The organism is Myroides sp. C15-4, from assembly GCF_050522745.1.
Lineage (GTDB): Bacteria > Bacteroidota > Bacteroidia > Flavobacteriales > Flavobacteriaceae > Flavobacterium.
Map to the genome: position 1 here is coordinate 1 of NZ_JBMVQX010000015.1, position 57,671 is coordinate 57,671.

Consider the following 57,671-nt stretch of genomic DNA (forward strand, 5'->3'; position numbering starts at 1 on the left):
TTTTTTTTAATTTGTTGAACGTTGACTTTCATAGGAAAATTGAATTTTTATGGTCAACCTATGTCAGGGACGTACAGTATACAAAGGCGTAATTCCCGTTTACCTTGCCAGTGATGCTTTAGGCGGTGCAATTAACTTAGTTTCGAATGTCAACCAATCCAATGCATTGCGCGCTTCTGTTGAATATGGTTCTTTTAATACCGTTCGCACTGCTTTACGCGGACATTACAACCTCAATGATCACGTGTTTATTGGGGGAGAGTTTTTCTCTAACTACGCAGACAATGACTATAAAATCCGTACGCCAGATCCCGAGTTAGCGACTACTACGGCCAAAGTGCGTCTCTTTCACAACCGATACCGACACTATTATACCACTATGTATGTGGGGCTAACGAATGTAAAAGCAGCAGATTTACTTCAGTTTGATTTGAGTTATTACGCTTTAGACAAACAAGTGCAACACAGTCCAACAACCATGCTAACACCGTATGGAGGAATAGAGGATAGACAGCACAGCTTGATTCCTACCTTGCGCTATAAAAAGAAATGGATTAACGATCGACTCACTGTGGATCAGTTTTTTGCGTACAATGTAGTTAAAAATCGCGTGATTGATACTTTACAAGGACGATACAATTGGTTAGGCGAATTTACGCCAAGAGGGTATAGAGGTGAGGGAGACCATCCCAGCTATGCCGCTATTGATATGACGTTTTTTACAAGTCGAACACTCTTAGGATGGCAGTGGAATAAATCCCATCAACTGTGGCTCAACAACAGCTATAATTACACCAAGCGTATTGGAACGGATGTCTATGGGAAACAGATTGAAACGACGCAACAACCCATGATTGAGCTTCCTGCCTATTACAAAAAAAACACCCTAGCCATGGGGATCACGAGTCAGTGGTTTCAAAACCGTTTTGAAACCAATTTCTTGGTAAAAAATTACAACTATTCGAGTGAGGGTTTGAATACCGCCTATCAAGTAGATTTGAGAACTGCTGATTTACATCGTACTTCAAATAACGCTTGGGGATGGGCGATTGCAACAAAATACCAATGGAAAGAAACGACGAGTTTGCGCTTTTCTGTTGAAGATGCTCGTCGCTTACCAGGGTATAGTGAACTCTTCGGTGACAATTTCTTTATTGCGTCGAATTTTGACCTGAAGCCCGAACAAAGTTTAAATTTTAATTTGGGTATTGATCAGCACATGGGGCGATTTGAATACAGCCTACATGCGTTTTATCGTCAAACGAAAGATATTATTGTCCTCGCTGCTGGAAATCCTCCCTTATCGCTATTTGTCAATAAGGAACGAGCCAAAGGCTATGGATTTGAAGGGGATTTTACATTCAAGCTAACCAATCAAACAAAGTTTTACAGCAATTTTACTTGGCAGAGCATCCGCTATGGTCGTTTTGATCAATTGGCCGATCAATGGCTAAAGGGAAATCGCGTGCCTAATATTCCGTATTTCTTTGCCAATGTAGGGGCTGAGAGTAAATACAAAGCCATTTTCACACCACAGGATGGGATGACTTTCTATGCAAACCTCAATTTTGTACGAGAATTTTACATCCAACCCATCGATAAATCTATGGAACCCGGTGGTTTCTTAGGTCTATTTGGCAGTAGCAAAGGCGAGGTGAAAAACATCGTGCCTGATCAAACCTCCCTAACCCTAGGTATGGTTTATGAGTGGCCCGTACAGGGATGGTCCATGGGAATCGAAGTGCGAAATCTACTGAATCAAGATTTATACGACTATTATAAAATCCAAAAAGCAGGTCGAAGCTGCTATCTCAAGTTCAACTATAAACTTAATTAATCTATGAAAATAATGAAACGAATACTATCCTTGGCTTTTATTTTGCCTTTTATCTTTACAGGATGTTCTTCCGATGATAGTACAACACCCATTGATCCAGAAGGACCAGAGGAAACATCGGCTATGTATTTTGTGATGACCTTATCGGAGGGAAAAGGACCAATTAAAAATGGATTCTTAAAAGGATATCCGACGTTGCCATCTGGTACCATTGACAATGCGACGGGAAATACAACCGCATCTGGTGGAATGGGCGGATACCGTCAGTATGGTGATCGTGTGTACCGCATGTTTGACGATAATAACGGACGTAGTTTAGGGCAATTTGTCTTTGATGATAAAGGGTTTTATACCACGAAATCTATTGCAGTAGAACCGAAAATTGCAGGTTCAGGTAATTTTGTGCTTTCCAATGATCATCTGACAGGATACTATTTTGAAGGAGCAAACCCGACTGAAATTCAGCTTTTTGACCCGATATCTATGGTGAAAAAAGGAAAATTAGGTGATTATGCCACACAAATCCACCAGCTCGAAAATGAGTACCAATTGACTGGTGTAAACTTTAGAGCGATTGGACAGCATTTACTCGCCGTAAATGGAGATAAATTATATGCGGATGTGACCTTTGGAAAAAATCAAGAGGCACAAGGAGGGATGTTTGATGGGGTATCCAAAGACGTTCACCTCGCGGTTATCGATTTGAAATCCGGTCAGTGGTTGGCGCATACTACGGTAAAAAATACAGGTAATATTGCTTTTGTAGATGAAAATCCGCTGTATTATTTCGATGAGAATAAAGATTTGTACTTTATCACACAAGGAGTCAAAACTGGTGGGTTAGGGGATCAATCTAAAATTGCGCGTATTAAAAATGGCTCTAATGAAGTAGATGCTTCGTGGGAATTGGATTTTAACACCCTATTTAACCAAGTAGCTTCAGGTAAATTCTCGACGATTTTTGTGGAGAAAGGCAAGATTATCACCTTAGTAAATGAGATTGCTTTGACGGATCCACAAACCATTAATCTAACGCCGATTTGGAAATATGTAAGCATTGATATCAAAACCAAAAGTGTAACACCAATCCAAATTGAAGGGGTAACCTTGGTTGAAACACCAGCTGCTGCTTTGGGGGTTTCCAAAATAGACAATAAGCGCTTTATCCGTGTGGTAAGCGAGGCTCAGCTTGGATTCTATGAATTGTCTAGCGATTTTTCAACCGCCAAACCAGCGATTGCGATCGGAAAAGGAGGCAAACCTCAAGGATTATTTAAAGTGAATAGAAAGTAAAAAGATGAAGATAAAAGTATTAGGAATAATACTAATAGGATTGATAACCATGAAAGTACAAGCTCAAAGGGGCTATTCAGTGCAAATCAACCTCACCGTTGAAGCTGCAGCCCACACAAGCGAAGCGATTTATATTACGGGTAACTTCAATGGGTGGAACCCAAAAGATCAAGCGTATACCCTGCAACCCAACCCCGGAAGTCATGGAGCTTACAGTATTGTTCTCCATGATATTCCAGCAGGAATATTAGAGTATAAAGTGACTAGAGGATCCTGGCAAACACTGGAATGTTCCACTACAGGGCGATTACTAAATCTACACGATCACCTAGTCGATCGCGATTTGATCCTCAATACCACCATTAAAGCTTGGCGAGATCAATATCCAGCTTCTACAGCTCCTGATGATTTAGTTGTACTGGAAAACTTTATCATGCCCGAACTCCAACGAACGCGAACGATACGCATTTATCTGCCTAAAGCCTATGCAAGTTCCAAACAGCAATACCCTGTTTGGTATATGCACGATGGACAAGATCTCTTTGATGAAGCTATTTCGGAAGGGCGATTGGGACCTGTTGAATGGGGAATCGACGAAACAATAGAACGCTTAGGTGATCATTATATCGTGGTGGGAATCGATCACGAATATGAAAAGAATAGAAGAGAAAAAGAATATGCTTTTTTTCCAACTAGTCAAACGCCCCAAGCAGAAGGCCAAGCGTATTTGTCCTTTCTGGTTCATACGCTAAAGCCTTATGTTGATGCGAATTACCGCACCTTGAAACAAAAAGAGCACACGGGAATCGCAGGAGGGTCGCTGGGTGGGTTAATCTCGTTATATGGCGGACTAACCTATCCCGAAGTTTTTGGGAAAGTTGGCGTTTTCTCACCTTCGCTATGGCAGGACAACCAGCAGCTGCAAGCGTATATGGCGGATTTTACTCCCCAACAGCAGCAACAGATTCAAGAACAAATGTATTTCTTCTATGCAGGCGGAAGGGAAAACCGTAAAATAGGAGCCAATCAAGTCGTGCATATGGATGAAGATGTGCAAGCTTTTGTTCAATACGCACAAGGGCAAGTATCCTTGCCTTACCAATTAAAAATAGATCCCATGGGCAAACACGGGGCCTGGTATTGGCAACAAGCCTTTGCCTGGATGATCGAATTAGATAGGAATCAATTTAATACCAAATAATTATGAAATACACAAAACAAATTACCTTAGCAGGTGCTTGCTTACTAGCACTTTCTACTACAGCAGTTGCACAAACGATTGACAAAAGTACAAAAGTTGGAAAAGGACTGTATGAATTAGCTTATAATAGTGTCGACAATGGAGTATATGTTGCCTCTGTGGTTGATTTTAAAAACAAAGAAGGGATCATCTATAAATTAAATGGAACGACACTAGCGGTAGAAAAAGAATTCAACGTACAGGGAAATCCTGTGTTTGGCATTGCTGTCAATGAGAAAACCCAAAAATTGTACGGAACCAATACGATTACCAATGCAATTACGGTGGTAGACCTGAAATCGGGTGCAGTAAAAGTGATCGCAGGAACAAATGAGAGTGGCCACAATAGAGAAATCGCCATTGACGAAAAGACCAATACGATTTACGCTTCTGATACACAAGAAGAGGGGAAAGTTTGGGTTATTAATGGAGCCAAAGATGAGTTAGAAGGGTATATCGAAAATACAGGGATTTACACAGCAGGACTTGCTTTTGATACGAAAACAAACAAGCTTTACGCAACCAATATGGGAACCAATGAAGTGATTATCATTGACCCTAAAAGTAAAAAAGTAGTGAAAAAGTTTGCTTCAGGAGGTGAAAGCCCAATTAACGTGGCAATTGATGAGGCTGGAAGACGATTATTCGTAACCAATTCATCAACGGGATTAACGGTACTTGATGCAGATTCTGGTGAGCTTTTACAAGTGGTAAAATTTAAAGGCGGATCGTTAGGGGTGAAGTATGCACCAACGGCAAATAAAATTGTATTAGCCAACAGAGAAAGCGGAAAAACGGCTATTGTAGATGGGAAAACCTATGCTGTAGTAGCGGAATTAGAAACGGGATCACACCCGAATACCGTGGCAGTACATCCAAAAACAGGAATAGCCTATGTAACGAATAAAACCAAACGTATGCCGAAAGAAGAGGGGAAAGAACCTCAAGTAGATACCAATGGAGATATTGTAAGTAAAATCCAATTGTAAGTTGATACGTAAGATTTTAAATTGGAAGAAGGAGGTTGTGCAAACAACCTCTTTTTTTATGTATCTATTGAAGAGAAAGACAAAAAAATGAGTCCAGATAAAGGGGAATAACGATCAAGAGATGATATTTTTGGTGGAGAAAGTTGAGGTTAAATTTTCACGTCCAACAGAAGATTCTTACCTTAGTATAGCCTATTTTTATTGCGTCAATCATGAAACCCATCTACTACAAGATTCTCTTTTTCAATTTTTTAATTGCTGCATTGTTTGGGGTTTTATTGCGTAGCACTTTTGTTTTTCCCCTTGAGGGGTTAACTTTTTTATACGTTTTACACGCCCATTCTCATATTGCTTTATTGGGTTGGTTGTACCTGTTGGTATATGTGTTGTTCGTTGCGCATTTTGCACCAAATACCCCCACAGAAACTCGTTTTTACCAGCGGTTGTTTTGGTTGACACAGGTTGCGGTTGTCGGTATGGCCCTGACGTTTCCCTTTCAAGGGTATGCGGCGCCTTCGATATTCTTTTCCACCCTACATATTTTGTGTTCCTATGCCTTTGTTTATCGCCTTTGGAAGTTTAATACCATGGCTAATAAACAGCTGGCTCTTTTGGTGAAAACAGCCCTGTTTTTTATGTTCTTTTCTACCTTAGGGGTCTGGTTCTTAGGTCCAGCCATTGGAATGATGGGCAAAGCAGCTATCTTTTTTCAACTGTGTATTCAATTCTTTCTGCACTTTCAATTTGATGGCTGGTTTTTTACTGCTTTTCTCGCACTTTTGTTTGCGAAAGTATTTCCACAAGCCATGGATCAGCAGCTGTTTTATCGCTTTTATGGGTTGTGGATTACGTCGGTCGTATTGACCTATGCTTTAGCAGTAAGCTGGTATATTGAAGCGCCTATGTTCTACTATATCAATGGAGTAGGAGTACTGCTACAAACGGGAGCTATGGGATATTTTATGTGGCCTTTATACCGTAAACGCAGGGAAAAACAAATAGTAACGATCCCCTTAGTTAGAGGACTCTTACTTTTTGTTGGCGTTTGTTTAGTTATGCGAATGGGAATTCAGATCCTAACGCTAATCGAAAGTGTCGCAACCTCCTTGCTTGGATTGAGAAGCTGGATCGTCGGCTTCATCCACTTGAATATGTTGGGTATTTTCACCGCTTTAGGAATTGCACTCTTACTACAAGAGGGAAAATTAGCCTTGAATTTTTGGACCAAAGCAGGCTGTATCAGTTTGTTGATTGGCTTTATTTCTACAGAAGCTTTATTGGGACTCCAAGGAATCCAACAGTTTTTTAGCACTTTAATCCTCGATAGTGGGGCTAATGCAATCCTGCTGTTTTGGTTTTCTCTGTTTTTGCCCTTGGGATTGATCGGGGTTTGGAAAGGAGTGCATGGTAAGTGGTAAGTGGTGAATGGAGAGTGGAGATGGGAAAATGGAAAATGGAGAAGGGAAATGGGAGTAGTTCATACACCCATTTCCCATTTCCACTCTCCCATAACCATAAAAAAAAGCTGGTTGAAAACCAGCTTTTTTTTGTTATGCATCAAGATTTCTAATCTGTTGTAGTTTGTCTCCCCAAATTTTCAATTCATCTCTGTATTTATCAATGTTTTTGTACACTTCTTTTACAAGAGGATTGTCTTTGGTGGCATTAGACACATAGGCTAGGTTATTTTCTAGCTGTAAGATATTACTGTGAAGCTCTTCAATTTTGCGTTGAATAAAGATAGCTTCTTGTTGTAATTTTCGTTTGTCATTGGATTCTAGTAAATCATCCAAGCGATTTGAAAATTTCATTGATTCGGCTTCTCTTTTACTCAAGCTTAGTTTATCAAATAAAATATCCAGTACTTTGTTGAATTTACCTTCAATGAAACGCTTGTTATGCGGAACATTTCCAATGTTTTTCCATGTATTTATTTTTTCTTTGATGGCCTCTAAATCTGTTTTGTGGTCGCCCACTAATTCAAAAGTTTTAAGCTCTTCTAAGAAATCTTTCTTCTTGTTGTAGTTTTCGTTTCCTTCCTGATTTTCGTTGTTGCGAACTGTATGTAAGCGGTCGAAATAGAAGTTACACGCATCTTTAAAATCCTTCCACAATTGATCAGAATACTTTCTTGGTACATGTCCAATTTTCTTCCAATCCTCTTGAATTTGCTTCATGATTGGCGTCACCTTATCGTAGTCCTCACTGTCTTTATACTTTAAGGCTTTCTCGATTAAGGCTAGCTTTTCGCTATAGTTCTTTTGTTGAACTTTTTTGAGGTCTTTGTAGAATTTATTCTTACTCGTATTGAAGTTTCTCGTTGCTAGTTTGAACAAGTTCCAGACTTCTTCATTATTTTCTTGAGGGACTTTACCAATAGAGAAGAAGTGATTGCGCAATTCTTCTACTTTTTTAATTTCTTTTTGCCATTGGGTATGAGAGGTAATATCCTGTCTGGATAAGATATCGATTTGACTGATCACTTGAACTTTTAGTCCGAGGTTTTCTTTTTCTCCTTCTCTTAAATTTTCAAATAATAATTCGCGTTTATCGTGTAATTGCTTGGTTAGGTCGCTAAATTTTTCCCAGATTTCCTCTCTGATTTCGCGATCTACGGGGCCAATTTCTTCTCTCCAAATACGGTGTAAGGTTTGAAGCTCTCTAAAGGCTTTGATTACATCATCTTCTTGAAGTAATTCTTCGGCTCTTACAATTATTTTTTGCTTTTGATCCAGATTGTATTTGAAATCTAAATCTCGAGACTCTCGATCTAAATGCAATTGATCGTAAAAACGCTCGATATGGAAGTGATAGTTATTCCAAACGTGATTGTATTTATCTTTGGGAATAGGCCCTGCATTTTTCCATTCATCGCGAAGATCACCTAATAGTTTTAGGGCATCTGTTTTGTTTTCACTGGTGTCAACAAGGTCTTTAATGCGATCAATAATCGCAATGCGCTTGTTTAAGTTTACCGTTAAATTATTTTGCAATTCTTTGTAATACGCATTTTTCTTCGACTTGAAGTCTTGGTATAAGGCGTCAAAAGTTGCTTTTAATGGAAAGTTATAGTCAAAATCACTGGCTGTTGCATCGGGATTTTCTTCTAAGAAAGCCTCTTTTTTCTCGTCTATAAAATCAGTAAACTGTCGATAGAATTCTTTTTTAATATCTTCGACAATATCTTTGATATTCGTGATTTTATACGCGTGAATAAGCTTCTCCAACTCTGTAGTGAGTTGTTCCATATCCAGCTTTTCATAATCTAGGATTGTGATGTCATTTTTCTCATGTACATCGTTGTCTTCGCCTTCCTCAGCATTTGATGCAGTGATGGAATCTAGAGCTTTCTCTCGTTCAGCAAGGTGTGCAGAATTAGGGGTAGTTGATTCCGGATTTTGTCCATCTGCTAGCTCGTGCAGGTTTTCATTCTTGTGTTCTAACATAGGTATAAAAATCTTATAATTAACAACAATAATCCTCGATTAGGATATTTCTTATATTCTCAAATTTAGTAAAAAATATCTAAAGTAAAAGGAAATAATGGGATTAATACGTAATAAATAAACTTGATTTTAAAGAATTAATCTTGTTGAAACCGCTTAGACCATATTTTATACGCTTTTTCTGCTTGTAAGATCAACATGTCATGTCCGTTTTTTATTGTGGCCTGACGTTCTTCCGCTAAACGCAAGAAAGTGGTTTTCTCCGGGTTGTAGATCAAATCATAGACTAAGTGTTGCTCCGTCAGGTATTCGTAAGGAATAGCAGGCTTATCATCTACTTGAGGAAAAGTCCCCAAAGGAGTTGTATTAATGATTAACGGATAACGCGTGATGATCTCTTGGTTGAGGTCTTCATACGTAAATTCATTGTCTTGCTTGGTGCGACTAACGAATTTATAGGCAATGCCCAATTTGAGCAAGGCAAATTCAACCGCCTTACTCGAACCCCCCGTACCTAAAATCAACGCTTGTGTGTGCTGCTTTCTCAGCAAGGGCTTGAGTGAATGATAAAACCCATACCAATCCGTATTATAGCCTTTTAGTTTGTTTTTCTTCGTAATGCGGATGGTGTTTACCGCCCCAATTTGTCTTGCCTTTTTGGAAAGACTGTCCAAATAGGGGATAATAGCCTGTTTATACGGAATGGTTACGTTTAACCCTCTAAGGTTGTCTTGTCGTTCTAAAAGATCGCCAAACTCGCTAATTTTAGCCATATCGAAGTTGACATAGGCGCTGTCGGTAAGCCCTAATTGTTTGAACTTCTCCGTAAAATAATTTTGCGAGAAAGAATAAGTGATGTCTTTACCAATTAATCCATATTGTTTCTTAATCATAACACAAAGTATTAAAATGAAACAGCTATTCAGGCACGTGAATAGCTATTCTTTTATTTGGTGAAATTTTTTATGGCTTGCTGTAGGATCGGATTTTCCCATTGGGTGTGAAATAAGTTTGCTATAATTGAAACCTTTTCTGCATCCGTAGTCCATCCTTTCTCTAACCACAGGAGTGCTTCTTCGCTCTTGTTATTTGCGAGGTGAAAAACAGCTAATCGATAGTATATTTCTGCTGCATGTGGATGAGTACGCTCAATTTGAGTCAATTTATCAATGGCGCTATCGTATTCTTCTAAGAGGTATAAAATATCCGCCCAATCGATCCAATAATCCAAAATGTATTCGCCTAGCTCCGTTGCTTTTCTATAGCCTAATTCCGCTTCTTTGAATTGAAGTAAATTGCGGTTGAGCACGGCATAGCGCACCCAATAACGCTCGTTTAATTCATCGATTTGAATGGCCTTCTGCAAGGTTACAAGTGCTTTGTCAAATTGATTTTCTTTGATGTAGATATCCGTTAAGGCAATCCAACCCTTGTCGAGCATCGGATCTTCGTGTACGGTTTTCTTGTAATACTGAATGGCCAAAGGAAAATTGTTCAAGGCTTCATAGCAAATTCCAATGCGCAGTAAAACATAGGAAGACGGAGCGTCTAACTCTAACGTAATCATATAGTTGTCGATAGCCTCTTGGTATTGCTGTAACTTCTCTAGTGATTTTCCCTTTTCTAAATACGCACCCAAAAAATGCTCGTCAATTAGGGTCGCATAGTTGAAGGCCCAGACTGCTTTTTCGTAATTTTTTAAGGCATAGTATTGTCTACCGAGCTGATGCCAAGCAATTTCGCTATAGGGATTCTTATTGATGAAGGAATCCAAATAACTAATCGCTTCTTCTATTTCATTTAAAAAATCAAAGCAATAAATGATGTTGTATAAGGTCGATTGATCTTCGTCATCGTTGTCCAAACACAGAATAAAGCTTTGTTTTGCTTTTTCGACTTCATCAATAAAGAGATACTCCATGCCCAGTAGGGAATAGATATCAGCTAAATCTTCGGTAATGGTTAAGGCTTTTTCTAAAGCTTTAATGGCTTCTAGATGGTTTCCTTTTTTGGAGTAGATACTCGCTCTGTGTATGTAGATTTCGTCATTGTGAGGTTCTACATTTTCTATTTCATCGAGCAGGCGATCTGCCGCTTCTAGTTTATTTTGAAAAATTAATATCTCCACTTCAACCAATTTTAATCCAATTGAAGTAGGGTGTTGGTCCAACGCTAATTTTAGTGCTTTTTTGGCCAAGTTTATTTTACCTGAATCCAGGTAATGCAGGATGATATTTTCAAACTCTTCCGAATCGAAAAACAAAATCTTATTCGTCTTGAGCATTGACTCAAAACGAGCAAGGGATAAATTGTTTTCTTCTTCTTCGTTTTTATTGAAATCCATTGTTTTCTTTTAGTGCGTTAATTAAAAAAAGTTATAAACCTAACTCTTTTTGAACTTCATCTAAAGCTTCTAGTAGGATGGCACATCCTTCTTTTATTTCCGTTTCGCTAATGGTTAACGGAGGAGTGATGCGTATTGCTTTTCCTTCAAATAGAAGCCAGAACAAAATTAGTCCTTTTTCTTGACATTTTACGATAGCGCGATTGGTAATATCACTGCTAGGTGTCATAGGAGCGATCATCAGTCCACGTCCTCTAATTTCAGTAATCAAAGGATGAACGAGTAACTGTCTGAATAGTTGCTCTTTCTCCAAGGTTTGTGCCATAATATCCGTCTCTACGAGCTCTTTTAGGGTTGCTAAACTCGCTGCTGCAATGACTGGGTGACCACCGAAAGTGGTGATATGGCCAAATTTCGGATTGTCATACAAGAGATTCATGTGTTCATCACTTGCAGTAAAAGCACCTACAGGCATTCCACCGCCCATTCCTTTACCCATTACAATCACATCAGGTACAACGTCGTAGTTTTGGAAACCAAATAGTTTTCCTGTACGGCCAAATCCAGGTTGAATCTCATCGACAATCATCAAAGCACCAACTTCATCACAGCGCTTTCTCACTTTGGTTAAGAAACCGTCAAAGGGCTCAACAAATCCCGCTCCTCCTTGAATCGTTTCCAAGATGATTCCCGCTGTACGTGTTGTGATTTTTTCTAAATCCTCCACACTGTTGAAGTGAATGAAATCCACATCAGGTAACAAAGGACGGAAGGCGCGCTTGCGATCTTCAAAGCCCATGACACTCATGGATCCCATCGTATTGCCGTGATAGGCGTTGAAACAAGAGATTAATTGGCTTCTTCCCGTTACGCGTTTCGCTAGTTTTAGCGCTCCTTCTGTTGCTTCAGTTCCCGAATTCACCAGGTAGGTTTTATTGAGGGGCGCCGGAATATTTTCCGCCAATAGGCGACAGAATTCTACAGCAGGATCCTGAATGTATTCCCCATAGACCATCACGTGTGAGTATTTGTCTAGCTGTGCTTTAATCGCATCGTTAACCTTTTGGTTTTGATGCCCTAAGGTACAAGCAGAAACACCTGCTACAAAGTCTAAGTAAGCTTTTCCGTTTTTGTCGTATATATAAGATCCTTTCGCATGGGAAATTTCCATAGCCAACGGATGAGGTGAAGTCTGTGCTTGGTATTTTAAAAAATCTTCTTTCATTTCTATTTAGCGTCTTTTTTCTCTAGTTTGTTTTTGGGTTCTGTTGGAGGCGCTAATGTTTCTTTTTGAATCTCTATCGGCTCATTGGCCTCCTGTTGTTTTTGTAATCGCTCTTCTTTTTTATCTTCTTCGTCTTGGATTTCTTCCTCACTGAAAATATCGGCTAACGAATTTATCTTTTCATCCCCGCGCCAAATGAAATCCTTGAGGAATCGCGCATTTTCGGGTAGCATATGATCGGGATACAGCTGACTTTCTGGCGAGACAAATAGCGTCACACTGCTAATTTCATTCTCGCTAAAGCCCACGTTAATATGGCTGCAAATTCCCTTGTCAATGCCAATAAATTCATTCTTCTCATTGTAGGCGTAGTAAATCATCTCCGCATTTTTAACGAGGTCTAATTCGCTGAGCTTATTCGCTACAAACTTGCCGTAGAGGTTAACTCCCTTGACCTGATTGTAGCCTGCACCTAAGGTGTCTTTTTCAATGATAAAGGCATTGTTTAAGACCTTGATCGAATCCATTTGTTTGGTCTCAAGGTTGCTCAATAAATGCATGACTTCTCCCGTTACTTGGCTATCGCCATTCCAAAGCACAGGACGTCGAATCAGCTGAGTTAACCCCAGTTTCTCACTCCAATGGATAGAATCGGCTTTACCACTCATGCTATCGCGAAAAATACGCGCATCGTGATAACCACGGATAATCCGATCTTTTTCAGGTCCCGTCAAAACGATGCGCTTGGCACTAAACCAAACCGAATCGCCTTCTTCAGTCAGCATACTGACCAACGCTTTTTGGGTAACAAACATGGAGTCCTGTAATTTATAGAGCTCAGCATAATGGCCAGTAATCTTCGATTTGTTGATGGTATCCGTAATGCGGACGTGATTGGTAGCCGAAGCAAACTCATTGAGCTTATTGTAATAGATAGAATCACCTTCTATTTTCCGCTGATCATACCAGATATACGAGTTCTTGACCATCTTGCCCAAGTCGTGCTTGACGTCGTAATAACCGTTCTCCGTATAGATGTAATCCTCTTCATTCGTAATTGTTGAAGGACCAAATACATAAGCATGCTCCGGAACTTCATAAAAGTCCAAGTGATTGGATTTTACAATTGTACCTTGCGTTGTGGTGATGGTAACTGCCGTGAAAAATTGAAATTTTTTCTCCGATAAAAAGTATTTTCCCGATTGACTTTTTAGGGTATTTCCTTTGTTGACAATTGTTCCAGGCGTATTGTAGTAGATTAAATTTTCGTTGCGATTGAAACGAAGCGTATCCGTTTCTAAAGTAGAATCCGGAGAACGTACAACAACATCTCCTTCTGCATAAGCAAATCCATTGATGGCATTGTATTCGGCATATTTACTGTCTAAAAACAAGGTGTCGCCTTGATTCATGCGCACATCACCCAACAGTTTGATGTAGTTCTCTTTCTCAAAGTAATAGGCCGTATTACAATTCAATATAATGCCATTGTGTTCTGCCGTAATATTTCCCCTTAACAATGTCGCATCTGGCAACTCTGCTTGGTTTCGATCCGACAAATCTGCATGATGAATGATAATCTTGTTTTTATCTTGACTATAGCTAGAAAAGCTCAGTAGCGTAAATAGGATAAAGAAATAGAATGTTCTCAAGTCTATATTTTTTTTCAAATTTACACAAAATATACGAAGTTATATTTGCCTTTAGAATAAATTATGGAAAGAGTAAACCGAAAGGTCGTGGAGGTTGATCGAACTACTTTTCTTTGGGTTTTCTTCGGTAAAACAAGGGGGTTATAAGAGTTCAAGTCTGTTTTACCGAACGAAACTAATAGCAAACGCATAGCAAACCAACAGCTAATCCTTAAAAAATCTATAGTAACCCCTTCAAATACAAGGGAAATAAAGGGAACAGGGCGCGGAGGACCTGGCGGTCAACCTGGCATGCTTTCGATTTTTACCAGCTGAAGCCAAAAATGTGGTATGAAATTTGTAACTACCTTCTGTAACAAAGAGTTAGGAGTGAAACTTAATTCGCTAAATTCGAAAGAAGACTGTCCTTTTTCACGTGAGAGATCCATTTACTTTTTTTGAACTTAGTAAAGACTGAATGCAAAAATGCATATTGAGGCTTACCCTCAAAGAGCCTAAGGGGTCTATCTTACTCCCTTAGGAAAGACTAAATCATTTATTTTTTTAACGAAAGAAATCCACTTGCTACGGAGTTAGTTGAGTCAGGAAATCAGAAAGGTGCAAGTGATCCTCTTAGACTGCAGCTAGTGTTGTTCGCGTACCTTCATACTTTTGGTTTACTGGTTAGCTAGCGCAGTGGTGGAATTCAAATGCAGTACTTGTACAGCACTGGGTCTACTGTTTTTGAACACAGGAAGTCTTGATTTTTCTGCGCTTTGGGAGCGAGGGAGAGGGACGTTGTTCGAATTGGTGTGGACCATGGTGTAGTAAGAGTAACCTAAATTTTACTTATTATGAAAAACGAACAAACAAAAGTGACGCGAATGCTTGCTGTGTTTTTTGATGGAACAGGAAATAATCAAATCAATTCGCTTACAAATCCGACTAAGTTTGGCAATGTAACCAATATTAGCAAATTACTAGACGCCTGTGTTATACCAGACCGAATTTACATCGAAGGAATAGGAACACAAAATAATAAGGATGATTCGGATTGGGCAAAAGCTACGGGAGAAAATCCCTTTAGTGCTACAGGGTATTCGTATCAGAACAAATTAACAAAAGCGACGAGTTTTCTTGATGCGTATCGCGCAAAATATCCTGATGACGATGTGGAGTTGGTCATTTACGGATTTAGTAGAGGAGCAACCTTAGCGCGTGACTTTGCCAAAAAAGCGCTCGTTTTTTCAAATGTTCGTGTCAAATTCCTCGGTATTTACGACACTGTAGTGTCCTTGTTTTTTCAAAAACCAAACATTCATTTTACAAGTGAAGAAATGAGCAAAGTAGATCAAATTCTTCATTTGACTGCCATCCATGAAGCGAGATATTATTTTCCTTTGACTAGTATTTTTGTCGAGAATAAGACGAGTGAATTGGTAACGATCCAAAACAGAAGAGAAGGATTTAAAATAAAAGAAATTTTCGTTCCTGGTGCTCATGCAGATGTTGGTGGTGGGTATACGATTAGTCCTGAAAACCTCTATTTAAATGCCTCTACAGCAAGTAACGAGTCCCTCTTGGCTGATTGGCAGACCATACAAACAAATGTGAAAGACCACTTCGAAAACAATGTTCAAGCGGCAATTTGGAAGGAATTGCTGGGGAGTAATGTTGCTATAGAAGGCGTTAATTCGAAAGCGAAGCTGCTGACTAGACGCGCTAATGTAAGCATTGATATGACGGCTGTGTATTTTGAAGTCATGGCTTCGTATTCTAATACGTCTGCAAATTTTACAATTTTTGACTTTACACCGAAGGCGTTTACTGCGGATTTAGCGAAATTAAAAAGTGATTTACTGCACTATATTCAGCTGGGTTCTCCAGATAAAGGACCTAATTATGACTATGCAAAGCTCGCCTATACGACGCATATTTCATCGAATTACGGTAAAATTGATAATGCGCAAAGTGTCAATGAGAGATTAAATACCTTTGATGTAGAAGGCTTAAAAGAGGAAATTGAACGAATAAAAGCGCAGCATCCCACTGAAAATTTTGAATCCTTCAATTTGGATGTGCTGGGGTATGGGGGAGAAATGGCTTTAGTTGAAGTGAATAAACCCAATACTAAGGAATGGCATCGTCAGATTATTTATGGGTAAATAGCGCAATAAAAGAAGCGTAAACCTCAAGTTTTATTTTGTTCATTAGGTAGCAAGCTAAACAAAAAAGAAAACCACTTCGATAAGAAGTGGTTTTCGCTCTATTTATTTTACAATTGTCTGTGTTCGGTCTGGACCTACAGAAACAACTTTTACCGGAACTTCAAGGTAGTTTTCAATGAATTGAATATAGTCTTTCAGTTCAATAGGTAGTTGATCATAGGCAGTCATCCCTGTTAAGTCTGCTTTCCAACCTTTGATTTCTTCGTAGATTGGTTCCACATTTTCAGGTTCGATATTATATGGTAGGTAATTGATTGTTTCTCCTTTGTAGCTGTATTTTGTACACACTTTTAAGGTGTCAAAACCAGATAATACGTCTGCTTTCATCATGTAAAGCTCTGTTACACCATTTACTTCAACAGCGTATTTTAAGGCAACTAAATCCAACCATCCACATCGTCTAGCACGTCCTGTAACTGATCCGAATTCTCTACCTACACTTGCCATAGTTGCACCAATTTCATCGTGTAATTCTGTAGGGAAAGGTCCGCTACCAACACGTGTAGTGTAGGCTTTGAAAATACCAAACACCTCTTTTACACGGTTAGGTGCAATACCTAAACCTGTACAAGCACCCGCTGCTGTAGTATTGGATGAAGTTACAAAAGGATACGTTCCAAAGTCAATATCTAACAAAGAACCTTGTGCTCCTTCTGCTAGAATTGTTTTACCGTCTTTTAGAGCACGGTTTAAGTATGCTTCACTATCAATGAATTTTAATTGCTTTAATTCTTTTACTGCTTGGAAGAATTCTTCTTCCATTTCAGCTAAGTTATATTGCATGTCCACATCGTGGAATTGAATCATGGATTCATGTTTGTCTGCTAATGCGCGATATCTTTGTTCAAAATCTTCTAATTCAATATCCCCAACACGAAGTCCGTTTCTACCTGTTTTGTCCATATACGTTGGACCAATTCCCTTTAGTGTAGAACCGATTTTTGCTTTTCCTTTTGCAGCCTCAGAAGCAGCGTCAAGTAGGCGGTGAGTAGGTAGGATTAAATGTGCTTTTCTAGAAATCAATAAGCGGTTTACAAAATCAATTTTGAATTGTGCTAAACCTTCGATTTCTTTCATGAAAACAACAGGGTCAATTACAACGCCGTTTCCGATAATGTTGATTGCGTCTTTATGGAAAATACCAGAAGGGATTGTACGTAAAACGTGTTTAATTCCATCAAATTCTAAGGTATGTCCCGCATTTGGGCCTCCTTGAAAGCGTGCAATAATATCGTATTTTGAAGTAAGGACATCTACGATTTTTCCTTTACCTTCATCACCCCATTGCAAACCAAGTAGTAAATCTACTGCCATTCTTTTTGTGTTGTTAAAGTTTTAAATTAGTTGTATTAGGATTCAGATTCTTCCTCATTCGCTTTTCTATTTCCATAGAAATACAACGAGTGATTGTGAATCTCAATGTTAAAAATATCTTCTATTGTTTTTTTAATGGTTTGAATACGAGGATCACAGAACTCAATCACTTCTCCTGTATCAGTCAAAATAATATGGTCATGTTGCTTGTCAAAGTACGACTTCTCGTAATGTGCCTGATTTTGTCCAAATTGATGTCTTCGAACTAAACCACACTCTAATAAAATTTCAATAGTATTGTACAGCGTTGCTCTACTAACGCGATAGTTTTTGTTTTTCATTTTGATATACAATGACTCGATATCGAAATGCTCTTCACTATCGTAAATTTCTTGTAAAATAGCGTATCGTTCAGGGGTTTTTCTATGACCTCTTTCTTCTAAAAATTTAGTGAATACGTTTTTTACTATTTCTTGATTATTTTCGCTTCCCATAACTAAATACTAAAATGCAAATATAGTTGTATTTTCTCTAGTGAGAAAATTAATTAATTGATTATGTTTTATAAATTAAAGGTACAACAATTCATCGAGTTTAATTGGTATTCACTCGAGTCACTTTATCGACACCTTCAATCTTCTTAATATTGGCAATCATTTTTTTCAAAATATCATTGTTTGGTACAATAACTGTGATAGATCCTTTGAATAAACCTGCGTTTTCACTCAAGGCAATACTTCGGATATTCACGGCTTTACTTTCCATAATAATTTTGGTAATTTCTGTGGTTAAACCAGCCGAGTCTAATCCCGTAATATTGATCGTTGCTTCAAAATTAAATGAAGTAGAAGAGGCTATCCAATGCGCTTGCATGATGCGATACGCATAGTTGGAACGCATACTGATGGCATTAGGACAATCTGTTTTGTGTACTTTTATTCCTTCATTGATGGTGACAAAACCAAAAACATCATCTCCTGGAATCGGATTACAACAAGTGGCCAGTTTGTAATCGAGCTTTTCTTTGTCTTTGCCAAAAACCAATAAGTCCAAGGCGCTCTTGTCTTGAGTTTCCTGATGTACAGGCGTAGAAGGGGCGCGTTTGATGCTCTTTTTGAAAAAATTGAACAGCGTATTATTGCGTTTGGCAGCGTATTCTTTTAGCTGACTGTTGTCAATTAAACCAGCCCCTACACGGTAAAATAAATCTTGACTCGTCTTGAGCTTGAAGTGGCTGACCATTTCGTTAACGGTGTTTTCGTCTAGATTAATTTTTAAATGCTTGAGTTTGCGCTGTAGTTGTTCTTTTCCTTCATCCGCAATTTTCTTGGTGTTTTCATTTAATGAACTCTTGATTTTATTGCGTGCTCTACTTGTTGTTACATAGTCCAGCCAGTTAACATTGGGTTTTTTGTTTTCTGAAGTGATAATTTCCACCTGATCACCACTGGATAAAATGTGATTTAAAGGCACAAGACGACCGTTCACACGAGTTCCCCTTGTTTTTAACCCGATCTCGGAGTGGATGGAAAAGGCAAAGTCTAAGGCAGTTGCACCTTTGGGAAGGGATTTTATCTCCCCTTTTGGTGTAAAGACATAGATTTCTTTGGCGTATAAACTCAGCTTGAAGTCTTCAACAAAATCTACCGCATTGGTTTCTGCGTTTTCTAAGGCTTCTTTTAGCTGGTTTAACCAAAGGTCTAGGCTGTTTTCTTCTGTAACACCTTGTTTGTATTTGTAATGAGCTGCATAGCCTTGTTCTGCTATTTCATCCATGCGTTCACTGCGGATTTGGATCTCTACCCAACGCCCTTTAGGCCCCATTACCGTGATGTGAAGAGCTTCATATCCCGTCGATTTAGGTGATGAGATCCAGTCGCGCAAGCGACTGGGGCTTGGACGAAAGTGATCCGTTACAATGGAGTAAATCTTCCACGCAACAAATTTCTCCTCGTGTGGCGTGGATTTGTAAATGATGCGCAGGGCAAATTTGTCGTATACTTCGTCAAAAGTTACGTTCTGAGCCTTCATTTTACGGCGGATGGAATAGATAGACTTCGGACGGCCTTTCATCGAGTATTCGATGTGTTCTTCATCCAGGGACTCCCGTAAAATGTCAGAAACCGATTTGATATAAGCTTCTTGCTCTTCTTTGGTTTCTTTCATCTTGTTTACGATGTCTTTATACACCTCTGGTTCCGTGTATTTAAGCCCCAAGTCTTCCAATTTGGTCTTGATGTTGAACAAGCCTAAACGATGGGCGAGGGGAGCATAGATATACAAGGTTTCTGAGGCAATTTTTGCCTGCTTGTAATCGACCATACTCTCCATGGTTTGCATGTTGTGTAAGCGGTCCGCAATCTTAATGAGGATTACGCGAACATCGTCGTTTAAGGTCAACAACATCTTGCGGTAATTCTCCGCTTGCATCGAAATATGAGAATCAGGTTCAAGCATTCCCATCTTGGTCAATCCCTCAACAATTTTAGCTATTTTGGGGTTAAACCACTCCTCAATTTGCTCTACCGTGATTGCCGTGTCTTCCACAACATCGTGCATCAAAGCAGCCGCAATGGAAGTAGCACCCAACCCAATTTCAGAAGCGACAATCTTCGCTACGGCAATCGGGTGAAAGATGTAAGCCTCTCCTGATTTTCTGCGTTGATCTTTATGTGCTTCAACAGCAACGTCAAACGCTTTTCTAATTAATTTTTTATCTGCATCGGATAAAGTTTGATAACTGATCTTCAGTAACTCTTTATATTCTTTTGCTATTGCTTTATTTTCTAATTCAATTTCAGCTTCTGTCATACTACTATTAATCAATAACGTTAGATTAAAGTTAAGAAAAAAAGCCTTTATATGCAAGCCTTTCGAGCCCGTGTACAAAGGAAAAAAAAAGGTTTTTTTTGGACGTAAAAAGGGGAGTGTAAAAGATAAAAGGCGAATAGTTATTGAACTATTCGCCTTTGTATGATTGGTTTATTTTATTTTAGAATACAAAGAATACCCCTCCATTGATTTGAAGGTTACTTCCTGGTCCACCACTTAAATTCTTTTTACCTAGTACTTCTAAATTCAGACCAAAGCGATTGATTAATAAATCGCGGTTGTATTGCCCTGTTTTAAAAAGCTTAGTATCCGATAACCAAATGTTTAGTCCACCTCCTAAATTAAACATCGCTTTGTCGTCTTTGTTGAAGTGCGTATAACCTAATCCTGTTTGTACGTAAGGATCTACGATTGGAATATTGAATAATCCTCCTAAACTGTATACCATGGTTGCATCTACGGCAAGTACACTAAATTTATCTTGGGCTACCTTTCCGTTTACTAGATCATCGGCTTTTACTTCGCTAGACAAAAGACCAAGTTTAAAGCTAATATTACTTCCAGCATAGTACTCCACTGAGAACTTAGGTAAAGAAGCGGCTTTCAACTCATCAAAATTAGTTGCATCATCCCAATCGAAATTGTTGTTTAGCATACTCATTTGTACGTTTACTTTCCACGGGTAGTTGTAGTGAAGGCGTTCGTGGTAGTTGTACTGTGCAAAAGCGGTGTTTGTAAAAGAAAGGAGTATAGTAAGGATGAATAATTTGAATAATGCGTTGCTTCTTTTCATATCACTTCTTAGTTAAGTTTTAAATGTTAAGGAAAATTTAATAAAAATCAAATATAAATAAAAAATGCATTCCACAAAGCGAGATTAACATTTTAATTCTTTCTACTAAAACGATAGTCTGGGTATATTATTGCTAGGATGCGTGATAATTTGTCCCGTGAATAGTTGTTTTTTTGAACAAAAGGTCTTTTTTGGAGTTCAATTGGTGCATCTTTTGGTTTTACTCAAAGTTGCGTTGTCTTTTTGCTTCAAAGAGCAAAATGGATGCTGCTACGGATACATTCATCGAATCAATGGTTCCACTCATGGGAATAATGATGTTTTGCGTACTACTTTCGCGCCAAGGTGCTGTTAATCCCGTCGATTCTGTTCCGACGATAAAAGCAGTTGGCGTGGTGTAATCTTGGGTGTGATAGCTACATGAATTCTGTAAGGTAGCGGCATAGGTGTGAACGCCTTGCGCTTTTAGAAAAGCAATTACTTCTTCGGTAGTACCAACGGCAATTTGATTGGTAAACAAGCAGCCCACGCTAGATCGTATAATATTGGGGTTGTATAAATCCGTTTTGGGATTGGCAATAATAACCGCATCAATATGTGCGGCATCAGCTGTACGCAACATGGCGCCAATATTTCCTGGCTTTTCGGTTGCTTCGGCTACTAAAATTAGCGGATTAGGAGGTAATTTGAGCTCGCTTAATGCATGTGTCTTTACTTTCGCAAGGGCAAGTATACCTTCGGTGGAATCGCGATACGCTAATTTTTGATAGATGTCTTTGCTGATCTCAATACAGGTGGTCGTTGGCGTTACAAAAGGCGCTACCTGATCAAAACCAAGGATGTCTGAACAAAACAAAATCGTTTCCAATTGGTATTTTCCAGCCTGTGCTAGTTCGATTTCACGCACGCCTTCAATGATGAAGAGCCCCTCTTTCTTGCGATTTCTCGATTTTTCTTGTAGTTGAAGAATGGATTTTATCAGTGGATTTTGTGCGCTTTCTATTTTCTTTATACTCATAGTTTAGAACCCTTTTGCTTTGATTTTTAGATACATATTAATCGTTTCAATCGATAAATTTTGAGGCGTAGTCAGGATACTCTGTATGCCGTATTTTGTCAATTCGCTGGCGATTAATCGCTTTTCAAAGTTAAATTTTTCCGCAATAATTTTGTCTATAATATCATCGGTATTTTTTACTTGCTTTTGGGTGAGTGCTTTAAGCTCGGTATTTTCAAAAAAGATCACTACTAAAACGTGATTTTTGGCCAATGCACGCAAATAGGGCAGCTGGCGATGTAAGCTCGAAAGGGATTCAAAATTGGTGTACAACAGCAGTAAACTTCGGTGCGTAATGGTTTGTTTGACCGTACTGTAGAGGGAGCCAAAATCACTTTCGCTAAAGTTGGTTTGTAGGTTGTATAATTTGGTGATGATCTGCTGTAAATGCGTTTTTTTGTTGGATGCGGCAACGGTGTTTTCTACTTTTTTTGAAAAGCTCAACAGGCCAACGCGATCGTTCTTTTTTAAAACAACATTGGAAATAGCTAAGGAGGAGTTAATCGCGTAATCAAGAAGCGTCATGCCATCAAAAGGCATTTGCATCAAGCGTCCTTTATCGAGAATGGTATAAACCGTTTCTGTGTTTTCATCGAGAAATTGATTGACCATGAGTGCGTTTTTCTTGGCTGTTGCTTTCCAGTTGATGGTGCGTATATCATCGCCAGATACGTATTCTTTGATCTGTTCAAACTCGGTTGTGTTGCCTATTTTTCTCAGCTTTTTTAATCCAAAGGCATATTTATTTTTGGCAAAGGCGATCAAATCGTACTTGCGCATCTGAATAAAGGAAGGATAACAGGCAAGGGCTTGTCCTTCTGAGAAAATATAGCGTTTGGCGATGAGTTTCAAGGGTGAACTCACATAGATATTTAGGTGCCCAAAGTGATATTCCCCTCGTTTTTTAGGCGTTAGGTTATAGTGTATTTTTTTCTCCTGATGGACCGCGAGTTGTTGTTGGATAGCAAAATCGCGTAGTTGAAATTGAACCGGTATCTCATCAATAATCTCACAACTTACGCTAAAGGGATAGCTGTTTTTGAGCTGAATTACAATGTTGTTTTCATCTCCATTAGACAATTTTTCGGGCAAATAACGCTGGGCGGTGAACTTGTCTTTACCCCAAAATACCGCAGCTATATCAGCAAAGAACAGGGTGAATCCCACACCAACAACCCCCCATGTTATTGCATATAACACAGGAAATACAAAGGAGAGGATAAACAGTACAATGACGATACCGAATCCATAATATACGCGTTGGAGTAAAAAAAGGTGCTTCATCATAATCCTCTTTTTATCTCGGAATATCGATTGTTTCTACAATTTGTTGGATAATGTCATGAGCTGTTACGCCTTCCATTTCGCGTTCTGGTGATACAATAACGCGATGAGTCAATACAGGATAAGCTGCTTCTTTGATATCTTCAGGGGTTACAAAATCACGGGCATTGATCGCAGCATATCCTTTGGCTGCATTGAGTATAGCAATAGATGCACGAGGTGAAGCACCGAGGTATAGCATCGGATTTGTACGCGTGTTGTGCACAATCTTGGCGATATACTCCATTACTTTTTCTTCTACGACAATTTGTTTGACCAATTTTTGAAAAGTGACAATTTCACTTGGCGTAATCACCTTTTCAATTTGTGCGGTTTTCGCTTGGTCTACCAAGGCGTGTTCTTTGACTAAAATGTCAATTTCTTCTTCCAAACTAGGATATTCTACTTCAATTTTGAAAAGGAAACGGTCTAATTGCGCCTCTGGTAGGCGATAGGTTCCTTCTTGTTCAATGGGGTTTTGCGTAGCAATAACTAAAAAAGGTTGGTCCATCGTGAACTGTAAGTTGTCAATGGTAATTTGTCGTTCCTCCATTACTTCAAATAAGGCCGCTTGTGTCTTCGCAGGGGCACGATTAATCTCGTCAATCAGTACTAAGTTTGCAAAAATAGGTCCCTTTTTAAAGTCAAAATTAGAAGTTTGCATATTAAAAACAGAAGTTCCTAAAATATCAGAAGGCATTAAATCAGGGGTAAACTGAATGCGGCTGTATGTGGTATCAATGGTTTGTGAAAGCACTTTAGCTGTAAGCGTTTTGGCTACACCGGGTACACCTTCTAGCAAGATATGACCATTGGACAATAGGGCAACCAATAAGCGATCAATGGTTTTGTGTTGCCCAACAATAACCTTGCTGATCTCATGGCGAATGGCGTTTACTTTGGCTGTTAAGGGGGCTAAATCTAAACGTGATTCGAAAGCGATATTCTCACTGTCTAGTTGGGGAATAGGAGGAGCGGTATCTGCAGTAGTCGCTTGTGTTGAAGCTTCTGTTAGGGGTTCGCTTTTTTGAGACGGAGTAGTGTCGGGTGTATGTTCTGGTGTATGTTCGGCTGTGTTTTCCATAGTATTTTTAGTCTAATATTTTTTCAGTTAATCGGTTTAATTCAACAAGATCTGCTTGAATAGCTTCGTGTTTTTGCCTTCTAAAAGTAGTGACAAATTGCACAAAGGCGAGTATGTCTTGCTTGTCCTTGTTGCTTTTTAAGTGAAAGTGTTCCACAAAGGTTTCATCTAATACAGCTGTATCCAAATAGTAGATACGTCGGATTTTTTCCAAGGTATAAATAATACTCTTTTCAATCAAATCGTTGTAATCTTCGGACTGTATGTATAAGTTCGATACGGTTTGGGTAAACTGTATGGTTGTATTTTTGACTGGTTTTAGGATCGGAATGATGCGTTGTTTTCGCTTGGCAGTAAAGCAAGCAAATACAAGTAGACCAAATAAAAAGAAATACCATGCCCATTTTAGCTCTCGATTGGCAAAGATAAAACGCAAAATGGAACGGCTTTCTGTTGCTTGATCCGCAGCGCGACCATATACATAGGTTTTTTGCACTGGCAAATAGGAGAATAGGCCTTCTGCATAGAGGTGGTTGTTGCTTTTTAACAGGTAGTAATTCGTCAAGATAATAGGATCAAATCCGATGATTAGCTGCCCTTCTCCCTGTCGAAAACGCACCAAGTTTACTTGCTTGATGGTGTCTTGAATGGTTTTGTATCCCAAGATATCCAGCTGGTTTTTTAGGCTATCTGCCAGTTCAAATCCATTGGAATAGTTTACATTGCGAATGGTGAATTTCTGCTTGGTTAACTGGCTATTGACCAGTTCTATTACCGTATTGGGCTCATCTTCGTTTGGAATCGTCGTATACACTTGGGTGCGCTCTAAGCCGAAGGGCTCCAAAAAAGCATTGTTGAAATCAGCTTGTATAATCAACGCTGTGTTACCTGCTTCGATATAATCCTTGAGGTAATCTGCTGTATATTGATCTAAATCAAAATTTTTATCCTCAAGCACAATGAGGTTATTTGATTGAAGTGTATCATAGCGTTGCAAAGAGAGAAAGTCATAAACCGCATCGGTGAAGTACCCAATGGAATCTTGTGCCAATAATGTGGCTAATTCTTGATCTAGTATATATAATCCATAGGGATTCTTATCGCGATTATCATAGGTTTCATACCAGTGAATCGGTTTCTTCTTTCCACTTTCATAAATGAAAACACAGGTAACTAAAACCAATAAGGCAATACCAAACTTTTTTAAGGAGCTGTTCATCGTTTCGTTGGATTTAGTTTTGCATCAAATGATTTTTTCGCCTTGCCGAATTCTTCTTCCGTAATTTCGTAGGCTCCATACCAAATATTGTTGTAGAGATAGGAGAGGTAGGTGAATTGTTCTCTTTCTTGGGAGTCTTTCAGCTCATACGAATAGTCTGCATTGGTTTTTTCAGGTGCCCAGGTGATTTTTTCTTGCGCTTGTAAGCGTTGTAATAACCACAGATAGTACAGTCGAATAGCTAAACGATAGTGTTTCTTTTCTATGGCTTCTGTCAGGAGGTATTCAAAATCAGTAGACTTAAAGTCTTCAGAAGTTAAATCCTCAAAAGCGTTCATTTTCTTGCCATTCTTTTTGAATAACCAGTACATGTCCTTTTGAATAAAGGCTCGTACTAAGTAAAAGAGAATCAGTCCAATTAGAACAAACCCTAGGATGCGCAAGAAGACAAGGTAGTAATTCTGGTCTAGTTCTTTTGTAACTTTAGATGAAAAATTACGTCTGAACCAATCCCCAATGGCTTGTTTAATTTGTTGAAAAAGGCCAACTTCTTTTTCTATTTCTTCATAGGTAAAGGCCTCTTTTCCTTTGTAGTTCTGTTTAAACTTTTCCCTAAACTTTTTGGCATAGACGGCTCCTTCCGTATCGTTTAATAGATAGCGGGTATTGGCTGCTACTTTGGTTGTATCTACTTCGGCTTCTTTTACATTTTCAGTGACTTGAACAGGACAATCGTCGCAATCGTCCGCTTGCTCTTGTGCCTGAAGGACAGGGATAGACAAGAAATAGAAGAAAAGGCAGAGAAAGGAAAAAGAAAAGCGTTTATTCATTATGCGAACCAATACTGTCAATTTTGCGTTTAGTAAAGAAATTTTCCTCTTTTTCTCTTTCGCTATAAAAGATAATTCCTTGGTTGATAAACATGATGTTTTGCGCTAAGGTTCCCAAGAGGATGTAGACAAAATACAGCAGTACAATTCCCCAAGTGATGGCGGAAGTCAGCAACTGACTTTCTGAAACTTGTGGGTCAAAAAACATGCCTCCACCTAAGATAAGCAGCTGAATGATAAACGAGGGAATAAAGGTAATCAGCGAAGTGATAATATAGAAAATAAAGGTATTTCCAATGATGGACCAATAATTATAGCGCACGTATTTAATCGCATTTCCATAAGCCGTAAAAAAGCCGACATTTCTCGTGAGGTATTCATAGAAAGCAAGGGTTAAAACGGCATAAGCAGTCGGTATCATTAAGATTAAGATTGGAATACCAACGATCAAAAAGACTAAGAGTACAGAGATGTAGAATAAGATCGTCAGTAAGGGAATAACGAGAAAAGTCGTCCCCAAGAAAAACACGATGATCAGACCTAATTTATCTTTGATTTGTTTCCCAATAACGTTTTGGTTTACGGGTTCATCAGTAGCAGCGGCCAAGTTTTTCATGTATAGCACTGGGTAGGAGTAACAGATGATTCCCATAACAAGTGCGACAAGGACTAGACCACCGATGGCTAATAGTCCCAAGGCGAGGTGTTCTTCAAACAGTTGAGATATAATGCGCTCTGGATTATATCCTCCATATGCATTGGCCGATACAGCCGAAGATACGCCCAGATCAGCTAAGAGATAAATAAAAATCAGGATGAGGAATAGGGGAATACCACACAGTTTTAAAAAGTGTTTGAAATAGTTTTTTCCCTCTAGTTTTAAAAAGGTAAATGTGTCGCTTACAAGCGCACTAAAATCGCGTTTTTGAAATAATAGAAACATAGCAATTGTTTTTATAATAGGTTTAGTTTTTTAGCTAGGCGTTTGGGATATAGAAAGAAATAAAAAAAGATAAGACTGAAAGTTCCCAAGATAATGGCGTAATTCAGTATATCGGGCATGGCTTTGGCATGTCGCGTAATAAAACCTTCAATAAATCCAGCTAGGATAGTAAAGGGTACGGTAGCTATGAAGATAGCTAAGGCATCTTTAAACCCTGTTTTGAGTGAATTTAAGCGCGAAAGTGTTTTGGGAAATAACATACTAGCGCCTAAGACGATTCCAGCAAATGCTTCGACCACCATCGCTGTGATCTCAAGGGCTCCGTGTAACCAAATTCCCCTTACACTGTCCATAAAGGCGTGTTCATTGACGAAAAAATACTGAAAGGTTCCCAACATAACACTGTTGTACAAAAGAAAGAGGAGCGTTCCTAAGCCTGCGGTTAAGCCAAATAAAAAGAAGCGCAACCCCACGTATAAATTATTGGCTGTGATTCCAATAAAACTACCCCAGGTACTTCCCGATTGGTAGATCGCCATAGCGTCCTCATTTTTAATGTTGTCTAGCGTTTGGTTTACATAGGAATCGCCCAATACATTACGCGCAAATTCAGGATCATAATGGGTTGATATAACTCCGATTGCAACGAATAGTACAAAAACCAAAAGGGTGAAGTTTAGCTTGCGCTTATGTCGATAAACGGTTAGGGGAACATCCAAAAGAAAAAAGCGTTTCACTCGACTTTCTTCAATTCGTTTTGTTTTATATATTTTTTGGTAGGTTTGTATGGCCAAACTGTTTAAATATTGTGTAATTTTGCTCTTTGGGTAAAAAGTCTTGGCATATGCTAAATCGTTCATGATTTGCATGTATAATTCAGCAAGATAGTCTGGTTTTTGCGTTTGCGAAGAATAAAGGGCCTTTTCATATGAAAGCCAGAGCTCTTTGTTTTTTTTAATAAACGCAACTTCTCTCATGAGGTGATTAGTTAAAAATATAATTATGGCTAAATTAACAATAAATACAACACAAAACATAGAAATAGATTTTAAAGCTGCCGCTATAGGGGAGCGTATCTTGGCTTTTATGTTGGATATGATCTTTAAAGTTTTGTATATGATTGTGTTCTATTATGTTGATCACCTGTTTCAGTGGTCTGATTATTTTAACAGTGATTCTTGGTCTTATAATGCCTATTGGGTGGTTGTTGCACTGCCTATTATTTTCTATAGCGTTTTTTTTGAAGTAGCCATGCAAGGAGAAACGCCTGGGAAAAAAATTATGGGCATCAAGGTCATTAAAATCGACGGATATCAAGCGACAATCGTCGACTACTTTGTTCGATGGATCCTGCGCGTATTAGATATTTTAGCCTCCAATGGTATTGTCGCTATTTTCAGCATTATTTTTACGCAAAATAGCCAACGTTTGGGGGATGTTTTTGCTGGTACAACGGTTATTAGTACAAAGAATAGAATTAATATAGGCACTACGATTTTCCGTGAAGTAGAGCAGGAGTATATCCCTGTGCTTCCACAAGTTATTCGCCTCTCGGATGCGGATATTGGTGTAGTCCAAGAGATTTACCTCCGTTATAAAGGAAGTCAAGATTTTTCATTAATTAAAGCTTTAGCCCGTAAATTGGAATCAGAATTGGGGATTGACAAAGGCAAGTTGGAATTGAGCAATCAAGCGTTTGTTGAATTAGTCCTCAAGGACTACAGCCATTATACGGGTAAAGAATAATAAATTTTCATGTTGAGTTTTTTTGAGATTTTAGATTTGCTCGGAACAATGGCGTTCGCTATTTCCGGAGCATTAGCAGGGCGCGAACGCAAGTTAGATTTATTCGGAATGATTATTTTGGCATTTGCAACTGCCGTTGGAGGAGGAACCATACGCGATATGATGATCGGTATTACACCTGTGTTCTGGTTAACGGATCTGAATTATTTTTACGCGACCTTCTTCGGGGTGTTTCTCGCTTTAGTGTTTTATAAGCGCTTTACTATTTTGCGCTACTCCCTGTTTTTATTTGATACAATCGGAATTGCCGTTTTTACCTTAATCGGTATTGCTAAGGGAATGTCTGTAGGGTTACATCCTGTTTTTTGTATTGCTTTAGGAACTATAACCGCTTGTTTTGGTGGAGTAATCCGCGATATTTTAGCGAACCAAATTCCCATTATCTTTAAAAAAGAGATTTATGCCACCGCTTGTATTTTCGGCGGTTGTGTTTATTATCTATTGGATCACTATCAGGTGAATAAGGAAATAATCTATATCACCACAGCTGGAAGTATTATTGCGTTGCGCTTGTTTGCCGTGCGCTATAAATGGAGCTTGCCTTTTGCCCACGAACAGGAGGAATAGTTTACGGGTTACGGTTGATAGTAATCGGTTGACACAATTCACAATTTACAATTTACAATTTACAGTTTACGGTGATGAGCCGATGAGTCCTTCAAACCGCAAAGTGCAAAGTGCAAAGAACAAAGAGCAAAGAACAAAGTGCAAAGAGCAAAGTGCAAATAACAAAAAAGCTTGAGACTATCTCAAGCTTTTTTGTTTATTGTATGTTTTTTCTCGTATTGAAAAATCTACCCTTTACGCGTCACTTATCACCCATCACTTCTATTACTCCTGTAGCGTACTACTTGTATGAGTTTCAAAGTGATCGGGACTCAAGATAACGATTCCTTTTTGTAAGAGTAAGTTATTGGGGTAGGAGATTTGCTCCCCATCTTTGGTGACCAATAGAATGTAAAAGGCTTTGATGTCGACAATTCTCGCCTCCGTTGGGAAATCTTTATCCTGAATTCGAATAATATCTCCAATGCGAAAGGGAAAGGAAAAGAAAAGCAAAATACCAGCAGTGATATTGCTCAACAACGACCACTGGGCAAACATGGCTACACCGATAACGGTAAAAACAGAAGTGAGTGTCAGCCAAATATTGTCTTTTTCAACCCCCCATATGGTGAAGATAATAACGACGAGCAACACGATAAGTAGGAGGTTAAACAAGCGGATGACCACCGCTTCACGTCCTTCTTTTATGTCGGATTTTTTTGAAAAAGAATGGATAATACTGTTGATTATCTTTCGAGATATCAAGTAAATAAGAAACGCGATTGCCGTAATTATGGCTTTCAATAAATATCCTTCAGGCATTTTTTTATCTATTTTATAAACAGTAGTAATTCTTTCATTAATTCCGTTGTTGGTAAACCAACAATATTGGTATACGAACCATTGATGCGTTCAATTCCCACAAGGCCAATCCACTCTTGAATTCCGTATGCTCCTGCTTTGTCATAAGGTTTGTACTGATCGACGTAATAGTCGATTTGCGCTGCTGTCAGTTTCGAAAAGTGAACTTCTGTTACCGCGTGAAAAGTATGTTCTTTTTGCGTGGTTTTAAGGCAAATGGACGTAATTACTTCATGCATTTTGCCAGATAAGCTTTGAAGCATAGCGACAGCTTCTTCCCGATCTTGGGGCTTACCTAGTGACTTTCCTTCATTCCAAACCGTTGTATCGCTAGTGATTAGTATTTCTTTATCATGCTCAAGCGCAATAGAAGAAGCTTTTAATCGCGCAATAAAATCGGTGATTTGTTCTCGTTGGAGTTCGGGTGGATAAATTTCGTCTATATCCGAAGCGCGCACAACAAAGGTCAAGCCTAAATCGGTGAGAAATTGCTTGCGTCTGGGCGAATTTGATCCTAATACAATCGCATAGTTATGGAGTATTTGATAGGGCATATACAGAGGGGTTAATCGTATTTAGCATCAAAGTGTTGAAACCATTTTTGTTGGGTTTTCATCACTTGTTCAATTACTTCTCTTACAGCTCCTTCACCGCCATTTTTGTGTGAAATATAGCGGGAGATACGCTTAATTTCTGGTGAGGCATCCTGTGGTGCTGTAGGTAGTGCTACATGTTGCATCACGTGATAATCGGGAATATCATCCCCCATATACAAGATCTCTGCTGCTTTCAGGTTGTGTTCTGTACAGTATTTTTTAAAGATTTCTACTTTATTCGAAACGCCTAAGTAAATGTCTTTCACCCCTAGGTTGTGCAATCTTGTTTTTACTCCTTCATTGCTTCCTCCTGAAATGATACATACGCGATAGCCGTTTTCTAAGGCGGCTTTGATAGCATATCCATCTTTTATATGCATTATTCTCAATAAATCTCCAGTATTGGTAACGTGAACTTTACCGTCTGTTAAAACGCCATCTACATCAAATATGAAGGTAGTGATGTCGTTCATGATCTCTTTAAAGTGTTTAGACATTATCTATTTTGTATTGATTTTGTGATAAGTTGATAAATTTCTTTTTTCGTGCTATCCGTTAGTAGCGTTAAGTGCTGATTGATCGTGTTTTGATCGCCTCTTGATGCTGGTCCTGTTTGCGCTTCTACAGGAGATAATTCCATGATTTTATTTGCCGTTTCTGCAATCAATGGTTTTAGAATTTCAAAGGGTACCTGATGTTCTTTACATACCTCTTCGCCTAGGGTAAACATATGATTGGTAAAGTTGTTGACAAAAACCGCTGCTAAATGGATGGCTTTGCGCTGTTCTGAGGAGATTTTATACACGCGTTCAGAAAAGCTAACGGCTATGCGCTCTAACAGCTGAAAGTCCTCCTTGTGGTTGGCTTCAATACAAAAGGGAATGGAAGTAAAGTCAACCTCTTTTTCTTTGGTAAACGATTGCAACATATACAGCACACCTCTGCGCTCCAATTTGAGAGCCGACATGGGAATCGTACCCGAAGTATGTACGACAAATTGATTCGCAAGGGGAATAGAGGCAGATACTTCTTCTATGGCACTGTCGCTTACTGCAATGATGAAAATATCAGCAGGTTGCAATTGAGCCATATCATGTACAACGATACTTTCAGGAACCAAATCGGTAACCGAATTCGTATTTCTTGCGTATATTTGTTGTAAGTGTAACTGGTCACTATCTAATATGTTTGCAATTAGATGGTGTGCAACTTTTCCAGATCCTAAAATTGTTATTGTAACCATAAGGTAAAGATAAAGATTTAATAGGAATGCCTGGAGAATTTAAAAGAATTTATTGGTATGAATAAAGATATAGAACACCTAGAAGATATTCAACTGTTGGTCAATACGTTTTACGGTAGAGTACAGCAAGATGACCTGATTGGCCCCATATTTAATGAACGATTGGAGGGAAAATGGCCCTATCATTTAGAGAAGATGTACGCCTTTTGGCAGACAGTATTACTAGAAGAGCATACCTATAACGGACGACCTTTTCCACCCCATGCAAAACTGCCCGTACAGACGGAACACTTTGAGCGCTGGAAGCAAATTTTTAATACAACAGTAGATGAATTGTTTGAAGGGAAAATTGCCGAAGAAGCGAAATGGCGCGCTGAGCGCATGGCTACCATGTTTTTAAGTAAAATTGAGTATTTTAGGAATGGATGATGGGAAATGGGAGATGGGAGATGGGAAATGGGAGATGGGAAATGGGAGATGGGAAATGGGAGATGGGAAATGGGAGATGGGAAATGGGAGATGGGAGATGGGAGATGGGAAATGGGTGATGGTGCAAAGAACAAATCGCAGAGAACAAAAAAGGAATGAGTGTATCAAACTCATTCCTTTTTTTGTCGTGTATTGTGAGCCGGTTCGACACTCATCTCCCTTTTCTCATCTCCCTTCTCCTTACTTATTTCTTCTTACCGTTATTGAACTTAATATTACCTAGCGGATTTTTTGGCTTATCTGATTTAGCAAAGGGTTTTTTACCTCCCGTTGTACTGCTTTTGGGTTTGCTACTCGTTGGTCTTGCTGGTGCAGGACGATCAGTTTTTACCTTTTTAACAATATTCTCTTTGTTTTGTTGTAACACATCCATTGGATTTTTAGGATCTTCTTTTGTTCCTCTGAGGTAAATTACCAATCCATTCAAAAAGTTTCTTAGAATCTGATCCCCACATTCCATGTATTTTGGGTGATCTTCATTTCTAAAGAAGTTTCCTAATTCTCCTTTAGAAACTCTAAAATCAACCAATTCTAGAATTTCAACTATTTGCTCATCTCTAAGTTGTAGGGCAACTCTAAGCTTCTTTAAAATATCGTTATTTGTCATTTGTAGGTACTTATATTTTATCTTTTAATACTTTTATTTCATCGCGTAATTGAGCAGCTAACATAAAGTTTAAATCCATTGCTGCTTTTTCCATTTCTTTTCGCTTGGTGTTGATTAGCTTTTGAATTTCTTCTTTCGAATGGTATTTGATCTGTTCTTCTGCTACTTTTTTCACCTGTTCACCCAGCAATTCATCATAGGACGGCTTGACTAATTCACTGCTAATTTTTTTATTGAGCCCTTTTGGCGTAATGTTGTGTTGGGTGTTGTACAGCATTTGTTTGCTGCGTCTGTATTCAGTCTCGTCTATGGTTTTTTGCATGCTGGCTGTAATTTTATCGCCATACATAATAGCCTTTCCATTGACGTTCCTAGCCGCTCTACCTACGGTTTGGGTTAGCGATCGATGGCTGCGTAAGAAACCTTCTTTATCTGCATCTAAAATAGCTACTAGTGATACTTCTGGTAAGTCTAATCCTTCTCGAAGTAGGTTGACCCCAATAAGTACATCAAACAACCCTTTTCTTAGGTCTTGCATAATTTCCACGCGTTCAATAGTGTCGATGTCCGAGTGAATATAACGACAGCGAATGCCCATTTTGGCAAAGTACTTCGCGAGTTCCTCGGCCATGCGTTTGGTTAGCGTGGTAACTAAAATACGTTCATCAACGTCCACGCGTTGCTGAATTTCTTCAATTAAATCGTCAATTTGATTTTCTGTTGGACGCACTTCGATGATGGGGTCTAATAATCCCGTTGGACGTATTAGCTGTTCAACGATAATCCCTTCACTTTTTTGCAACTCATAGTCTGCAGGTGTAGCAGATACATAAATGACCTGATTTTGCATACTTTCAAACTCTTCAAATTTTAAGGGTCTGTTGTCTAGTGCAGCGGGTAATCGAAAGCCGTATTCTACGAGATTTTCTTTTCTTGAGCGGTCACCGCCATACATAGCGTGTACTTGAGAAATAGTCACGTGACTTTCATCAACCACCATCAAGTAATCATCGGGAAAGTAATCCAATAAACAGAAAGGACGTGTGCCGGGAGCTCTGCCATCTAAATAGCGGGAGTAATTTTCAATTCCCGAACAATAGCCTAATTCCTTCATCATTTCTAAGTCGAAGTTCGTTCGTTCCTCTAAGCGCTTTGCTTCTAGGTGTTTGCCTATTTCTTTGAAGTAGGTGACTTGTTTCTCCAAATCCTGTTGTATTTCCCAAATAGCATTGTTTAATACGTCAGGTGAAGTAACGAACATATTGGCGGGGTAAATATTTAATCGGGTAAATTTTTCAATGACTTGTGCGGTTGTCACATCAAAGACTTCTATGGCTTCAATTTCATCGCCAAAGAAGTGAATGCGATACGGGTGATCGGCATAGCTGGGAAATACTTCTATGGTATCACCTTTAATTCTAAAATAACCAGGTAAAAAATCGGCTTCTGTTCGCGCATATAAACTTTGAACAAGGCGATGCAATAGCTGTGTTCGACTAATTTCTTGGTCTAGTTCGATTGAAATCACGTTCTTTTGAAATTCAACTGGATTTCCAATACCGTATAGACAAGAAACGGAAGCTACAACTAAGACATCTCGACGCCCAGAGAGTAGGGTAGACGTAGTGCTTAAACGCAGCTTTTCTAGTTCGTCATTAATTGATAAGTCTTTTTCGATGTATTGTCCCGTAACGGGAATAAAAGCTTCGGGTTGGTAGTAGTCGTAATAAGAGACAAAATACTCAACGGCATTGTCGGGGAAAAAGCTTTTAAATTCAGAGTACAATTGAGCAGCCAAAGTTTTGTTATGAGCCAAAACGAGGGTAGGTCTTTGTACTTCTTTGATGACATTGGCAACACTAAATGTTTTACCAGATCCTGTTACACCAACGAGCGTTTGATATTGCTGATCGTCTAGAATTCCGCGGGTCAATTGGGCGATTGCCTCGGGTTGATCACCGGTGGGACTATAATCAGATTGTAAATCAAATTTCATAACTACGTATTTAACTGCAAAGGTACACATTTAAACAAAAAAAAGCACAAGCTTTAGGCTTGTGCTTTTTACTATTAATTAAGTACTAATTAGTTTACTTTGAAGATTACTCTTCTAGCAACGTTTTTAGCTTGAGTACCATCGATACCGTTTCCTTTAGCTGTAACTTTTCCAGCAGGAACTCCAGCTTTAACCAATAGATCTTTTACAGCGTTTGCACGTCTTGTAGATAATTTTTGGTTATAGTCTTTGTTTCCAGTTGAATCAGCATATCCGCTAACTTCTAAAGAAGCTGAAGGATTGTTTTTCATGTAAGAAATGATGAAGTTAATACCTTCTAAAGTAGTAGGTTGAACTTTATCAAAATCAAAATTAACAGCTACGTAACCTTTGTTGATTAATTCTTTAACCATTGCAGCGTCGTCAGCAGTCATGTTCGTAGTATTTCCGTATTTTTCTTGGAAATAAGCTTCGATATTGTCAGCGATACCGTTGTTGTTTTTGTCGATATTTCTACCTCTTGAATCAACTAAAGCACCAGCTGGCGTATTTGGTTCTAAATCTAAGTAATCTGCTACACCATCGTTATCAGAGTCAACTAACATTGCTTCGATATTATCGATTCTGTTAGCCAAAGCGTTGATTTCGTAGTTCGATTGAGATTCTTGAGAATACCAGTCTGCGTGTTGTCCGTTTTTACCTAAATAGATCGATACACCTACTGTAGCATTGAACATCGTTCCTTGGAATACAGAGCGGTTTGTTGCAGTAACACCATCCCAGTTTCTATCTTGTTGTGTATTTTGAATTACTGTAAAGTCAGCGTTTAAAGCTACTCTAGAGTGTAGTCTAACTTGACCTGTTAAACCAGCCATTAAATGACCCATTTTGTCATTGCTAGAGAATTGATTCCCGTTTAACCAAGAATACCCTCCACCCGCGTGAGCTTGTAATCCAAAAGTTTTAGTCCAGTTTTCGAAGTTTAGGATTCTTCCTAAGTTAACTACTCCTTCTAAACTTACTCTGTAGTAATCAGCTTTAGCATTTAAATTACTGTTTGTCCAGTTATCTAATTGATCAAAACCGAATGAAGCTTTAACACCAAATTTATTGTTGATGCTATATCTAACACCTCCGTCTAAATGTAAGTTTTTGAAAGTCTCAGCAGCGTACCCTGGACTTAATGTTCTCGCTGGTTTTGCAAAACCTGCGTTCAAATCAACTGACCACTTATTATATGGCTTGTCTTGAGCATTAGCACAAAGACCTACTGTAAGTGCTAATAAAGATAATGTGATTTTTTTCATAATTTAATTTTTACTTTCACTTGTCAGCTATCGTAATAGCTATTATTGTTTCGTTTACGAGGCAAATATACTATAAAGTTTTTAAATATACATTTTTTATAAAAAAAATACAATTTTTTCAAATCGCGTCAGATTATGTAAAATCAATTTTAAGCTGATTTTTATTGTGTAAATGCTGTTTTTTATCGCTTGAATTGAAGATAATTTATATTTTCGATAGTATATTAGCTAATTTCTCTTTTTAATTTTTTCTCCATGACGAAGGTTCCAAATGGGATTATTGAGGCAATACACACAAAAAATAAGGTTTTGTTAGACCATTTTAACTCATTTTTGATTAAAAAAGCGAAAACAATATAGGCAATGAATAAAATGCCGTGTGCCATACCAACTTTTTGCACCATATAAGGGCTGTCCCAGATGTATTTTAATGGCATTGCAATGAACAATAGTAGCAGAAGAGAAACCCCTTCTAAGAAGGCTGTAATCCTAAATAGATTAACCATAATATAGCGTCTTAAAATTATAGGGGCTAAAATAGGGTTAATGCCGATTAATTCAAATATTTAGCTGGAGATTAATGCTAAATATTTCATAAAAAAAAAGGCCTAGTAAAACTAGACCTTTTCGGTTATGCTAAAAGTTTAGCATTATATTCTTTCAAATCAGCTAGATTGTGCTTATTCGTTGGATCTTTAAAAAGCGACAATAAGTATTGTAAGCTTTCAATATCATTTTGAGCGACAACCGCATCGTTTTCAACAACGTCTTCTTCGTCTATCGGCTCATCATTAGGAATAGCAATGAAAAAACCAGTATTATTTTCAATGTGCTCATACGTTAGTCTAATTGCTTTTACTAAGGTAGGTACCTCTTCTAGTAAAGCGTATTCTCTTAATTTCTTAAGGTTTGGAACGATTTGATCCACGACAAGACCATTTGTAACTAAATCAGATTGTATTAACTTAATTAGTTTAATTGCATTTGCGTTTTCCACAGTATTAAATTTTGGGTATTATTAATTGTAGGACAAAAATAAGCTTTTTAATAGTTTAGCAAATAAAAAAGTTAAATTAATTTTATTCACGCCCTGTTTTTTTGCGTATTCCGCTATTGTTTAGGGACTTTGTAATTAAAATTCTCTCCCTTTCTACTCCTTATTTTACTGTGTTTTGGTTCATCGGCTAAAAATTGTGGCTCGTGTTGCTTCTTCCTCCTTGGCTGTTTGTTGGCTGTTTGATCTACTTCGGCTGTGCAAGGAGGTTTACATCAAGGTGAGCAGTACCTCATCTTGTGGAGAAAGTCCTTGACAATTGGGGGTACCTAGTACCTATTTAGGTCAACCTATAGTGAAACTTGAGGCTGTATTTTCACTTCCCATGCAATTTTAGGCCACTGTTTTTTTCTGGATCACCTAGTAAGGGAGCTAATTATTGGAAAAAAGCTAGGGCTATAGCACTGATTTATGCCTATAAGAGTCCGCTGTTTATTTTGTTATTTTATTGAAAAAAATGGAATTGCCTTAAGAAATTGAGTTTTGCAGCTGAAATTTTATAATTGAAAGCTATCGTGGTGTTTTTTACTCCTATGCTTCGTTCTATATAGGGGTAAGGTAAGTTGCCTAATCTAAGGATGGGCTGTTTCTGTTGTGTATGTTTTGTTTTATTCTGTATTATTTGGTATTTTTTGCTGTTGTTTTGTAATTTTGTTACATATAATTTAAAATAGTAAAATAAATGTTAAAGGGTGTTTCAAATACTTACTTTGATCATGTTGGAGGTCTTTTGATACAGGTGTTAACATCTCAAAAGTTAAATTTGTTTAGATGAAAAATAGAAATAATGTGAAAAATTATGTAAAGTGAAAGAGAATTATGTAAAAATTATTAGATCCGAAAAATTATAAAATACACGTTTTTAGGTGGTGTGATTAAGTTTATTTACTAATACAGGATGAAAGACGATGCTAAGGTTCGTCTGAGCAATAATGTAGTAATCAATTCGTTAAGTTTAACTGTTGTGATGCTCAAAGCAAAGTCCTATTGATTAACAAAAAAGTATATGATAAAGTTGTCCGATTGGAATGCTAACGTACAGGTTGATAAGTTCTATTATTTATTGTTTGTTCTTTTTATTTTTTTATTAACCGCTAATTATTACAATGCTTTAATAGAACACAAAACGGTTTATATTATTAATTTCTTTGCTCTTGTGTTTAGTTTGAAATTATCTCGGGTTGTCAATGATTCGCCAGATGTTGTCCTGAAAACCCAAATTACACAGATGATGAGTCTGTCTATCCTTCTGCTTGTTCTTAGCTTTCTTCCCATTCCGTTTTGGATACTCGTTACCTTGAATAATTTTTTTGGCATCGTGTATTTTGGTTTCTTTTATTTTCATCAGGTTCGCTATAAAGATGCTTTTAAAGTTGTTGAATCCTATATCAGTATATCGCATACCTTTTTTGTAATCTATCTGTTGTTACTCAATCTTCAAGGTTATTTTTTCAACAACAACACCAATGATTTGGTTATTATGCTTGGCTATGTACAGGTAGGACTTCAATATGTATTGTTAGTGCTATCAATATTCACCTATTTTTTTTATAATAAGCAGCTAAAAGACAGGGAATCGGAGACTTTTTTTCTTGCTAAAGATTGGAATGTAGAAGGACCAAAAGAATTGCTCCTAGAGGAGAAGAAAGAAGTAGAAACCGAGGTTTATCGATTAAAGTATCAAAATAAAGAGTTAGCAGGACAAATTCTCGATTTTTTTGATCAGGAAAAGGTTTTTCTACAGTGTGATTTTAGTTTGGAAACCTTGTGTCAATACATACCTAGAAGTAGTGTACAACAGGCAAGCTATGTGATAAACAATCACCTCAATACTAGTTTTTATAAATTGGTTGCTTTTCATCGGATCATTGAATCTTTGCAATTATTGAAGAATAGGCCCGATTGGACGCTGTTAGCTGTTGCTGAAGAATGTGGTTTTAAATCCGTTAACACCTTTAATAAATACTTTAAAGATTTAACCGGATTTAGCCCTACTGAATACCGTGTAATTATTGAAAAAAGTAAAAGGAAATTATGATTGGGATGTTGGTTTGTTTTGTTGTGTATGCGCTCTTCTATTGGCTAAATGGAAGGAGAAATAAAGAAAGATTGAACGTGTTTTTGTTGAGCTGTACGATTTTAGGTTTGAATGCAGTACTTGATTTGATAGATTCTTATGCCCATTTGCCTTCGAGTTTTAGTTTAGGCACTGTTTTTTTCTTGTTACATGGAGCAGGGTTAATCTATGTATTGAAAGTAAGGCATCCCTTTCTGTTTGTACATTATATGCCTGTTGTGATTTTAACGTTGTATTATTTGTATAAGCTAGTGGTGGATGGTACAGGATTTGACGTGCAGCCATTGCATGATATTTTGCTATTGCTTATTAGTGTAATGGCCTTACTTTATGGTTGCTATGGTTATTGGTGTTTGATTGACAAGGTTTTATTTCCAGCATTGAAGCAATACTTTGCTTTTTATATTGTCACCCTCTTTTGTATTTCAATTTCATTTTTAATGGCTTATTACTATCGGGCTCCTCTTTTCTCTTACGTTGATTTTGTTTTTTATTTGACTAGTTTTTGTTTGTTAAGTGCCGCATTACTACATGAAGTAAAAGCATTTATTAACTCGAAATTAAGTCACTACAATTCGGTAGTAACAGGGCAATTGGAACGAGAAACAACTCGAATATTCGGAGAGGTGGCTTTGGATGTGTCCCTACCCGAAAATGAGAAATTGTCTTTGTGGTCTTCTCAACAATCCAGAAGATCAAATTTATTTCAGCTGACGAAAGGGGCTGTTTTTGAAAAGGAACCGATTGAATGTAGAGTGGATGAAATTCGTCAGGTTATTACGGTGAAGTTAATTGAAACACGCTTGTTTTTAAATCCAGTTTTAAATTTAGAAGAATTGGCTCGTGTTTTGCAATTTCCAAAAGCAGAACTTACGGAGTACTTTAAAGTATCTTCTGCTGCTACTTTTAAGCAGTATATCAATCGGTTACGAGTGGAGTATGCTGTACTTATGATTAGGGAAAATGAAGAAAATTATACCGTTGAGGAATTGAGCTTACTTTGTGGGTTTAATACGCGTTTATCTTTTTATAGAGCATTTGTAGAAGTATTTGGTTTTGCCCCTTCAGCGATTATGAGTTAGTTGTTCCTGAAAAATTAGGGCTTACCATAAGAACGAAAAAAAGTGGCAAGTAGCACTGCACTTTTTTCATGATCCGGCTGTGGGATTTAAAACAAGCAGCGTTATACCTAAAACAGGAGGGACGGTCTAAGCGTAGACCGTCCCTCTATTTTTATTCCTTTTTGTTACGAGTTCCAGCTTAGTGGTCTACGTGTACAAAATTTCCTTCTTGGTCAAAAAGAAGCTCTATTTCTTGTCTTCCTTTTTGTATTTCTACTTCGTACCCCTGGCTTTTTTTCTCGACGCCCACCAATTTAAAATCGCTGTAGTTGAGTTGAATATAGGTCGTTAAAGCAACAGGCATTAGATCAGATGGGATTTCTTTGTTTTGTTTGGTTTCCATTTCAATCCAATCGCCTTGTTGATTAAATTCAATTTTAATCCCATTAGTGAGGTAGACTTTGTACGTTACTGCCTTGTCTACTTCTTTTTTAACTAAAACAATCCCAGCATCAGAAAAATGTGTGGTCAAGAAGTTTTTCACCGCGGTAGGTAATTGATCTGCCTGAATCACTTGTTCATCCTCCTCTGCATCTAAATCAAGCCCTACAAATTCTTGTTGAGCCGTAAAGATTAATTCCAATCCACTATTTAGTTTAACTTCGTACCCCTTTGCGTCTTTGTCTATTTCAATACTAAAGCTCTCCTTATCATATTCTTCTATATAGGCTTGGATTAATGGAACTTCTTGCTGGAGAAATGCCGCTGGAATTGCACTGTGATCCTTTGTCTCTATTTCAGTCCAATGACCAGATTGATCAAAGTCGATTTCGATGTTGTTATCTAAGATCAGCTCGTAAAATGACCCGTAATAATTCGGGGTATTTACTTTAGTTGCCTTTACAACTGTAGCCTGGGGAAAAGTCGTTTCAATAAACTTTTTCGCGTTCATAGGTACTTGATCCAGTGTGACTTGTTCAACTTGAGCGGAATGATTGTCATCGCTACTACAAGCAGTAAAACCTAGGGTAAGTGCTCCAAATAGAGCCAAAGCAATTATTTTCTTTTTCATGACGTGTTTTTAATTAGTGATCAATTCGCTTGAATTCTCCTGATTTTGAGAATTCGAGTTCAAGTCCATTGTTGAGTTCTACTTCGTATCGTCTTCGCTCATTGCTGACTTTTATTACATGAGCTCCTGGGTAATTGGCTGTAATATAGTCTACAATTGGCTTTAGGAGGAATGTAGTAGGCAACTGATTCTTATTGCCATCTACTTCTTCCCATGCTCCCGATTGATCAAATTCTATTTCGATCTGATCCGTGAAGGTTACTTTATACGAGACAGATAGTAAATCGACATCTTTTTCTACTAATTGAATGGTTTTTGCATTAAAATGGGTATCCATAAATGCAAGTGCTTTTTTCGGTAATTCACTTTTTGTAATGACAATGTCTTTGGCTAGTGTTGATTGACTCGTTAACATGACAATCGCACTAAAGATTCCGAATAGTACTGTTTTAAAATTTTTCATGGCTATTTATTTTTCTATTTGTACTACAAATCTACAGCTAGAATCTGGAAAGAATTGGGAATTTGGCTAAAAAAAAGAAATAGCAGCGTTTTTATAAAAAACAACTTTTTTTTGTGTATCTTATTGAAAAACAGGGTTTTTTGTATTAAATTTGTGCCAATGTTGATCCTGAGATGGCACCTATATGCATAAAAATTCGTATATTGTATGCTAATGAAAAAGGAGAGGGATCACTTACCTCAGTACAGGAGTGAGAAGTCCTGTTTTCAAAAAAAGAATTAAAAAGGAAAAGAAATGAAAAAAGGAGGGGTACTAATCTTGGGTATTTTTACTTTTATAAGCTGTACTACAACCACAAAAAAAGCAGAAGCCAAGAGTGGCGAAGAACAGCAAGTGAAAACCCAAGCGGAAACGCCAAAGATTGGAGGAGAAAAAGACGATCACGGTTGTCTGACTGCTGCAGGTGAAACGTGGAGCGAGTTGAATCAGACCTGCTTGCGTTTGTTTGATCAAGGGCTGCGTTTAAATCCAGTACAAGTGGAGGGAAGTGCCGTTATCAGTGCATTTGTTGTATTTAATGCAGATCAATCCAAGTTACAGCTGTTCCTTCCTACGGAAGCTCAACAGCTACTTATTTTAGATAAAAAAGAAGGTAATGTTTACCAAGACGCTACTTATACGTTTGATGGAACAGAGGGAGTTCTATACATCAACGGCGAGAAAAAGTATGCAAAGTAAACAAGATTTATTTTTCACGTTGTCATCAACTTTATGTAATGTTATGTTAGACACACCTCAGCAAAGGCCTACTTTATGAGGTGTGTTTATTTTTTATACCACTAGTCTTTATTTCTCTTTATCCCGTTGGATTGGTAAACGGTAAAACGATGCAATTGATCAAATTCGTATCGAATATGAAGTGATTCCGTGACTTTGATAATGGTTTGTACCAAAGACAAACCTAGGCCAGTGGATTCATCATTGGTTGTACTTCTAAAAAAGCGATTGTAGATGACGGATTCGTCTAATGCAGTATAGTGTGCACTAGTATTGGCTATTGTAAAGGCATTGTGTTGGAGTTCAATGACAATACTTCCTTGAGGAATATTGTGAATTAATGCATTTTTGAGCAGGTTTTGCACCAAGGTAATAGCAAGTCCTTTATCCATCAGCATAGTAAAAGCCTCACCCGTGTCCTGTAGGGTAACGCTTATATTCTTATAGGAGAATAAGTCCTCAAAGTCTTCGATGATTGCCTTGACGATTTGATTGAGGTTTACTTCTTGATACTGTTGAAATTGTTTGTTTTCAATTTTAGCCAACATGAGAAGTGATTTATTGAGTTTAATCAATCGGGATAAGCTTTGATGAATCGATCCAATTTGATTGATTTGTTCCTCGTTTAATCCTTCAGTTTCTGCGAGCAATTCGAGCTTATTGCTGATAATAGCCAAGGGCGTTTGTGATTCGTGCGCTGCATTGGATACAAAGGTTTTTTGTTGCTCAACCATTTCCTCAATGCGCGTGATCATTTTATTGATTTCTCGCTGTAAGTCTGTAAATTCTTTAATGGGGGTTTGAGTTTCAGCTGTACTGATTTTTTCGCCTAAGGTATAGGTCCTCAGATTATGTAGTAGGCGATAAAAGGGATTCCATACCGCCCGACGTAAAATAAAGTGATTAATGAGGTAAATGCTAAGTAGTAAAGCAAAATACAAGGCCAATACCGCTACGCCAAAATCGCGCAGTAAATCATCAGCTTCGATGGTTGACGTGCGTATTTCAAGTAGATAATGATCTCCTTTTTGGTCGACAAAGGTGGTCGTCAACATGCGTACGGGCTCTTCGTTATCATCTACATCCATGTAGATCATTTCTGTTGTAAATACATTTTTTTTGGTGTATTTCCCTGGTGCTAAGGGGGTGATTCTAAATCCACTAGTGCCAAAGGGAAGGAAGCTTTCGACCTGTGGATTGGTATAGGCTTTCTTGATGATTTCAGTCTTGCTATTTTTTAATCCGTCATCAATATTGTCATACACTTCTTCCGTCATAAAAGCATAAAAAATCAATACCCAAGCAGTTAGAACAAGGATGATTCCAACCGATAGATACCCCAACATATAATTGTGTAGCTTCATTTTACTCCTGTACTAGTTTATACCCCATGCCATATACGGATTGAATATTGGCGTCTGCTTGGTGGGTCTTCAGTTTTTTGCGTAGATTTTTTACTTGTGAATACACAAAGTCATAGCTGTCTGCTTCATCCATATTGTCGCCCCAAATATGTTCTGCTAAGGATGATTTAGTGACTAAGCGATTGGCATTGACCACGAAGTAATAAAGCAACTCGAATTCTTTGTTGTTTAATACCATGGGCGTTTCGTTTACCTTCACGGTTCGCTCATCCATAAAGATTTCGATATTGTTCCACTTCACGCTTTGAAATCCTTGCTGATGCTTACGGCGAAGCACCGATTTTATTCTGGCCAGTAGTTCCGATAGGTGAAAAGGTTTGGTTAAGTAATCATCTGCGCCGAGTTCCAATCCCATTACCTTGTCATCAATGGAGTCTTTGGCAGAAATAATAATGACAGAATCCTCTTTACCCATGCGTTTGATCTCGCGCAATACATCTATACCATTACCGTCTGGAAGCATAATATCGAGCAAGATACAATCGTAGTCATAGCCTATTAATTTTTCAATTGCTCGTTTAAAACTTTCAGCTACTTCAACCACATAACGTTCTTTTTCTAGCGATTCTTTCATAATCGCACGTAGTTCTTTTTCGTCTTCAATTACTAAAATTTTCATAGGTGTAGGATAAGGGGTTAGACGGCTACGGTTGTTTTTTTGTATTCAACACGACAAACGAAGATACAACAAAACAAGGTTACCGTCTTGTTTTTACATGAATGTAGACGAAAAAGAAGGGGGTAGTTTCTTGCAGTAAAGCGGAAATGGCTTGGGGTTTGTTCGGGTTTTGTTTGGGTTTTGTTCGGTAAATGGGGGGTAATCCCTCGTAAATACACAGGTTTACCGAAGAAGACCCAAACAAAACAAAAACCAAACAAAATAAACGGCTGAATAACAGTTGTTTGTGTTTTTTATAAGGAGACAAATAAAGCCATTTGAGCTTTCTTTTTCCCTATAGGGAAAGAGGGTATTGCAGGTTAATTTCGACTGATGTAGGTTTGTAGCGTATTCATGTAGCTGGTGAATAGCAAAGAACGATTGTAAAAAATAGTAAACAGTAAACAAAATAAAGCCATCGGATCAAATCGCATTTTGCGTAAACAGGGATTTAGGTATATACAAACCTTTGATTGGGAGGGTGAGCCCCATTTTTGGTATCGATTAGACAAAGTGACCTTTGATGCGAAGAAAACGCAGTAAAGAATCGGCTTAGCGCACAGGAGTAGAACGCGTACTACGGCTAAGATTATCGCTCTTTGCTATTTTATCCTCAAAATAAGTCGTAAATTTAAGATCGCATATATCGAAGATATCTTACTATGATTGATCCTGCTATTTTACTGCGCTATCGCGGTTTTATTAAAGAATTTGACAAGAATGAGACGGTGTTTACACAAGGAGATGAGCCGCGCTACTACTTCCAAATTGTCGAAGGACGAGTAAAAATGAATAATTACAACGAAGATGGCAAGGAGTTTATTCAAGGCTTGTTTACCGATGGGGAAAGCTTTGGAGAACCCCCGCTCTTTTGTGCGGTGAACTATCCCGCCAATGCTGTTACGCTGCAAGCAACCCGCATTTTACTCATCCATAAAAGCGATTTTTATACCTTGCTTGAAAGTGAAAAAGCGAGTTGTTTTAGCGTATTAGAAGCCCTGTCTGCGCGTTTGTACTATAAGTCAATCATGGCCCCTGATATTTCGTCTAATGATTCTGAAAAGCGAATCCTGACCTTATTAAATTATATCAAAACCCAACATAAAGAAAGGACCAAAGAATTTCATGTGGAGCTGACTCGTCAGCAAATTGCCGATATGACAGGACTTCGCGTTGAAACAGTGATTCGCACCATTAAGGAAATGGAAGCGAAACACTTAATCCGCTTGGAGAGGGGAAAAATGTTTTTTTGAGATACTGCTTTTCGTTCGTTGCTTTTCGCTCCTTTTGCGATAGGGGCTATTGGCTCATCGTCACCTTGGAGGTCCCTAAATAGGGTTGACCCTTTTTTGATTTGAAAAATCGGGCAAATAACAAGTAGAAAGGCAGGGAGATAAACCGTGTACATCTAAAACTTGTCCCAAGGAATTCTATCATCGTTTTGGTAGAGTTTTCTCAGTTCATCGCGAACTTCCATCAGGGCAAATCCCAATAGGTTTTGTCCTTTCCAGCTACTGATATCGCGTGCTTGAGGGTCTTCTTCCGCAAGGCCAATTCCCCAAATGGTATCCAGTGGACTTGCTTCAACCAAAATTTGATCCCCTGTTGCGAGTAGGAAATCGCGCATCGCTTTATTTTGTGCAAATTTGTAGTAGTTGCCATTCAGTACTATCGCATATTTAGCTTTGTCCCAGGTCGTTTGATTGAAGTTTTTTACTTTTTTGCCTAGTGCTTTCATTTTTTTAGGATCTGTGGTCGCCATGATAAGGGCTTCGGTTTCTTCATCCTCAAAAAGTCTTGCTTTCTCGGCCATCATATATTGTTCCGTACAGGAATAGGTATCCATATCAACCTCAAAATAGGAGGGTTGCCATTGGCCAAGACAAGAGGAATTGATTACGCCTGCCTCGGGTCTCCAAAAAAACAAAAATGACGAGGTCTCTTGGGGTTGTCTTATTGTAGCAAGAGAATATTTCATTTCTCCTTTTTTACGCCAAAGCTGTACGTCTTCACATTCATAGTCTAGAATATCGGCATAATCGAAATCGGCATTGTAGTATTCTCGCCAAAAAATAGGAGGAGGAAACAGGATTTGATACTGTGATTGTTCGGTAGGGGATAGCGTATCGAGCCAATCGCTCCATTGGCATTTATAATCCTCTCCATACCCCATTCTCCAGCCAATAGAATACTGAGAAATGTTTGGAAAGCGCATCCAAATAGGCGGCATGGGATGTTCAAGTGTAAAGGTAAAAGCCATACGTATTGCATTCATTTCGTACGCTACTTTGTCTTCAGGATCGATTGTAAACCGCAAAGAATTCAAGTTAAAGTACGGGTTCAATTTAATTTTACTGTGCGTTTGGCGTCGTAAGAGCCCTCGCTTATACAAAGGTACAACGATAATGGTTCACTGCCAGCTGTTATTTTGTACGAAAAGTAAAATGGTTTTCTGTTTTTTTTTATTTATTTGTTTTTAAAAATGAAAAATAGCAGATAATACTGCTATTTTAAAGCTATTTAAATTAAGAATTTTCCATATATGATTAAAAAAGTAGTGTTTTTAACTGCTGCGTTGGGGCTGAGTGTGAAGGGCTTTGCTCAAGATCAAGCGAGGGTAATACAGATGAAAAGGGACAGTAGTAGTGTACCTAAAAAAGTAGTAAGCTATGCGGCTGATAAGTTTACGATTATACGTCCTTTAAATATTGAATTTACAAATGTATCGCCCTATACTTTCAGTCCAAAAAAAGGGCTTTCCGCTCCAAAAGAAGGCAAGGTCGATGCATTTAGACAGGTTAAAGTAACCGCTACCCTGCCTTTTATTAAAAAGAAACACCTTGTTTTTGGCGGAACAGTGGGCTATAAATTTACAGGGATGACAGCTAATTTATTTGAATCATTTACCTCTAATCCTACAGCAAAGCAAACCAACTTTCACAATCTTTTTACCTCGCTAAATGTTGTTTATTTTTCCACTTTAGGTGGAAATCGAGCGGTTTATTCTGCTAGCCTGATTGTTGATGGAAGTGATAAGTATGTGGAGCGCGTAAAAGGACTAGCATCAGGGGTGGTTATTTTAAAAAGCAATGCCAAGACGATCATGAGTGTAGGGGTAGCCCTTAATCTTGATCCAACCACACAACTACCTGTTTTACCCGTTTTTACGTATGAGTACAAGTTTGACAATGGATTGGTTTTTGATCTAACGCTTCCAAAGAGTATGTATGTGAGAAAAAATGTGTTTCGTTCTAGCCGATTGTCATTGGGAAGTGAAATGGATGTTACTTCTTTCTACTTGTACAACTTAGAAGATGCTAAACAACGCTTTGAATATAGGCAAATAGATGTCAATTCTGGATTTATTTATGAGCATGCTTTTGGAGATTTTGTATTGACTGGCAAAGCTGGATTAAAAGTCACACCGTCCTCGCGTATTTTTGAGAAGGAGAAATCATTTAATCGAGCTACTGTAGCCTTTAAGCCTAATCCTACGTTTTACTTTAATGTGGGGGTTTCCTTCAATCCTTTTACCCTATTAAAGAAGAAACAAGAGACTTAATGCTTGTTGATCAAGAAAAGAGTCAGGCGAAAAGAGGGCGTGTTTTTGGCTATCTCAGTCCAAAATACTTCGTAACGGCTTCGGTTTTGTTGTTTACGTGTAATTTGGTGTAAATGTTTTTTATATGCTTTTTGACTGTTTCGGTGCTAACATATAAGGTTGCGCCAATTTCTTTGTATTGTGCGCCTAGGGAAAGATGCTTTAGAATCTCTTTTTCACGTTCCGTTAAGGCATAGTTCTCTTGGGAGGCTTTATCTTCTTTAAAAGACAAAATTACTTTTTTGGCAATTGTAGCACTCATGGGTGCTCCACCTTGATACAGCTCGGTTAAGGCTTGCAGGTATTTTTTATTGGGTTCTCCTTTTAGTAAATAACCATCAGCTCCATTTTTTAAGGCTTTAAAAATAATATCTTCACAGTCAAAAAAACTACAGACAATACACAAGGCCTCCGGCCTTTTTTTCTTTATGTATTCAATTACATCTATGCCTGAGCCATCTGGTAAATTTAAATCGATCCAAAAAATATCAGGTTCAATGTTTTCAAATTCGCGATAAAATTTTTTAATCGTTTCGTATGCCTTGAGGCAAGTGAAGCAATCCGAGTAATCGAGTAACAATTGTATCGTTTCTCTATAGTGTTTCTCATCTTCTAAAACGACAATAGAAATTTTCTTTTCCATATGCAATGTATTTAATGACTAGCAAATTGAGATAATATCAGGACTAAATCAATACCTATTTTGGGGAATATCAATGGAAAATATTACGCTTGTTCCTTTCGAATTGGATGAAATTTGAAATTGACCTCCTATAGATTCCATTCTTTTTTTCATATTGCCTAGGCCATTTTTTATTCCTTTATGAGGTGTTTTATCAAATCCTCTTCCGTTATCTATAATTTCAATACTAAAAACAGAAGATTGATACTGAAATAGCAGTTCTATATGCGTAGCTTTTGCGTGTTTTAAGACATTGTTTAATGCTTCTTTTACGCAGAGAAACAGGTTTTTTCGGATGTCATCCTTTATTTTTAATCGCGGCATACTATCCGCTGTTGTCGTATGCACGCTAATCGAAAAACTTTCCATAATATTTTCAGCATAGCTGCGGCAATACCACATGAGCTTCTCTAGTGTATTGTTTTCATAATTGAGCATCCAAACAATATCGCGCACTTTTTCCGTTACTTCTGTTTGCATGTCTAGAAGTTTAGCATGGCTTTGCTTTAGATTGGGATCTGTCGTTTTGTCAAAAATAATCTCACTTAGCATTTTAATACTAGAAATACTAGATCCTAAATCATCGTGAACATCTCTTGAGATGCGTTTTCGCTCTTCATATACTTCAACTAGGGTTCGTTTCTCTGCTTCCGTTTCTTTTTCTTTTATTTGATATGCAAACTTTCTTTTATTCCGTGCTTTCAAGCGCAAAAAGTAAATCGTGAGGATTAAAGCCATCGCCCCTAGTATAAAACTAAGTAGAAGTAGGTTGTTTTTCTGCTTAGCATAGTGTAGCTTGAGTACACTGGTTCGTTTTTCGAGCAGTATCTCTGTATTGAGATCCTCCAATTTTTGATTTTTATCAACTGAAAATAAACTGTCATTGAAGCGTTTAAACTCTTTATGATAGACGAGGGCTTTATAATAGTCCTGCTTTTTTTCAAATAGTTCGGACAGGAGCTCTGCCGCCTTATATTGTCCTTTTAAAAAATCCGTTTCTTGGGCGAGGTCTCTCACCGTAAAAGCGTGATGAATGGCTTTGTCATACTGATTTTTCACTAGATATAGCTTAGCTAAATCTAGATTTGAAAGTGCGATTTCTAAAGGATAGGCTATTTTTTCTCTCAGGGCTAAACCCGCTAGGAAGTAATGTTCTGCCTCTTCGTACTGCTGGTTGTCCAAAAAGATCGTTCCCATGCGATGTTGACTATAGGAAATAACCAATTCATCATTCTCTTTTTGGCCAATTGTTGTGGCTAAATCAAAGTAGTATAGGGCAGAATCTCGTTGATTCATGAGGTATTTTATTTCGCCTATATCGAAGTAATTTCTACCAATCGATTTATGGTCATGAACCAATCGATAGTTGTTAATTGCTTCTCTGAGATATTGCAGGGCTTCTTCATATTTTTTTTGGTCAGAAACGACGATTGCAATTCCATTAAGAGCGAGCGCAACACATGTTTTATCGTTAATCTTATAAGCAATTTCTAGGGCTTCTTTATAAACGTTAAGTGCCTGAACATAATCGCCTAAATCATAGTAAACTTTTCCAAGATTGGTGAGCGTATAATTTAACAAGAGATCTTGGCCCATTTCCCTTCGTAGGGTTGCACTTTTAAGATAGTCATCAACCGCTTGTCTATTTTTGCGTTGACGCGCCTGGTTATATCCTTTTACGTGATAGATCATACTTTCCCTCAGCCCATCTTTTTCTGTCAAGGTGAATAAAAAGGTAAGAAGCTGCTCACAAGCTTCAAACTGCATGTTGTCACTGTATGTATAAGCAAGATCAATGAGGTGTTGAAATTCATTTTTTGTTACACCTTTTACTTGATGGGTATACTTTGTAATCAATGAGTCAACAGTAGTAGAAGGTACGTCCGCATATACGCGGTTAGCTAGAAGAGAAAAAAATAGCATAACAACCCCAATTTCAACAAAAGAATATCTCGTCTTGTTTTTTTTCATAGTAGATAGATAAAAGTGTTGGTTATAAGTTTTCTTAAAAAAAATAAAAAACCGAAGGGGGGAATGTGAAATAAATACTAAAAATATACCTCAATAATACTATTAATAATCGTTTTGGCGATAAGTTTTAACAAAAAAAGCAAATAAGTAGCTTAATATACCGAGTAAGGGGTATTTTATTGGGTGGTATAAGTTCTTACTATTGTGTTAATAAAAATTTAAAAATCTAGCTATGAAAAAAGGTGTTGTTCTCCTTGTATTTTTATTTTGTTTCACCTTACAGGGACAAGAAGTACCTCAAATTACAACGGATAGTCTACGTGAAGCGAAAAAAAATATGTTCAAAACAAATCTAGTTCCCCTGCTTTGGGGAACGGGTTCTTTGAGTTATGAACGAAAAGCAATAGGTCGTTTAGTTGTCGGAGCGACCGTAAACTATCGCCCAGAAAGTGAGGTTCCTTTTAAAAAGACCTTACAAAAAATAGTGGAAAATGAGGATAAGGAAGAGGCTACATTTAATGTGGATCAATTGAAATATTCAAATTTTTCGCTAGCACCTGAAATTAAAATCTACTTAGGCAAAAAGGGGGCGTTTAACGGATTTTATGTTGCCGCTTTTGTAAAAACCGAAAAGACTAAGCTCGATTATTCCTATCAATTTGATGAATTACTCTTAGTGGGAGAGGATCCGAATTTTCCTATAAAAGGAGAAGTCAAAGCTCTTTCTGGCGGACTTTACTTTGGGGTGCAATGGAGCTTAGGTAAAAACCTGTATTTGGATTGGCAAATTATTGGTGGAAATTATGGATCTGGAACGATCAACTTGACCGCACATCGACATTTAACCGAAGACGAACAAATGGAATTGCAAGAGTTTGCGCAAGATTTAAAGGATAGTTTTAAAAATTTAGACTATGAAATCAACGATAATGGAATAAAAGTAAAAGGAAAAATACCGTGGGCTGGACTCCGAACAGGACTGAGTATTGGCTATCGATTTTAACCTGCTAGATCGGAGTTAGACGCAAAAGAAAAAGAACAGGACTAATAATGATAATGAAATGAAAATAAGTAAAAAAATAAAACAACGAGGAGGGGTCCTCCTTTTGGGGTTGGCTCTAGTGGCTTGCAGTAGTGATAATCAGAAAGAGGAAAACTGTTTTCCCGAGGCAGCTGGGCAAGCGTTTCAAGAAAAAGCAGCAGCTTATACAGCAAACCCTTCCAAATCCACTTGTCTAGCAGCAAAAGCTGCAGCTCTAGTATACCTAGAAAAATTAAAAGATTGTCCCAAAGTAAGCAGCCATATCACTAAAATAATCGAAGAATGGGATGATGTTGACTGCAACGTCTTTGATGAGCTTGATAACGAATAATTTTTTCCCTATTTAAAGTAAACTAAAACCAATAAAGATGATTAAAAGACTTTTTTTTATGTGTGTACTCACAAGCCTTGTATCCCTTTTTATGGCTTGTAATTCAGATGATCGTACAAAAGATAACCCAGGTGGTTCTTCAGCTACCTTCAATCTAAAAGGTAATTGGCGATTGACTACGGAAGACTTAGATGAGGGGGATACAGCGTCTTTCCGTTTCTCCACCGACAATACAGGCCTTTCCAGCGATGCCTATGGCGAAATTAGAAAGACGCAATTTGCGTATAAGGATAAAAAATTAGCCGTGAATTTTATCGATATAGACAACGACACTTTTGCTATCGTGTTTGATGCTCCCGATCCCAAAGCGAATACGTTTACTTTGATCGAAGAACATCAAGAAGTCATAACCAATGAAGATGAAGGATCATTTGAAACAACAATCTCCACCAAATATACACTAGAGCGATTGTCAAAATAGAAGAAACCCAAGTAAATCACTTTTTCACAAGTAGCCACTGCAAAGAAAGCGTTTACTAATTTTAAATTGATGAATTAGTTGTTTTTAAACTAGAAATCTTGGTATACTCGTATACCAAGTAGTAAAAGACCTATAACGAAGTAAGGAGTTATAGGTTTTTTTTTGTGAAATAACTATTGAATGCGTTCAGGATGGGTATCCGTTTACTGTAAAAGCCGATAAATAGCGTAGTAGGATGTAGGGATGAGGAACAAAAAGAGGATCAGACTGAGGTTACAATTGCTATGCTAAAATACCGCAAGAAGCAGGAAGGCTAGTAACGCACTAAAGAGTAGCAGACCACCGAGTATGACTACTCCTAGTACTACGTTTTTTCCGTATTGTTTTCGATCAAAAGCGAACGTTTGAGGGTGAATACTAAATTTCTTATATACGGTAGGATCAATGCGTAAATCGGGCCTAAAGTGAACAAGGCCTGCAATAAACTTTGCTCTTAATGCCCTTGCATTTGTGATATAATATACACTTCCTTTATCCGTGCCATCAAATACAATTTCGATTTCTTGTTTTTCTAGGCCCAGGACTAATCGCAGTTTTTTGTTGACAGGTTTAAGATAGACCTCATAGTGATGGGAGCGGTAGGTAGGACCGAATTGGCTATAGTACAGTGCAGTGGTAGAACCGTCTTTATTTTCAAAGTGAATCCCCTGTTCATCAACGCTAATGCTGCGTATGGCACCCGCCATCTTGGTTTTGATGTAGCGGATAAAGCGATAGAGCGCAAAAAACCAAAGCGGATAATACATAATGCTTGTAAATAACACGACCTCAGTGCGTTGTGAGATGAAAAAGGGCAAGCAACTCAATAGGAAACATAAGCCCACAAGGAAGGCTCCTCCCAAAAAATTGAGTAGCCAAGTAAGCACTAAGCTGTGTTTTGAGGTTAAGGGGATAAAATCGGGGTGATCATTTGCTTGCATGGGATCAAGGTACAAAAAGAAATAAAAAAAGCCCTAACTTTTATTCGGGCTTTTGTTCGGTATAGCGTTGAATCCCTACTCGGATGTGTTTTTAAAGGAACTAATTATAGGGCTTCTTCAAAACCAACTCACCCAATAGTTTCTTTGTCTTATACCCATAAGGATGTACTTTCTTGAAGGAGTAGCTAGGGTTTTTTTTCGTGCTTGTTTTTCGAGTATCGGGAACTCATCGTTTACACCGAACACCAAGCCGATCCACCTTATTTTGGACCAATTTAGATGACTTGGTCAGGGTGATTATGGCTATAAGCAGTTGAGAAATGACGCATGCTTAGAGAAACTTGAGTTTTAAAGGCGAAAGTAGAGGAATAATTTATGGCGGAATACTTGGCTTTATGCTATTGTTTTGTTTTATTTTTTGTTAAAAATTAAAATAAATAGAATAATATGTAAGAGGTGGGTGAATTTCATCTATATTTGATTTTCATGTAATTTTTTATGTAATTTTTTATGTAAAATAAGGTATAATTAACTTATATTTAGGCTAAAATACAATCAGTTTAAAAAAAACATATACAAAAGAATAGTGTTTTCTGTACTGTATAGGTGTTAAGAGATTTTTTAATTGCTAAAAAAAAAGCCTAAATCTTTATAATTGGGGAATGTAAAGATAGCAGCGTCCAATGCACGGTAGGTGTTCGGATCAATAAAGACAATATCCGACAACCGAAGTGAGGAATTGTGGCTTATTCACTTAGTCCAATTTGTAATAGTTAATAATTAAGATAATATAGTTGTTTATGAAAAAAAATGTACTTTCAGTTGCATTACTTATGATGTCCGGGCTAACTTTTGCCCAAGTCGGAATTGGAACTGCAAATCCAAATGCCGCGGCTCTTTTAGATGTGGAGGCACAAGCAGGTAGTTTTAAAGGGGTTTTAATACCCAGAATTCCTTTATTATCCTTACAATCTAATGCTAATATCAATGGGGGAGAAACTCCCAATAGTTTATTAATTTTTAATACAACAGACAATGCAGAGCTAAAGCCAGGGTATTATTTCTGGTTTGCTAGCCGTTGGGTTCGCTTGATCAGTGCTACGGACGACCTTTTAAAGGATGTGGCTTCAAACGATGAGTTGGCTGTCAACTTAGAACAACAGGTTTTATTTTTGCGTGATACCAACGATAAGATTGTATCTGTCCCTTTAGATGAAGTTAATATTCTGACTCATTTTGAGGCCAATGGACAAGGAAAATATACCTATACCTCAGAAGATCTGACCCAAACAAGCCTTGATATTCCTGCTGATGTTATCCAAAATATCACGCAAATACTACAAGCAGAAAATGTAAAGAATGAGATTATTCAAGCTATTTCCGTTCAAGCTCAAAACTTAACAGGTGATGATATTATTGCGGTCACAGGAGGTGATAAGGCGGTTCTAACGCCAACATCATTGCAGGTAAGAGATAGTAGCATTACGCCAGCTAAACTGCAAGCAGGAGCGAGTAAACAACTATTGATTACAGATGCTACAGGCGTTGTAAAGTGGGTTCATGCAACAGATGAGGTCATTCAAGAAGCGATTAGTCACAGTGAAACGGTAACTTTATTGGTCGATGGTGATGATGGAACGTTTACCTATTACAATGAACAGGATATCGATGCCGAGGGGCAGCTTATTCCTGGTAGAGGAGTAAAGTTTGATGCCAATACGCTGCGTATAACTGAACGCACAGGAGCCAATGGTAAAGGCATTTACGACTTTTACGATGGACAAACATCGGTTGAATCTCCTTTGATGACCATTAGTACACGGGCCAATGCCATTATTGTCGATAATAATTCCACTACAATTCAAGGGGATAACTTGCAACAAATTATTGATAATATCATCCTTAAAATAGAAACAGCACAAGGAACACCAGCGCCGTTAAAAGGAAGGGGTATTTTGGTCAATGAGCAAAATCAAGTCAATCATGCTGTACTTCAGGACATTACATTGTCTTTGGCAGAGTCAGCAGTGACAGAAATAATTCTCGCCGATGCAGCGGTTACTTCACATAAAATTAAAAATAAAGCGGTTACGCCTGCAAAAATTGCACCCGGAGCCAACAAGTATATTTTAGTGACTAAAGAAGGCGAAGCACAGTGGGTAGCGGCTACTGATGCAATCATCAAAGAAGTTGTAACGCTCAATGAAGTCATTACTTTGATGGTGGATCAAGGAAATGGGACGTACACCTATTATAATGAGGAAGGTATTGATGCTCAAGGGCAGCCCATTGAAGCAGCAGGAATACTTATTGATGCCAATACCTTAAGTATTACAAAAGAAGCAGATGGAACTTATGTTTTTCGCGATGGAACATTCGTGGATACGGGGTTACCATTAGCAGTAATTGATATCAAAGGAACGGTGATTGAAGAAATCGACCAGATTATGAATCACGTCGATGTTCAAAATACACTCTATGCTATTATAGCGGCCAAAGGTAAAGCGGCCACAGCTGCTGATGGGTCAATTCAAATTGACCAGGGGGAACATGCTGTATTAAATGCCATGCAACTCTCTGTTGCCAATCAGGGGATTACAACAGAAAAGATTAAACCAGGAGCAGATAAGCAACTGTTAGTCACGAAAAATGGCATCGTACAATGGGTGCCAGTTAGTGATGAACTTATTGGCGATTTAGTCACTTATAACGAAAAAGTGACGCTATTAGATAGTAGCGCCAATAACGGTACTTTTACCTATTATAATGAAGAGTCTATTGATGCAGAGGGAAATATTACGGGTCCAGGTGTCGTCTTTGATGCTAATACTTTAAAAATTGAAGAAAAGAGTGGTGAACAAGGGGTATATGTATTTTACGATGGCAAAACCAGTGTAACTACTCCTTTGATGACGATC

52 protein-coding genes (1 of these 52 running past the window's edge) are annotated in these 57,671 nt (G+C 38.0%); 19 read left to right on the plus strand and 33 right to left on the minus strand.

All coding sequences use genetic code 11. The features are described 5' to 3' along the window. Window positions 1–49: 49 nt before the first annotated feature. From ACPDHL_RS08475 to ACPDHL_RS08495, 5 genes are all read left to right on the plus strand, one after another. Window positions 50–1,837: a TonB-dependent receptor domain-containing protein gene (locus ACPDHL_RS08475; RefSeq protein WP_430532341.1), complete on the plus strand. Its 1,788-nt coding sequence runs from the start codon at window positions 50–52 to the stop codon at window positions 1,835–1,837. Window positions 1,838–1,849: 12 nt separating this feature from the next. After that, window positions 1,850–3,130 carry a hypothetical protein gene (locus ACPDHL_RS08480; RefSeq protein ID WP_430532342.1) on the plus strand — a complete coding sequence of 427 codons (1,281 nt, stop codon included), beginning with the start codon at window positions 1,850–1,852 and terminating at the stop codon, window positions 3,128–3,130. Window positions 3,131–3,134: 4 nt separating this feature from the next. After that, window positions 3,135–4,331, plus strand: a complete 1,197-nt coding sequence (locus ACPDHL_RS08485) for an alpha/beta hydrolase (protein ID WP_430532343.1) — start codon at window positions 3,135–3,137, stop codon at window positions 4,329–4,331. A gap of 2 nt (window positions 4,332–4,333) precedes the next feature. Continuing rightward, window positions 4,334–5,359 (plus strand): YncE family protein, encoded by a 1,026-nt coding sequence (locus ACPDHL_RS08490; RefSeq protein WP_430532344.1) that lies wholly within the window; start codon window positions 4,334–4,336, stop codon window positions 5,357–5,359. A gap of 212 nt (window positions 5,360–5,571) precedes the next feature. Further along, the gene (locus tag ACPDHL_RS08495; protein WP_430532345.1) at window positions 5,572–6,777 is read left to right on the plus strand and encodes a hypothetical protein; all 1,206 of its coding nucleotides are present in this window, start codon (window positions 5,572–5,574) and stop codon (window positions 6,775–6,777) included. 132 nt (window positions 6,778–6,909) lie between these two features. Here the strand turns inward: ACPDHL_RS08495 and ACPDHL_RS08500 are convergent, their stop codons facing one another. The 5 genes from ACPDHL_RS08500 to ACPDHL_RS08520 all read right to left on the minus strand — a co-directional run bounded on the left by ACPDHL_RS08500 (window position 6,910) and on the right by ACPDHL_RS08520 (window position 14,026). Next, on the minus strand, window positions 6,910–8,805 hold the full coding sequence (locus ACPDHL_RS08500) for a DUF349 domain-containing protein (RefSeq protein ID WP_430532346.1): 1,896 nt from the start codon (window positions 8,803–8,805) through the stop codon (window positions 6,910–6,912). A 137-nt stretch (window positions 8,806–8,942) separates the two neighbouring features. Continuing rightward, window positions 8,943–9,698, minus strand: coding sequence for a shikimate dehydrogenase family protein (locus ACPDHL_RS08505; protein ID WP_430532347.1), 756 nt, complete (start codon window positions 9,696–9,698; stop codon window positions 8,943–8,945). A gap of 53 nt (window positions 9,699–9,751) precedes the next feature. Further along, a complete protein-coding gene (locus ACPDHL_RS08510) occupies window positions 9,752–11,149 on the minus strand; it encodes a tetratricopeptide repeat protein (protein ID WP_430532348.1) in 1,398 nt (465 codons plus the stop codon). A gap of 31 nt (window positions 11,150–11,180) precedes the next feature. Beyond that, the gene (locus ACPDHL_RS08515; protein WP_430532349.1) at window positions 11,181–12,374 is read right to left on the minus strand and encodes an aspartate aminotransferase family protein; all 1,194 of its coding nucleotides are present in this window, start codon (window positions 12,372–12,374) and stop codon (window positions 11,181–11,183) included. A gap of 2 nt (window positions 12,375–12,376) precedes the next feature. Then, window positions 12,377–14,026: an OstA-like protein gene (locus ACPDHL_RS08520; RefSeq protein WP_430532350.1), complete on the minus strand. Its 1,650-nt coding sequence runs from the start codon at window positions 14,024–14,026 to the stop codon at window positions 12,377–12,379. Window positions 14,027–14,859: 833 nt separating this feature from the next. Here ACPDHL_RS08520 and ACPDHL_RS08525 point away from each other — a divergent pair. Then, window positions 14,860–16,170, plus strand: coding sequence for a T6SS phospholipase effector Tle1-like catalytic domain-containing protein (locus ACPDHL_RS08525; RefSeq protein WP_430532351.1), 1,311 nt, complete (start codon window positions 14,860–14,862; stop codon window positions 16,168–16,170). A gap of 105 nt (window positions 16,171–16,275) precedes the next feature. Here ACPDHL_RS08525 and ACPDHL_RS08530 read toward each other — a convergent pair whose 3' ends face one another. The 11 genes from ACPDHL_RS08530 to ACPDHL_RS08580 form a co-directional block, all read right to left on the minus strand. Beyond that, on the minus strand, window positions 16,276–17,547 hold the full coding sequence (locus ACPDHL_RS08530; protein WP_430532352.1) for an adenylosuccinate synthase: 1,272 nt from the start codon (window positions 17,545–17,547) through the stop codon (window positions 16,276–16,278). Between the two features lie 35 nt (window positions 17,548–17,582). Next, a complete protein-coding gene (locus tag ACPDHL_RS08535; protein WP_410881539.1) occupies window positions 17,583–18,041 on the minus strand; it encodes a Fur family transcriptional regulator in 459 nt (152 codons plus the stop codon). Between the two features lie 100 nt (window positions 18,042–18,141). Further along, a complete protein-coding gene (locus tag ACPDHL_RS08540; protein WP_430532353.1) occupies window positions 18,142–20,358 on the minus strand; it encodes a RelA/SpoT family protein in 2,217 nt (738 codons plus the stop codon). Window positions 20,359–20,539: 181 nt separating this feature from the next. After that, window positions 20,540–21,172 carry a hypothetical protein gene (locus ACPDHL_RS08545; RefSeq protein ID WP_430532354.1) on the minus strand — a complete coding sequence of 211 codons (633 nt, stop codon included), beginning with the start codon at window positions 21,170–21,172 and terminating at the stop codon, window positions 20,540–20,542. A gap of 220 nt (window positions 21,173–21,392) precedes the next feature. Then, entirely contained in the window at window positions 21,393–22,190 is a 798-nt protein-coding gene (locus ACPDHL_RS08550; RefSeq protein WP_430532355.1) for a TrmH family RNA methyltransferase, read from the minus strand. 3 nt (window positions 22,191–22,193) lie between these two features. Continuing rightward, window positions 22,194–23,513: a DUF58 domain-containing protein gene (locus ACPDHL_RS08555; protein WP_430532394.1), complete on the minus strand. Its 1,320-nt coding sequence runs from the start codon at window positions 23,511–23,513 to the stop codon at window positions 22,194–22,196. Between the two features lie 13 nt (window positions 23,514–23,526). Continuing rightward, window positions 23,527–24,636: an AAA family ATPase gene (locus tag ACPDHL_RS08560; RefSeq protein ID WP_430532356.1), complete on the minus strand. Its 1,110-nt coding sequence runs from the start codon at window positions 24,634–24,636 to the stop codon at window positions 23,527–23,529. A gap of 7 nt (window positions 24,637–24,643) precedes the next feature. Continuing rightward, window positions 24,644–25,855 (minus strand): DUF4350 domain-containing protein, encoded by a 1,212-nt coding sequence (locus ACPDHL_RS08565; RefSeq protein ID WP_430532357.1) that lies wholly within the window; start codon window positions 25,853–25,855, stop codon window positions 24,644–24,646. After that, window positions 25,852–26,685 carry a DUF4129 domain-containing protein gene (locus ACPDHL_RS08570; RefSeq protein WP_430532358.1) on the minus strand — a complete coding sequence of 278 codons (834 nt, stop codon included), beginning with the start codon at window positions 26,683–26,685 and terminating at the stop codon, window positions 25,852–25,854. The genes ACPDHL_RS08565 and ACPDHL_RS08570 overlap by 4 nt, the downstream gene beginning before the upstream one ends. Continuing rightward, window positions 26,678–27,628, minus strand: coding sequence for a hypothetical protein (locus tag ACPDHL_RS08575; RefSeq protein ID WP_430532359.1), 951 nt, complete (start codon window positions 27,626–27,628; stop codon window positions 26,678–26,680). The genes ACPDHL_RS08570 and ACPDHL_RS08575 overlap by 8 nt, the downstream gene beginning before the upstream one ends. A gap of 11 nt (window positions 27,629–27,639) precedes the next feature. After that, a complete protein-coding gene (locus ACPDHL_RS08580; RefSeq protein ID WP_430532360.1) occupies window positions 27,640–28,605 on the minus strand; it encodes a stage II sporulation protein M in 966 nt (321 codons plus the stop codon). 25 nt (window positions 28,606–28,630) lie between these two features. Here ACPDHL_RS08580 and ACPDHL_RS08585 point away from each other — a divergent pair, with 25 nt between their 5' ends. Continuing rightward, window positions 28,631–29,374: an RDD family protein gene (locus tag ACPDHL_RS08585; protein WP_430532361.1), complete on the plus strand. Its 744-nt coding sequence runs from the start codon at window positions 28,631–28,633 to the stop codon at window positions 29,372–29,374. 9 nt (window positions 29,375–29,383) lie between these two features. Then, entirely contained in the window at window positions 29,384–30,001 is a 618-nt protein-coding gene (locus tag ACPDHL_RS08590) for a trimeric intracellular cation channel family protein (protein ID WP_430532362.1), read from the plus strand. A gap of 264 nt (window positions 30,002–30,265) precedes the next feature. Here ACPDHL_RS08590 and ACPDHL_RS08595 read toward each other — a convergent pair whose 3' ends face one another. The 4 genes from ACPDHL_RS08595 to ACPDHL_RS08610 are packed head-to-tail and all read right to left on the minus strand — an operon-like array spanning window position 30,266 to window position 32,680. Continuing rightward, entirely contained in the window at window positions 30,266–30,802 is a 537-nt protein-coding gene (locus ACPDHL_RS08595; protein ID WP_430532363.1) for a mechanosensitive ion channel domain-containing protein, read from the minus strand. Window positions 30,803–30,810: 8 nt separating this feature from the next. Further along, window positions 30,811–31,395, minus strand: a complete 585-nt coding sequence (locus ACPDHL_RS08600) for a Maf family nucleotide pyrophosphatase (RefSeq protein ID WP_430532364.1) — start codon at window positions 31,393–31,395, stop codon at window positions 30,811–30,813. A gap of 11 nt (window positions 31,396–31,406) precedes the next feature. Further along, on the minus strand, window positions 31,407–31,934 hold the full coding sequence (locus ACPDHL_RS08605) for a KdsC family phosphatase (protein WP_430532365.1): 528 nt from the start codon (window positions 31,932–31,934) through the stop codon (window positions 31,407–31,409). Beyond that, entirely contained in the window at window positions 31,934–32,680 is a 747-nt protein-coding gene (locus ACPDHL_RS08610) for a Rossmann-like and DUF2520 domain-containing protein (protein WP_430532366.1), read from the minus strand. Before ACPDHL_RS08610 ends, ACPDHL_RS08605 begins: the two co-directional genes overlap by 1 nt. A gap of 57 nt (window positions 32,681–32,737) precedes the next feature. Here ACPDHL_RS08610 and ACPDHL_RS08615 point away from each other — a divergent pair, with 57 nt between their 5' ends. Together ACPDHL_RS08615 and ACPDHL_RS08620 are read left to right on the plus strand one after the other, a co-directional pair. Then, window positions 32,738–33,109 carry a group III truncated hemoglobin gene (locus ACPDHL_RS08615; protein ID WP_430532367.1) on the plus strand — a complete coding sequence of 124 codons (372 nt, stop codon included), beginning with the start codon at window positions 32,738–32,740 and terminating at the stop codon, window positions 33,107–33,109. Next, the gene (locus tag ACPDHL_RS08620; protein ID WP_430532368.1) at window positions 33,102–33,392 is read left to right on the plus strand and encodes a hypothetical protein; all 291 of its coding nucleotides are present in this window, start codon (window positions 33,102–33,104) and stop codon (window positions 33,390–33,392) included. Before ACPDHL_RS08615 ends, ACPDHL_RS08620 begins: the two co-directional genes overlap by 8 nt. Here ACPDHL_RS08620 and ACPDHL_RS08625 read toward each other — a convergent pair. The 5 genes from ACPDHL_RS08625 to ACPDHL_RS08645 form a co-directional block, all read right to left on the minus strand. Continuing rightward, a complete protein-coding gene (locus ACPDHL_RS08625) occupies window positions 33,354–33,776 on the minus strand; it encodes a DUF1456 family protein (protein ID WP_430532369.1) in 423 nt (140 codons plus the stop codon). The genes ACPDHL_RS08620 and ACPDHL_RS08625 overlap by 39 nt on opposite strands. Before the next feature lie 10 nt (window positions 33,777–33,786). Further along, a complete protein-coding gene (uvrB, locus tag ACPDHL_RS08630; protein WP_430532370.1) occupies window positions 33,787–35,772 on the minus strand; it encodes an excinuclease ABC subunit UvrB in 1,986 nt (661 codons plus the stop codon). Between the two features lie 89 nt (window positions 35,773–35,861). Beyond that, the gene (locus ACPDHL_RS08635) at window positions 35,862–37,079 is read right to left on the minus strand and encodes an OmpA family protein (RefSeq protein WP_430532371.1); all 1,218 of its coding nucleotides are present in this window, start codon (window positions 37,077–37,079) and stop codon (window positions 35,862–35,864) included. A gap of 224 nt (window positions 37,080–37,303) precedes the next feature. Further along, entirely contained in the window at window positions 37,304–37,585 is a 282-nt protein-coding gene (locus ACPDHL_RS08640) for a DUF3817 domain-containing protein (protein WP_430532372.1), read from the minus strand. Between the two features lie 125 nt (window positions 37,586–37,710). Continuing rightward, the gene (locus ACPDHL_RS08645; protein ID WP_430532373.1) at window positions 37,711–38,076 is read right to left on the minus strand and encodes a hypothetical protein; all 366 of its coding nucleotides are present in this window, start codon (window positions 38,074–38,076) and stop codon (window positions 37,711–37,713) included. A gap of 1,063 nt (window positions 38,077–39,139) precedes the next feature. Here ACPDHL_RS08645 and ACPDHL_RS08650 point away from each other — a divergent pair. Then, entirely contained in the window at window positions 39,140–40,171 is a 1,032-nt protein-coding gene (locus ACPDHL_RS08650; RefSeq protein WP_430532374.1) for a helix-turn-helix domain-containing protein, read from the plus strand. Then, window positions 40,168–41,292 (plus strand): helix-turn-helix domain-containing protein, encoded by a 1,125-nt coding sequence (locus ACPDHL_RS08655; protein WP_430532375.1) that lies wholly within the window; start codon window positions 40,168–40,170, stop codon window positions 41,290–41,292. The genes ACPDHL_RS08650 and ACPDHL_RS08655 overlap by 4 nt, the downstream gene beginning before the upstream one ends. 178 nt (window positions 41,293–41,470) lie before the next feature. Here the strand turns inward: ACPDHL_RS08655 and ACPDHL_RS08660 are convergent, their stop codons facing one another. Both ACPDHL_RS08660 and ACPDHL_RS08665 read right to left on the minus strand, forming a co-directional pair. Beyond that, complete coding sequence (locus ACPDHL_RS08660) at window positions 41,471–42,343, minus strand: PepSY-like domain-containing protein (RefSeq protein WP_430532376.1); 873 nt, start codon at window positions 42,341–42,343, stop codon at window positions 41,471–41,473. A gap of 13 nt (window positions 42,344–42,356) precedes the next feature. Beyond that, window positions 42,357–42,806 carry a PepSY-like domain-containing protein gene (locus tag ACPDHL_RS08665; protein WP_430532377.1) on the minus strand — a complete coding sequence of 150 codons (450 nt, stop codon included), beginning with the start codon at window positions 42,804–42,806 and terminating at the stop codon, window positions 42,357–42,359. Between the two features lie 294 nt (window positions 42,807–43,100). Between ACPDHL_RS08665 and ACPDHL_RS08670 the strand changes: the two genes are divergently transcribed. Further along, the gene (locus ACPDHL_RS08670; RefSeq protein ID WP_430532378.1) at window positions 43,101–43,544 is read left to right on the plus strand and encodes a hypothetical protein; all 444 of its coding nucleotides are present in this window, start codon (window positions 43,101–43,103) and stop codon (window positions 43,542–43,544) included. 101 nt (window positions 43,545–43,645) lie between these two features. Here the strand turns inward: ACPDHL_RS08670 and ACPDHL_RS08675 are convergent, their stop codons facing one another. Both ACPDHL_RS08675 and ACPDHL_RS08680 read right to left on the minus strand, forming a co-directional pair. Continuing rightward, on the minus strand, window positions 43,646–44,947 hold the full coding sequence (locus ACPDHL_RS08675; protein ID WP_430532379.1) for a sensor histidine kinase: 1,302 nt from the start codon (window positions 44,945–44,947) through the stop codon (window positions 43,646–43,648). Between the two features lies 1 nt (window position 44,948). Then, complete coding sequence (locus tag ACPDHL_RS08680; protein ID WP_430532380.1) at window positions 44,949–45,626, minus strand: response regulator transcription factor; 678 nt, start codon at window positions 45,624–45,626, stop codon at window positions 44,949–44,951. Window positions 45,627–46,327: 701 nt separating this feature from the next. On the opposite strand from ACPDHL_RS08680, the gene ACPDHL_RS08685 reads away from it, so the two are divergent. Further along, entirely contained in the window at window positions 46,328–46,918 is a 591-nt protein-coding gene (locus tag ACPDHL_RS08685) for a Crp/Fnr family transcriptional regulator (RefSeq protein WP_430532381.1), read from the plus strand. 155 nt (window positions 46,919–47,073) lie between these two features. Here ACPDHL_RS08685 and ACPDHL_RS08690 read toward each other — a convergent pair whose 3' ends face one another. Next, window positions 47,074–47,895, minus strand: a complete 822-nt coding sequence (locus ACPDHL_RS08690; RefSeq protein WP_430532395.1) for an NADAR family protein — start codon at window positions 47,893–47,895, stop codon at window positions 47,074–47,076. 312 nt (window positions 47,896–48,207) lie between these two features. On the opposite strand from ACPDHL_RS08690, the gene ACPDHL_RS08695 reads away from it, so the two are divergent. Next, a complete protein-coding gene (locus tag ACPDHL_RS08695; RefSeq protein WP_430532382.1) occupies window positions 48,208–49,227 on the plus strand; it encodes a hypothetical protein in 1,020 nt (339 codons plus the stop codon). A 49-nt stretch (window positions 49,228–49,276) separates the two neighbouring features. Here the strand turns inward: ACPDHL_RS08695 and ACPDHL_RS08700 are convergent, their stop codons facing one another. Beyond that, window positions 49,277–49,909: a response regulator gene (locus tag ACPDHL_RS08700; RefSeq protein ID WP_430532383.1), complete on the minus strand. Its 633-nt coding sequence runs from the start codon at window positions 49,907–49,909 to the stop codon at window positions 49,277–49,279. A 48-nt stretch (window positions 49,910–49,957) separates the two neighbouring features. Further along, the gene (locus ACPDHL_RS08705; protein WP_430532384.1) at window positions 49,958–51,919 is read right to left on the minus strand and encodes a tetratricopeptide repeat-containing sensor histidine kinase; all 1,962 of its coding nucleotides are present in this window, start codon (window positions 51,917–51,919) and stop codon (window positions 49,958–49,960) included. A gap of 232 nt (window positions 51,920–52,151) precedes the next feature. On the opposite strand from ACPDHL_RS08705, the gene ACPDHL_RS08710 reads away from it, so the two are divergent. Genes ACPDHL_RS08710 through ACPDHL_RS08720 form a run of 3 tightly spaced genes read left to right on the plus strand, consistent with a single transcriptional unit; the run spans window position 52,152 to window position 53,773 of the window. Then, window positions 52,152–52,922, plus strand: a complete 771-nt coding sequence (locus ACPDHL_RS08710) for a hypothetical protein (RefSeq protein WP_430532385.1) — start codon at window positions 52,152–52,154, stop codon at window positions 52,920–52,922. A gap of 58 nt (window positions 52,923–52,980) precedes the next feature. Further along, window positions 52,981–53,292 carry a hypothetical protein gene (locus ACPDHL_RS08715; protein WP_430532386.1) on the plus strand — a complete coding sequence of 104 codons (312 nt, stop codon included), beginning with the start codon at window positions 52,981–52,983 and terminating at the stop codon, window positions 53,290–53,292. 58 nt (window positions 53,293–53,350) lie between these two features. Next, window positions 53,351–53,773 (plus strand): hypothetical protein, encoded by a 423-nt coding sequence (locus ACPDHL_RS08720; RefSeq protein ID WP_430532387.1) that lies wholly within the window; start codon window positions 53,351–53,353, stop codon window positions 53,771–53,773. A gap of 287 nt (window positions 53,774–54,060) precedes the next feature. Here the strand turns inward: ACPDHL_RS08720 and ACPDHL_RS08725 are convergent, their stop codons facing one another. Next, a complete protein-coding gene (locus tag ACPDHL_RS08725) occupies window positions 54,061–54,753 on the minus strand; it encodes a hypothetical protein (RefSeq protein ID WP_430532388.1) in 693 nt (230 codons plus the stop codon). Window positions 54,754–55,553: 800 nt separating this feature from the next. Here ACPDHL_RS08725 and ACPDHL_RS08730 point away from each other — a divergent pair. After that, on the plus strand, window positions 55,554–57,671 hold the beginning of the coding sequence (locus ACPDHL_RS08730) for a hypothetical protein (RefSeq protein WP_430532389.1). It continues 7,185 nt past the right edge of the window; 2,118 of the gene's 9,303 nt are visible here — the first part of the coding sequence; the start codon lies at window positions 55,554–55,556; its stop codon lies off the right edge, out of view.

Bases quoted from the DNA above. Each gene is read 5' to 3' on its own strand.
- ACPDHL_RS08475 (WP_430532341.1), top strand. From the start codon at position 50: ATGGTCAACCTATGTCAGGGACGTACAGTATACAAAGGCGTAATTCCC.
- ACPDHL_RS08480 (WP_430532342.1), top strand. From the start codon at position 1,850: ATGAAACGAATACTATCCTTGGCTTTTATTTTGCCTTTTATCTTTACA.
- ACPDHL_RS08485 (WP_430532343.1), top strand. From the start codon at position 3,135: ATGAAGATAAAAGTATTAGGAATAATACTAATAGGATTGATAACCATG.
- ACPDHL_RS08490 (WP_430532344.1), top strand. From the start codon at position 4,334: ATGAAATACACAAAACAAATTACCTTAGCAGGTGCTTGCTTACTAGCA.
- ACPDHL_RS08495 (WP_430532345.1), top strand. From the start codon at position 5,572: ATGAAACCCATCTACTACAAGATTCTCTTTTTCAATTTTTTAATTGCT.
- ACPDHL_RS08500 (WP_430532346.1), bottom strand. From the start codon at position 8,805: ATGTTAGAACACAAGAATGAAAACCTGCACGAGCTAGCAGATGGACAA.
- ACPDHL_RS08505 (WP_430532347.1), bottom strand. From the start codon at position 9,698: ATGATTAAGAAACAATATGGATTAATTGGTAAAGACATCACTTATTCT.
- ACPDHL_RS08510 (WP_430532348.1), bottom strand. From the start codon at position 11,149: ATGGATTTCAATAAAAACGAAGAAGAAGAAAACAATTTATCCCTTGCT.
- ACPDHL_RS08515 (WP_430532349.1), bottom strand. From the start codon at position 12,374: ATGAAAGAAGATTTTTTAAAATACCAAGCACAGACTTCACCTCATCCG.
- ACPDHL_RS08525 (WP_430532351.1), top strand. From the start codon at position 14,860: ATGAAAAACGAACAAACAAAAGTGACGCGAATGCTTGCTGTGTTTTTT.
- ACPDHL_RS08530 (WP_430532352.1), bottom strand. From the start codon at position 17,547: ATGGCAGTAGATTTACTACTTGGTTTGCAATGGGGTGATGAAGGTAAA.
- ACPDHL_RS08535 (WP_410881539.1), bottom strand. From the start codon at position 18,041: ATGGGAAGCGAAAATAATCAAGAAATAGTAAAAAACGTATTCACTAAA.
- ACPDHL_RS08540 (WP_430532353.1), bottom strand. From the start codon at position 20,358: ATGACAGAAGCTGAAATTGAATTAGAAAATAAAGCAATAGCAAAAGAA.
- ACPDHL_RS08545 (WP_430532354.1), bottom strand. From the start codon at position 21,172: ATGAAAAGAAGCAACGCATTATTCAAATTATTCATCCTTACTATACTC.
- ACPDHL_RS08550 (WP_430532355.1), bottom strand. From the start codon at position 22,190: ATGAGTATAAAGAAAATAGAAAGCGCACAAAATCCACTGATAAAATCC.
- ACPDHL_RS08555 (WP_430532394.1), bottom strand. From the start codon at position 23,513: ATGAAGCACCTTTTTTTACTCCAACGCGTATATTATGGATTCGGTATC.
- ACPDHL_RS08560 (WP_430532356.1), bottom strand. From the start codon at position 24,636: ATGGAAAACACAGCCGAACATACACCAGAACATACACCCGACACTACT.
- ACPDHL_RS08565 (WP_430532357.1), bottom strand. From the start codon at position 25,855: ATGAACAGCTCCTTAAAAAAGTTTGGTATTGCCTTATTGGTTTTAGTT.
- ACPDHL_RS08570 (WP_430532358.1), bottom strand. From the start codon at position 26,685: ATGAATAAACGCTTTTCTTTTTCCTTTCTCTGCCTTTTCTTCTATTTC.
- ACPDHL_RS08575 (WP_430532359.1), bottom strand. From the start codon at position 27,628: ATGTTTCTATTATTTCAAAAACGCGATTTTAGTGCGCTTGTAAGCGAC.
- ACPDHL_RS08580 (WP_430532360.1), bottom strand. From the start codon at position 28,605: ATGAGAGAAGTTGCGTTTATTAAAAAAAACAAAGAGCTCTGGCTTTCA.
- ACPDHL_RS08585 (WP_430532361.1), top strand. From the start codon at position 28,631: ATGGCTAAATTAACAATAAATACAACACAAAACATAGAAATAGATTTT.
- ACPDHL_RS08590 (WP_430532362.1), top strand. From the start codon at position 29,384: ATGTTGAGTTTTTTTGAGATTTTAGATTTGCTCGGAACAATGGCGTTC.
- ACPDHL_RS08595 (WP_430532363.1), bottom strand. From the start codon at position 30,802: ATGCCTGAAGGATATTTATTGAAAGCCATAATTACGGCAATCGCGTTT.
- ACPDHL_RS08600 (WP_430532364.1), bottom strand. From the start codon at position 31,395: ATGCCCTATCAAATACTCCATAACTATGCGATTGTATTAGGATCAAAT.
- ACPDHL_RS08605 (WP_430532365.1), bottom strand. From the start codon at position 31,934: ATGTCTAAACACTTTAAAGAGATCATGAACGACATCACTACCTTCATA.
- ACPDHL_RS08610 (WP_430532366.1), bottom strand. From the start codon at position 32,680: ATGGTTACAATAACAATTTTAGGATCTGGAAAAGTTGCACACCATCTA.
- ACPDHL_RS08615 (WP_430532367.1), top strand. From the start codon at position 32,738: ATGAATAAAGATATAGAACACCTAGAAGATATTCAACTGTTGGTCAAT.
- ACPDHL_RS08620 (WP_430532368.1), top strand. From the start codon at position 33,102: ATGGATGATGGGAAATGGGAGATGGGAGATGGGAAATGGGAGATGGGA.
- ACPDHL_RS08625 (WP_430532369.1), bottom strand. From the start codon at position 33,776: ATGACAAATAACGATATTTTAAAGAAGCTTAGAGTTGCCCTACAACTT.
- uvrB (WP_430532370.1), bottom strand. From the start codon at position 35,772: ATGAAATTTGATTTACAATCTGATTATAGTCCCACCGGTGATCAACCC.
- ACPDHL_RS08635 (WP_430532371.1), bottom strand. From the start codon at position 37,079: ATGAAAAAAATCACATTATCTTTATTAGCACTTACAGTAGGTCTTTGT.
- ACPDHL_RS08640 (WP_430532372.1), bottom strand. From the start codon at position 37,585: ATGGTTAATCTATTTAGGATTACAGCCTTCTTAGAAGGGGTTTCTCTT.
- ACPDHL_RS08650 (WP_430532374.1), top strand. From the start codon at position 39,140: ATGATAAAGTTGTCCGATTGGAATGCTAACGTACAGGTTGATAAGTTC.
- ACPDHL_RS08655 (WP_430532375.1), top strand. From the start codon at position 40,168: ATGATTGGGATGTTGGTTTGTTTTGTTGTGTATGCGCTCTTCTATTGG.
- ACPDHL_RS08660 (WP_430532376.1), bottom strand. From the start codon at position 42,343: ATGAAAAAGAAAATAATTGCTTTGGCTCTATTTGGAGCACTTACCCTA.
- ACPDHL_RS08665 (WP_430532377.1), bottom strand. From the start codon at position 42,806: ATGAAAAATTTTAAAACAGTACTATTCGGAATCTTTAGTGCGATTGTC.
- ACPDHL_RS08670 (WP_430532378.1), top strand. From the start codon at position 43,101: ATGAAAAAAGGAGGGGTACTAATCTTGGGTATTTTTACTTTTATAAGC.
- ACPDHL_RS08675 (WP_430532379.1), bottom strand. From the start codon at position 44,947: ATGAAGCTACACAATTATATGTTGGGGTATCTATCGGTTGGAATCATC.
- ACPDHL_RS08680 (WP_430532380.1), bottom strand. From the start codon at position 45,626: ATGAAAATTTTAGTAATTGAAGACGAAAAAGAACTACGTGCGATTATG.
- ACPDHL_RS08685 (WP_430532381.1), top strand. From the start codon at position 46,328: ATGATTGATCCTGCTATTTTACTGCGCTATCGCGGTTTTATTAAAGAA.
- ACPDHL_RS08690 (WP_430532395.1), bottom strand. From the start codon at position 47,895: ATGCCGCCTATTTGGATGCGCTTTCCAAACATTTCTCAGTATTCTATT.
- ACPDHL_RS08695 (WP_430532382.1), top strand. From the start codon at position 48,208: ATGATTAAAAAAGTAGTGTTTTTAACTGCTGCGTTGGGGCTGAGTGTG.
- ACPDHL_RS08700 (WP_430532383.1), bottom strand. From the start codon at position 49,909: ATGGAAAAGAAAATTTCTATTGTCGTTTTAGAAGATGAGAAACACTAT.
- ACPDHL_RS08705 (WP_430532384.1), bottom strand. From the start codon at position 51,919: ATGAAAAAAAACAAGACGAGATATTCTTTTGTTGAAATTGGGGTTGTT.
- ACPDHL_RS08710 (WP_430532385.1), top strand. From the start codon at position 52,152: ATGAAAAAAGGTGTTGTTCTCCTTGTATTTTTATTTTGTTTCACCTTA.
- ACPDHL_RS08715 (WP_430532386.1), top strand. From the start codon at position 52,981: ATGAAAATAAGTAAAAAAATAAAACAACGAGGAGGGGTCCTCCTTTTG.
- ACPDHL_RS08720 (WP_430532387.1), top strand. From the start codon at position 53,351: ATGTGTGTACTCACAAGCCTTGTATCCCTTTTTATGGCTTGTAATTCA.
- ACPDHL_RS08725 (WP_430532388.1), bottom strand. From the start codon at position 54,753: ATGCAAGCAAATGATCACCCCGATTTTATCCCCTTAACCTCAAAACAC.